Annotated in this window: 36 protein-coding genes, 10 tRNA genes, 3 pseudogenes and 1 other annotated feature; of the genes and pseudogenes, 16 read left to right on the top strand and 33 right to left on the bottom strand. The window is 37.1% G+C overall.

The annotated features are described in order from the left end of the window. Positions 1-309 precede the first annotated feature (309 nt). The 17 genes from J2S08_RS19895 to alr all read right to left on the bottom strand — a co-directional run bounded on the left by J2S08_RS19895 (position 310) and on the right by alr (position 9,035). A tRNA-Gly gene (locus tag J2S08_RS19895) sits at positions 310-383 on the bottom strand. A 12-nt stretch (positions 384-395) separates the two neighbouring features. Then, a tRNA-Pro gene (locus J2S08_RS19890) sits at positions 396-469 on the bottom strand. Positions 470-522: 53 nt separating this feature from the next. After that, positions 523-599: transfer RNA gene (locus J2S08_RS19885), tRNA-Arg, on the bottom strand. Between the two features lie 8 nt (positions 600-607). Next, positions 608-694, bottom strand: a tRNA-Leu gene (locus J2S08_RS19880). 191 nt (positions 695-885) lie between these two features. Then, positions 886-957 (bottom strand) — tRNA-Gln (locus J2S08_RS19875). Between the two features lie 63 nt (positions 958-1,020). Then, a tRNA-Asp gene (locus J2S08_RS19870) sits at positions 1,021-1,096 on the bottom strand. A gap of 9 nt (positions 1,097-1,105) precedes the next feature. Further along, positions 1,106-1,179: transfer RNA gene (locus tag J2S08_RS19865), tRNA-Met, on the bottom strand. Between the two features lie 42 nt (positions 1,180-1,221). After that, positions 1,222-1,296: transfer RNA gene (locus tag J2S08_RS19860), tRNA-Glu, on the bottom strand. Between the two features lie 15 nt (positions 1,297-1,311). Continuing rightward, positions 1,312-1,403: transfer RNA gene (locus tag J2S08_RS19855), tRNA-Ser, on the bottom strand. Between the two features lies 1 nt (position 1,404). Beyond that, positions 1,405-1,479 (bottom strand) — tRNA-Asn (locus tag J2S08_RS19850). 147 nt (positions 1,480-1,626) lie between these two features. Continuing rightward, on the bottom strand, positions 1,627-2,109 hold the full coding sequence (locus J2S08_RS19845; protein ID WP_307232667.1) for a SprT family protein: 483 nt from the start codon (positions 2,107-2,109) through the stop codon (positions 1,627-1,629). A gap of 97 nt (positions 2,110-2,206) precedes the next feature. Then, complete coding sequence (locus J2S08_RS19840) at positions 2,207-4,381, bottom strand: Tex family protein (protein ID WP_307232665.1); 2,175 nt, start codon at positions 4,379-4,381, stop codon at positions 2,207-2,209. A gap of 869 nt (positions 4,382-5,250) precedes the next feature. Continuing rightward, complete coding sequence (locus J2S08_RS19835) at positions 5,251-5,652, bottom strand: anti-sigma regulatory factor (RefSeq protein ID WP_307232663.1); 402 nt, start codon at positions 5,650-5,652, stop codon at positions 5,251-5,253. Positions 5,653-6,649: 997 nt separating this feature from the next. After that, positions 6,650-7,000: a type II toxin-antitoxin system PemK/MazF family toxin gene (locus tag J2S08_RS19830; protein WP_307232661.1), complete on the bottom strand. Its 351-nt coding sequence runs from the start codon at positions 6,998-7,000 to the stop codon at positions 6,650-6,652. Between the two features lie 4 nt (positions 7,001-7,004). Continuing rightward, entirely contained in the window at positions 7,005-7,286 is a 282-nt protein-coding gene (locus J2S08_RS19825; RefSeq protein ID WP_307232659.1) for a CopG family ribbon-helix-helix protein, read from the bottom strand. A gap of 381 nt (positions 7,287-7,667) precedes the next feature. Further along, the gene (locus J2S08_RS19820) at positions 7,668-7,802 is read right to left on the bottom strand and encodes a hypothetical protein (RefSeq protein ID WP_307232657.1); all 135 of its coding nucleotides are present in this window, start codon (positions 7,800-7,802) and stop codon (positions 7,668-7,670) included. 72 nt (positions 7,803-7,874) lie between these two features. Further along, on the bottom strand, positions 7,875-9,035 hold the full coding sequence (alr, locus tag J2S08_RS19815; RefSeq protein ID WP_307232655.1) for an alanine racemase: 1,161 nt from the start codon (positions 9,033-9,035) through the stop codon (positions 7,875-7,877). Positions 9,036-9,215: 180 nt separating this feature from the next. Between alr and J2S08_RS19810 the strand changes: the two are divergent. Continuing rightward, positions 9,216-9,457: pseudogene (locus J2S08_RS19810) on the top strand (MATE family efflux transporter); the annotation flags it as partial. A 253-nt stretch (positions 9,458-9,710) separates the two neighbouring features. On the opposite strand, the gene J2S08_RS19805 reads toward J2S08_RS19810, so the two are convergent. Both J2S08_RS19805 and acpS read right to left on the bottom strand, forming a co-directional pair. Then, the gene (locus J2S08_RS19805; protein WP_307232653.1) at positions 9,711-10,724 is read right to left on the bottom strand and encodes a LolA family protein; all 1,014 of its coding nucleotides are present in this window, start codon (positions 10,722-10,724) and stop codon (positions 9,711-9,713) included. Positions 10,725-11,055: 331 nt separating this feature from the next. Further along, positions 11,056-11,418, bottom strand: coding sequence for a holo-ACP synthase (gene acpS / locus J2S08_RS19800; protein WP_307232673.1), 363 nt, complete (start codon positions 11,416-11,418; stop codon positions 11,056-11,058). Positions 11,419-11,727: 309 nt separating this feature from the next. Here acpS and J2S08_RS19795 point away from each other — a divergent pair, with 309 nt between their 5' ends. Next, on the top strand, positions 11,728-12,330 hold the full coding sequence (locus J2S08_RS19795) for a rhomboid family intramembrane serine protease (protein WP_307232652.1): 603 nt from the start codon (positions 11,728-11,730) through the stop codon (positions 12,328-12,330). Between the two features lie 69 nt (positions 12,331-12,399). On the opposite strand, the gene J2S08_RS19790 is transcribed toward J2S08_RS19795, so the two are convergent. From J2S08_RS19790 to J2S08_RS19765, 6 genes are all read right to left on the bottom strand, one after another. Further along, a complete protein-coding gene (locus J2S08_RS19790; RefSeq protein WP_307232650.1) occupies positions 12,400-13,905 on the bottom strand; it encodes a PH domain-containing protein in 1,506 nt (501 codons plus the stop codon). Next, complete coding sequence (locus tag J2S08_RS19785) at positions 13,898-14,383, bottom strand: PH domain-containing protein (protein WP_370875722.1); 486 nt, start codon at positions 14,381-14,383, stop codon at positions 13,898-13,900. Before J2S08_RS19785 ends, J2S08_RS19790 begins: the two co-directional genes overlap by 8 nt. A 646-nt stretch (positions 14,384-15,029) precedes the next feature. Continuing rightward, positions 15,030-16,463 (bottom strand): DEAD/DEAH box helicase, encoded by a 1,434-nt coding sequence (locus tag J2S08_RS19780; RefSeq protein WP_307232648.1) that lies wholly within the window; start codon positions 16,461-16,463, stop codon positions 15,030-15,032. 175 nt (positions 16,464-16,638) lie between these two features. Next, complete coding sequence (locus tag J2S08_RS19775) at positions 16,639-17,331, bottom strand: alpha/beta hydrolase (protein WP_307232646.1); 693 nt, start codon at positions 17,329-17,331, stop codon at positions 16,639-16,641. A 414-nt stretch (positions 17,332-17,745) separates the two neighbouring features. Next, on the bottom strand, positions 17,746-19,122 hold the full coding sequence (locus J2S08_RS19770) for a UDP-N-acetylmuramoyl-tripeptide--D-alanyl-D-alanine ligase (protein WP_307232644.1): 1,377 nt from the start codon (positions 19,120-19,122) through the stop codon (positions 17,746-17,748). Between the two features lie 189 nt (positions 19,123-19,311). Next, a complete protein-coding gene (locus tag J2S08_RS19765) occupies positions 19,312-20,373 on the bottom strand; it encodes a D-alanine--D-alanine ligase (RefSeq protein ID WP_307232642.1) in 1,062 nt (353 codons plus the stop codon). A 480-nt stretch (positions 20,374-20,853) separates the two neighbouring features. Here J2S08_RS19765 and J2S08_RS19760 point away from each other — a divergent pair, with 480 nt between their 5' ends. Next, positions 20,854-22,020 carry a dicarboxylate/amino acid:cation symporter gene (locus tag J2S08_RS19760; protein WP_307232639.1) on the top strand — a complete coding sequence of 389 codons (1,167 nt, stop codon included), beginning with the start codon at positions 20,854-20,856 and terminating at the stop codon, positions 22,018-22,020. Positions 22,021-22,203: 183 nt separating this feature from the next. On the opposite strand, the pseudogene J2S08_RS22795 reads toward J2S08_RS19760, so the two are convergent. The 5 genes and pseudogenes from J2S08_RS22795 to J2S08_RS19735 form a co-directional block, all read right to left on the bottom strand. Then, positions 22,204-22,551, bottom strand: a pseudogene (locus J2S08_RS22795) (site-specific integrase); the annotation flags it as partial. Positions 22,552-22,690: 139 nt separating this feature from the next. Further along, entirely contained in the window at positions 22,691-23,899 is a 1,209-nt protein-coding gene (gene dpaL / locus J2S08_RS19750; protein WP_307232637.1) for a diaminopropionate ammonia-lyase, read from the bottom strand. Between the two features lie 38 nt (positions 23,900-23,937). Next, entirely contained in the window at positions 23,938-24,318 is a 381-nt protein-coding gene (locus J2S08_RS19745) for a RidA family protein (protein WP_307232635.1), read from the bottom strand. Positions 24,319-24,469: 151 nt separating this feature from the next. Beyond that, positions 24,470-25,396 (bottom strand): DMT family transporter, encoded by a 927-nt coding sequence (locus J2S08_RS19740; RefSeq protein ID WP_307232633.1) that lies wholly within the window; start codon positions 25,394-25,396, stop codon positions 24,470-24,472. A 22-nt stretch (positions 25,397-25,418) separates the two neighbouring features. Then, positions 25,419-26,573, bottom strand: coding sequence for a M20 aminoacylase family protein (locus J2S08_RS19735; RefSeq protein WP_307232631.1), 1,155 nt, complete (start codon positions 26,571-26,573; stop codon positions 25,419-25,421). A gap of 316 nt (positions 26,574-26,889) precedes the next feature. Between J2S08_RS19735 and J2S08_RS19730 the strand changes: the two genes are divergently transcribed. Beyond that, the gene (locus J2S08_RS19730; RefSeq protein ID WP_307232629.1) at positions 26,890-27,780 is read left to right on the top strand and encodes an AraC family transcriptional regulator; all 891 of its coding nucleotides are present in this window, start codon (positions 26,890-26,892) and stop codon (positions 27,778-27,780) included. A 287-nt stretch (positions 27,781-28,067) separates the two neighbouring features. On the opposite strand, the pseudogene J2S08_RS22655 reads toward J2S08_RS19730, so the two are convergent. Next, positions 28,068-28,181, bottom strand: a pseudogene (locus J2S08_RS22655) (hypothetical protein); the annotation flags it as partial. Positions 28,182-28,540: 359 nt separating this feature from the next. Here J2S08_RS22655 and mgtE (J2S08_RS19725) point away from each other — a divergent pair. From mgtE (J2S08_RS19725) to J2S08_RS19670, 12 genes are all read left to right on the top strand, one after another. Beyond that, a complete protein-coding gene (gene mgtE, locus J2S08_RS19725; RefSeq protein WP_307232626.1) occupies positions 28,541-29,893 on the top strand; it encodes a magnesium transporter in 1,353 nt (450 codons plus the stop codon). A 102-nt stretch (positions 29,894-29,995) separates the two neighbouring features. Beyond that, entirely contained in the window at positions 29,996-31,318 is a 1,323-nt protein-coding gene (locus J2S08_RS19720) for a hemolysin family protein (RefSeq protein WP_307232625.1), read from the top strand. Between the two features lie 382 nt (positions 31,319-31,700). Then, positions 31,701-33,050, top strand: coding sequence for a hemolysin family protein (locus J2S08_RS19715; protein ID WP_307232669.1), 1,350 nt, complete (start codon positions 31,701-31,703; stop codon positions 33,048-33,050). 43 nt (positions 33,051-33,093) lie between these two features. After that, positions 33,094-33,286, top strand: a binding site (T-box leader). 45 nt (positions 33,287-33,331) lie between these two features. Next, positions 33,332-35,017 carry an arginine--tRNA ligase gene (argS, locus tag J2S08_RS19710; RefSeq protein ID WP_307232623.1) on the top strand — a complete coding sequence of 562 codons (1,686 nt, stop codon included), beginning with the start codon at positions 33,332-33,334 and terminating at the stop codon, positions 35,015-35,017. Between the two features lie 439 nt (positions 35,018-35,456). Further along, positions 35,457-35,810: an EamA family transporter gene (locus tag J2S08_RS19705; protein ID WP_307232621.1), complete on the top strand. Its 354-nt coding sequence runs from the start codon at positions 35,457-35,459 to the stop codon at positions 35,808-35,810. A gap of 88 nt (positions 35,811-35,898) precedes the next feature. Then, complete coding sequence (locus tag J2S08_RS19700; RefSeq protein WP_307232620.1) at positions 35,899-36,591, top strand: response regulator transcription factor; 693 nt, start codon at positions 35,899-35,901, stop codon at positions 36,589-36,591. 300 nt (positions 36,592-36,891) lie between these two features. Continuing rightward, entirely contained in the window at positions 36,892-37,989 is a 1,098-nt protein-coding gene (locus J2S08_RS19695) for a sensor histidine kinase (protein WP_370875723.1), read from the top strand. Between the two features lie 167 nt (positions 37,990-38,156). Continuing rightward, positions 38,157-39,371: an ArnT family glycosyltransferase gene (locus J2S08_RS19690; RefSeq protein WP_307232616.1), complete on the top strand. Its 1,215-nt coding sequence runs from the start codon at positions 38,157-38,159 to the stop codon at positions 39,369-39,371. A gap of 16 nt (positions 39,372-39,387) precedes the next feature. Beyond that, entirely contained in the window at positions 39,388-40,122 is a 735-nt protein-coding gene (locus J2S08_RS19685) for a glycosyltransferase family 2 protein (protein WP_307232614.1), read from the top strand. After that, positions 40,119-40,511: a DUF2304 domain-containing protein gene (locus tag J2S08_RS19680; RefSeq protein WP_307232612.1), complete on the top strand. Its 393-nt coding sequence runs from the start codon at positions 40,119-40,121 to the stop codon at positions 40,509-40,511. The genes J2S08_RS19685 and J2S08_RS19680 overlap by 4 nt, the downstream gene beginning before the upstream one ends. Positions 40,512-40,564: 53 nt before the next feature. Beyond that, complete coding sequence (locus tag J2S08_RS19675) at positions 40,565-42,523, top strand: FAD-dependent oxidoreductase (RefSeq protein WP_307232610.1); 1,959 nt, start codon at positions 40,565-40,567, stop codon at positions 42,521-42,523. A 307-nt stretch (positions 42,524-42,830) separates the two neighbouring features. Then, positions 42,831-43,415 (top strand): YqaA family protein, encoded by a 585-nt coding sequence (locus J2S08_RS19670; protein ID WP_307232608.1) that lies wholly within the window; start codon positions 42,831-42,833, stop codon positions 43,413-43,415. Between the two features lie 289 nt (positions 43,416-43,704). On the opposite strand, the gene J2S08_RS19665 is transcribed toward J2S08_RS19670, so the two are convergent. Both J2S08_RS19665 and mgtE (J2S08_RS19660) read right to left on the bottom strand, forming a co-directional pair. Further along, entirely contained in the window at positions 43,705-43,854 is a 150-nt protein-coding gene (locus J2S08_RS19665; RefSeq protein ID WP_307232606.1) for an Lmo0850 family protein, read from the bottom strand. A gap of 382 nt (positions 43,855-44,236) precedes the next feature. Continuing rightward, the gene (gene mgtE, locus J2S08_RS19660; RefSeq protein ID WP_307232604.1) at positions 44,237-45,229 is read right to left on the bottom strand and encodes a magnesium transporter; all 993 of its coding nucleotides are present in this window, start codon (positions 45,227-45,229) and stop codon (positions 44,237-44,239) included. Positions 45,230-45,500 lie beyond the last annotated feature (271 nt).

Here is a 45,500-nt window from a genome sequence, read left to right as displayed (position 1 = left end):
CACGCCGCCAGCGTTCGTCCTGAGCCAGGATCAAACTCTCCAAAAAAGTTCAATGAGCTTCGAATCTCTGCGTCAGTTTCGGCTCGGCGCATCCTCACGTACTTTAGTACGCTCCGGTGCTTCTCCCCAAAACTTCCTTGACCTTCTCGCTCCTTGAACTTTTTACGTTCTAAACGAGGGTCATCGAGTTCAAAACATCATGTACTATTATTTTAGAAGCTTGAATAGCTCATAGTTAAAATTTAGAATTACATTGACGTTTTGTTTTGTTCAGTTTTCAAGGTTCAATATTATGAATCTACTTTTTTATGGAGCGGGTGATGGGAATCGAACCCACGACATCAGCTTGGAAGGCTGAGGTTTTACCACTAAACTACACCCGCATATGCTCCTGATCGGGAAGACAGGATTCGAACCTGCGACCCCATGGTCCCAAACCATGTGCTCTACCAAGCTGAGCTACTTCCCGCTTAGAAAAACTAGATCGGACCTATTCTATTAAACTTATTTTCTATAAAGTACTGGCGCGCCCGAGAGGAGTCGAACCCCTAACCTTCTGATCCGTAGTCAGACACTCTATCCAATTGAGCTACGGGCGCATTGTTTTTGGTGCGGTCGAGAGGACTTGAACCTCCACGGGGTTAACCCCCACTAGGCCCTCAACCTAGCGCGTCTGCCATTCCGCCACGACCGCGTTTAAGGCAACAAGATAAATTATACTAGATACTAGTTCAAAAAGCAACTAGTTTTTTTAATTTATCACGAGCTAGCACTAGAAATATGTTTAGACATGACACAAAAAACAGTAATATATATAGAAAGATCTCAATTATATCTAGTAGTAATTAAACTGATCATTGATCTGCCTTTTTAAGAATAAAAAAACTGGGCTAGCTGGATTCGAACCAACGAATGACGGAGTCAAAGTCCGTTGCCTTACCGCTTGGCTATAGCCCATTACATCCTTATTCTTTGCAAAAAATGCAAATGTATTCTTAAATTAAATAAAAATAATTAAAATGGCGGTCCCGACGGGAATCGAACCCGCGATCTCCTGCGTGACAGGCAGGCATGTTAACCGCTACACTACGGGACCATTATTTAATTGCGGGGATAGGATTTGAACCTACGACCTTCGGGTTATGAGCCCGACGAGCTACCAGACTGCTCCACCCCGCGGCGATAAAAACTTCTATTGTTTCTAGAATAAACCAGAAACGATGGTGACCCCTACGGGATTCGAACCCGTGTTACCGCCGTGAAAGGGCGGTGTCTTAACCGCTTGACCAAGGGGCCTATGTATATTAAAAGTGGCGGAGAAGGAGGGATTTGAACCCTCGCGCCGCTTTAAGCGACCTACACCCTTAGCAGGGGCGCCTCTTCAGCCTCTTGAGTACTTCTCCATGGCTCCGCAGGTAGGATTCGAACCTACGACCGATCGGTTAACAGCCGATAGCTCTACCACTGAGCTACTGCGGAATAACGGACTCTTTTGATTATAATGATCTATAGAGAGTATGTCAAGATGTGATTCGTATTTTTATTTAAAAATTTTATTAGAACTAATTTCTCTATATTTGGCATAAAGCCCTCCATCAGATAAATGACCATCATACTCTAAAGAAATTACTTTTGACTTTCATTTTGATCTATAGCTGGCAAGAGTTTCAGTGTTCCTTTACATGATCCACAAACAAAGCGATTTATATTGACTTTTCGCCGTCTTTCATATTTTTTTTGACAATGAGTACAGATGTATTTATAGGTGCTTTTTCCTTTATTTGCTGAAATTGGAGAGAGAGGTGAACAAAATCTAGGCGCTCCTACTTTTTTAAGCAAAGCTTTAAACTCAGGATCTCGATGCTGATAGCCTTTTCCCTCTAGATGAAGATGATAATGGCAAAGTTCATGCTTAATGATGCCAATAACCTCTTCTATTCCAAACGTATCATAATACTTTTTATTAATTTCGATATGATGCGTATGGAGTAAATAACGCCCTCCAGTCGTTCTTAATCTTGGGTTAAATACTGCTTTATGCTTGAAAGGCTTGTGAAAATATTGTTGAGAAATGGCTTCTGTTAATTGTTGTAATTGTTCATTATTCATTTTTTGCACCTCTACATGATACAATACTCAAACAAATTTTTTTATAAACTCGTCTATTTCAAAATCAGGTGAAGACCTCGCTTCACCTGATGAATGATCATTTCATTTTCAGCATTGTTAAAGATACCCTGCCTTTTTGAACATCGACTTTTTCCACCCAAACAGTGACAACATCCCCAACGGAAACAATGTCGAGTGGATGCTTCACATAGCGATTGCTAAGTTTGGAAATATGGACTAGACCATCTTCTTTTACACCAATATCGATAAATGCCCCGAAATCAACTACATTGCGAACAGTGCCTTGTAATTCCATGCCGACTTGTAAATCTTCTAAAGAAAGTACATCTTTTTTTAACAATGGAGCAGGCAGTTCATCACGAGGATCGCGGCCAGGCCTGACTAATGCATCTATAACATCTTTTAAGGTAAGCTCCCCTAGATTTAGACTTTCCGCTAAAGTAGTGATGTCTACGTTCTCTAAAGCTGTCTTTAATTTTTCCGTTCCTATGTCAGAAACAGTACAATCGATGCTATCCAAAAGCAACTTGACTTCTCGATAGCTCTCTGGATGTATCGGTGTACGATCCAGTGGATCGGTTCCATCTATAATTCGTAAAAACCCAATACTTTGTTCATAGGTTTTTGCCCCTAAGCGTGGAATCTCTTTCAACTGTTTTCTACTTGTAATTTTTCCATTTTCTTCACGATGTTTCACAATATTATTGGCGACTGTTTTGCTGAGGCCAGCTACATATTGCAAGAGGGAAGAAGAAGCTGTATTTACATTTACACCAACTTGGTTGACGGCTGTCTCCACAACAAACGTTAAGGAATGATTTAATTTCTTCTGAGAAACATCATGCTGATACTGTCCTACCCCTACAGATTTTGGATCAATTTTCACTAATTCAGCTAACGGATCTTGCAATCTTCGTGCAATCGATACAGCACTTCTTTCTTCGACTTGCAAATTTGGGAATTCCTCTCGTGCTATTGGGGAAGCAGAATACACGCTTGCTCCAGCCTCATTGACGATTAAATAAAATACGTCACTTTCCGCAAATTGTATCGTCTCTGCTACAAACTGTTCAGTCTCTCTTGAAGCTGTCCCATTTCCGATCGCAATCATTTCTACGTTATATGCATGAAGTATTGCCAACAGCTTTTCCCTTGCTTCCTCAACTCGTGCTTTTGGTGGATGAGGATAAATAACGGCAATATCCAGCAACTTCCCCATCTCATTTACAACTGCTAATTTACAGCCGGTTCGATAAGCTGGATCAATACCTAATACAACCTTTCCTTTCAACGGCGGCTGCAGCAATAGTTTACGAAGATTTTCTGAAAAAATGTGAATTGCCTGATCCTCCGCTTTCTCAGTTAACTCATTGCGAATTTCTCGTTCAATTGCTGGTTGAATTAATCGCTTATAACTATCTTCAATCGCATTTTTTATTTCGTTCACTACAGAAGAAGCTTGATTGCGAATAATTTTTTGATGCATTCCTTCTAAAAGAGCAGACACATCAGTTTGAACCGCAATTCGGAGAACACCATCTTTTTCCCCACGGTTTAAAGCAAGAATCCGATGAGGAACGATTTTGGAAACCGGTTCTTGGTATTCGTAATACATTTCATATGTTTTCTTCTCATCTTTTTCTTCCGCCTTAAGAGAGGAAACGACCAAACCCGTTTGATACGTTCTTCTTCTAATCCATTGCCGGTAAGCCGCTTCATCAGATACCCATTCCGCGATAATATCTTGTGCACCACTTACCGCTTCTTCTAGCGTTTTCACTTCTTTTTCTTCCGACAAAAAAGTGGCGGCTCTCGTTTCGAGTCTTTCTCCAACAGGAAACGTCATCATCCACTTTGCTAGCGGTTCTAGACCTTTTTCCTTTGCAATTGTCGCTTTCGTTCTTCGCTTTTGTTTATACGGCCTATATAAGTCTTCTACGATTTGCAGCTTATCGGCAGCATGAATCTGTTTCTCAAGCTCTGGCGTCATTTTTTCTTGCTCCTGAATCGAACGAATCACTTCTTCTTTTCGTTGTTCCAGGTTCTGCAAATAATTCCATCTATCGATAATACTTCGCAGTTGCACTTCATCTAAAGCGCCTGTTATTTCCTTTCGATAACGAGCTATAAAGGGAACAGTGTTTCCTTCCTCCGTTAACGCAATAACGTTCTTTATTTGTTGGCTAGAAAATTTTAATTCATGTGCTAGACGCTGATATAATGGTTCATTTTGATTGCTTGTTTCTGTCACAAGATCACCCCTTAGTCTTCTACTTTATAGTTCCGTTCAAAAAGGAGGATAAACGAGCCGAAAAGTTCGGGAGCAAAAGCTAAGGAGCCGGACCGACTGCTGCTGAGAAGGAAGATCTACGCTAAGTTTCGAAGAGAAGCAACTCACTTGAAAGTTAGAGAGACCAATCAACAAAAAATTTGACAGCTATTCTTCCACAACTTTTTGAACAACCTCTATGATTTTCATTTTAACATAACCATGGAAACATACGCATTTCGAAGGAAAAGAATTCCATAAAGTCCGTCTAATTTTTTTATGTACAGGATTGTTTAAAAAGATTTCATATTTATCAGCTTTATACCCATTGGAGCAATGGAGGAAACATGGAGTGTTTTTATAAAAAAAGAGGCGGAGATTGCAGAAAGTTTTTGACTTGCCTAATAATAGGCGGAGAACAGAAGCTTAGTTAAAATCCAACACATTATAATAAATGGGTGTATTTAAAATACTATTTTTACTAATTGCATGTGCTATTGCTTCATTAGCAAAAAGCACATTTCTCTTACAATTCCTGGTTAATCCTATCCAAAGCATATTTGATCATAGACTTGCAAAGTGCAGCTTGAATGCTTTTCCTTTTTACATCAGCAATTGCTACACAGATGCCAGTCATTTTAAAATGGTCATTTGCTGTTTAGACAGCTTACGGCATTTCGAACGTCGAATACAAATACTGGATAAGAAATCATATTAATAAACGAGGCAATATCGAACATTCAAGTATATTATTTACACATTGATAATGAAATTGAAGGATTACTAGTAAATCTCTGGCATATACAAGTCATGCACCATTAGATTCTTTGCAACCCATCCCCTGGCATTCTTTATGATAGCCATTTAATCGTCATAATAGCGGTTCCTTGTTCAGGAGTTGAATGAATATTAAACTCATCCATTAAACGTTTTACTCCTGGTAGACCTGCTCCCAAACCACCTGACGTTGTAAAGCCAACTTCCATTACTTTACGAACGTCATAAATGCCAGGCCCCTTATCTCTTGCAATGATTTTAATCCCAGATTTTTTGCTTTTTAATTCTTTTTTTATACAAATTTCTCCTTCTTTTGCATAGAGAAATATATTTCGAGCTAATTCGCTGATGGCCGTGGTAATACGCGCTTGATCTACTGTTCCAAAGCCTATCTCCTTTGCTGCGTTTCGGCCTAATTGTCTGACCGCAACGATGTCCCATTCATTTAAAATTTTTACGCAGGATTGGAACTCCATACAGTTAATCCCCCAGTTCCTGTTGATTTCTCTATGTCATATCTAAAGTCAATGGCAGACTGGACACCTTCTAACAGAAGGCCTTGTCGCAGGCGGGTGGTCAAATACCTATTATTACTAATTTTAAACCCGTACATTTTGACATTTCAATAGACAAATCCAATAACTTGGTAATGAAGCTAATCATATAGAAGTAATGTGCTCTTGGGCTATTACAAACAATAGATACTGTCATTGAAGTCTGTTTGCTTCTCTTTCCCATTGAACAGATATAGGCTTTAACAAGCAATACTTTTGTGTTTTTTCTGCTTATCCTTTATCAATATCTATCATATTCGACATAATGAATAACACTCCGTCTCATTAAAAACATGTATCATTGGTTTTTAAGAAATGGTTCGTCTAGTTGCATTTTTTCCTCATAAAAAAACGCCCTTCTTAAAAAAGAGCGCCAAAAACTTCCCGTCAAAAAGTATCTCCTGTACGAGCTATCGGTCAGCTCATCATCTTTTACATTTCCAAATTGTTTGCTTCACTAGTTCAAATAGCCGTGATGTGAACTACTCACCATTTATTGACCTTGCTGTCTGATTGAAGTGGGAGCTTCTTGGGAACTAGATACTTTTATTAGCTATCTATATTTACCAAGCTATAAGGGCAGTCCCTGCCCCTAGAGAAAATACCAACTACATAGCTAGTTTCAGCAAGTTCTTACTTGCATTCACATCCCTGCCAATACAAGATGGTAATGCAAGAGAAAGACTGAGTGTTTGTTACGATCTAATTTCATAGTGCTATCAACTCTCTATTGTATAGACTGATTATAGAACAATATTTTGGCTTACGCCAACCGAAAATTCATCTCCCACTTTCATTGGGCTATACCCTTCACATTTAGAAGTGGGAGAATTCTTTTCGGAAATCAAGTTAAAATAACTTCTGCTCCAGCATGAAACGACATTTCATTTCTAAAAGTTGAAATGTTTTTTCATTACGATTAAAACTCAATAAGACCTAAACTAACTTGTAATGCTTTATCTACTTTTTCCATCATTTCTTCATCGAGATGAGTAATTTTGTCCGTTAAGCGTTGTTTGTCAATCGTTCTAATCTGCTCAAGCAAGATAACGGAATCGCGCTCAAAGCTATAACGATTTGCATCAATCTCCACATGTGTAGGCAGTTTTGCTTTTTGGATTTGCGCTGTAATTGCAGCTACAATTACAGTTGGACTAAACCGATTCCCAATATCGTTTTGAATGACTAATACAGGTCTGACTCCGCCCTGTTCGGAACCAACGACTGGGGAAAGATCTGCGAAGTACACATCACCACGCTTAACCATCAAAGCATTAACCTCCGCTAACTAGCCGCTCAACTGTATGTTCTGCCTCATATTCTGCTTGAATCGCTTCACATGCAATTGCTAAGTTAATTTTAGCCATTTCCATATAGCCGCGCCTCATCGACTCACGTATATGTTTCTTTCTACGTTCACTAAGGTACATTTTTGTAGCTTGGTAAATAAATTCGTTGCGATTTACATTTTCTTGTTTCACAAAACCGTCTAATTCCGTTAAAAACTGCTGTGGTATACGAATAACTATTTCTGTTGTTGCACTGGATTCAGACACAAACTACACCTCCACCATCACTACACGCCATTTCTGTCATAATCAATACAATAATACCATCAAAAAATAGATATGCAAAGCAAATTCGTTATAGGATCTTTATCTCTTTTATAGAAGCGGTTTTTGCCTCTCTTCTTCATCATTTCTATCTTTATTACAAATTATTCCTCACATGTATTTTTGAAAGAATAATCATTGTAATCGCTCTCATATCTTTTCTCATAATCTGAAAATTGATTCAATCAAAAACAATTCCGTTGTGATAAAGTGAAACTTCCATGAGTGGGGGTTTTCTCTCATCCCCCACTGATAAGAAGTAGAACAAAGGCTAAGATCGCACCGTCCTCGAAAAAGAAAACCGCTTTTTCTTCGTGCGATGTATCACTGCTGAAGCTTTCCTTGTCCTGTTGCAACGCCTTTGTGACCGACATCCTCGAAAAAGAAAAGCACTTTTTCTTCGTGCGATGTTGATTCAAGAAGCTTTCCTTGTCCTGTCGGCCCGAACCAATCGGACATTTGACTTTCAGTTATCCCCCACCTAGCGCTTCTGATCCCTCTTACTCCCCGAGGTGGGGGTCTTACTGCCAGTTAGATGTGGGATAAAAGCTGATTGACTACTTCTACTATCTCACCATTTTTCATATATACTCTTGGAACACGATTAGAAATAGAGCATGTCACTTCATAATTAATTGTTTCGAGCTTTTCTGCAATTTCATCAATAGAAATAAACCCATCCCCTTGGGCGCCAATTAACGTTACTTTCTCCCCTGGAGGCATATAATATGGAAGTTTAATCATACACTGATCCATACAGATTCTTCCGATAATTGGTGTGCGTTGCCCATTAACGAGCACTTCCTGACCTTGGAGCTTGCGAATCCATCCATCTCCATAACCAATAGGCAATGTCGCAATCCATTCCTCGTCTTCTGTCGTATAAGTTGCTCCATAGCTTATACTTTGACCACATTTTAGCTTTTTAACATGAACAATTTTAGTGTGAAGAGAAAACACTTCTTTTAATGGGATTGGCAAGATAGCTTTCATACTAGCAGACGGAGACAATCCGTATATCGCAATCCCTGCTCGGACGGCATTGCACTCTTCAATATTCATTCTCAGCGTAGCTGCGCTATTTGCGCAATGAACATATGTTGGCCTTTGTTTAAGCGACTTCACCATTTCTTGGAAACGGTCCAACTGCTGCTGAAAAAGAAGCGAATCACGTTCATCTGCCGTAGCAAAATGGGTGTAAATACCTTCAATAATAAAGCAAGCATATTCCGAAGTCAGTTGTTCTAATGACTGGAGTGTCTCTACCGTATTCACACCGATCCTTCCCATGCCTGTATCACATTTAAGGTGAATCTTAACTTTTTCATTACTTGTAACATATTTGGCTGCTTCCCGTATCCATTCCTCTTGAAAAACTGTTAATGTCAGGTCATTCTCTACGGCCATTCTCACGTCTTCTGGACGACTGACGCCAAGGACAAGGATTGAATCTTTTATTCCAGCTTGACGTAAATACAATGCTTCATCAACAAATGCAACTGCAAGACCCTTTGCTCCTGCTTCTAGCGCTGTTCTTGCGATTTTAACAGCTCCATGTCCATAACCATTCGCTTTTACAACTGCAATGATCTCTTTGTGATGGCTCGTTAAAGATTGGATAGATCGAATATTGTCATACAAATAATCTAACTGTACTTCTACCCACGTATCTCGAAAAAAACGCTTGTCCATGGTTTTCACTCCCTCCTGATGCATGCCAAAAAACGTTTCCTATTATCTTTTTAACCTTGTTTTCTAACCACTTTGATTATCATGTTCATCCACTATTCTGTCAAATTAAAGGAGATTCATATTCATTGAAAAATGGCAAGAATTTCATTAAATAATCGTAGAAACAGGAGAGTGATGGGGATGACAAAAGCGAATGCAAAAATTCAAGAGGCACCGATTAGAAAGCTCTTTTTTTCTTACCTTATTCCCGCAATATTAGGGATATTGTTGTTGACGGTATTTTCATTGGCCAGAGCGTCGGCGCCAATGGTTTGGCTGCGGTCAATATTGCAGTTCCGGTCTTTTCATTATTTATCTCTATTTCACTCTGGATTGGCGTTGGTGGAGCAGCGCTCTATTCTATATCATTAGGAAAAGGAAAAGTCTTTGGCAATCACATTAAGTAGAGGAATGATTCTTGTTGCGATCTTCACTTTCCTTCTTACCCCTATTTTGGGATCAGCTGGCATCTGGTTAGCATGCCAGCTGCAGAAGCTTTAACTGCTGTGACTATTTTCATTACTTTAAAAAAGTCTATCTACGAACAGCAGCTTTATTAACTGGGGCACAGCTTTATCGAAACGAAAAATCTCCCCCATTCAAGCAAAGGCTTGGTTGGGGGGAGATTGAAGCTGCTTATTTAACACCAGTCCCTTGAACAGAACGGGCAATTGTCATCATTTCTTCCTCGGTTAAATCTTGAGAAGCAAGTAAGTAATCGACACCATTATATGTCCACGACAGCGAATTTTCTGTTATTTCCCCGATCGCAAAGCCTAAATCCGCCATTTTTCCATTTGCTTCTGTTTCCAACATCATCGTTGGTATGACTTCTGCTTTTTCTTGAATAAGTGTAAATGACTTTTCCCCGCCATATGTCAATACAACCCGTGTACCATTGCCAGTATCTAATTCTTCTTTTTCCACTAATTGTACGTCTGGAAGTTCTGCTGTTGGATATTTAATAGTAAAACCTTCTTCTTTTTCCCCCGCATCGACAGGAACAACAAGCTGTGCACCAGTCATGTTCTTTTTCACCTCAAAGGAATCCTCATCAAATTTAGGATTGAATTCAAATGCTGAAAAATCAACAGAAATTACTTGACTGCGATTTGTATCCATCACTTTTACTAGTTTCGGTGCGAGGCTTTTTTTATGAAAAGTAATCTCTTGAATTGGCACCATTTTATTGTTTTGATATCTAGTTTTCGTTTCAAACACAAACGTATCCTTAACACCTTTAAAAATAGATGCTTTATCCTCCAAAATGTCTTTGACAAGTGATGCATATAAGTAAGGTTGACTGCCGTTTTTCGGCCAATCGCTTTGGAAGCGATAACTTTTATTCAATGCAGGTGTTAAAACATATACACCATCATCATTGCGTAAAATCATTTGACTTTGTTCTTTCTTATCATTTTTTAAATGTACTCGATAATGATCAGGAGCTCGGTGCCAAATCTCAATTTCATATGTTTGCGGTTCATCCCCCACCTTTAAAGTCATCTTTGCTTTTGCTTTATAGCCTTTCATTTCTTCTATTTTTTCATTTAAGCCTCGCACGACGTCTTCTTTTGACTTTGCCCCACATGCAGAAAGCAGCAGTGTTATTGCAAATACTGAAGCGAGCAACCACAACCTTTTCTTCATTTTTTCAACCCCTTATTGTCTCATTTAAGCGTTAGTGCGAGAGGCAGGGCAGGCAAAAGATATGAACCATGTCATGCGCTCTTGACAGCCGACTCCCTCTTTAGGTGAGCGCGTTATATAAACATGGCAATAGCTGCTGCTTTGCCTTGTCTCTCTTATCGTACTATGAATATATGAGACAACCACCTTGAATATGTATATGTTAAAAAGTAAAACTGTCATTCGTTGACTCGTTGTCTTTTTAAGGTCGATTATGTTGTATATCTTCGTTTCTATCGATGCTATTATGCACTTTGCAATACTTAAAGCTGGAAATATCACTTCTGTTCAATTATTGAAAATCGTCCCCTTCAATAATTACCTGGGCAGCAGCAATCGTACGAGTATGTGAAATAGATAAATATACCTTTTCTCTTCTCGGCTTCACTATTATTGGCTTGCCATTTTGATCATAGGATGTTTCAATATCTAAAAAAGAAAGCTGATCGCCAATTCCAGTGCCATTTGCTTTTGCATAAGCTTCTTTTGCTGCAAATCTTCCTGAAAGATATTCGATTTTACGCTGCTCAGATAATTGTTCGTACACTTGCAATTCTTCTGTCGTTAATATTCTGAGTGGAAATCGTGGTTGACGCTTGCAAATATCATGGATTCTTTCTATTTCAACGATATCTAAGCCGATTCCTTTAATCATCAATCTCTTCCTTTTCACATGATTTTTGTATGTTGCTAAAGGCTTTACTTGCAAAAATAACTGGAAACGTGCGAAAGTATAGGCAGTGTAAATCGTTCTATTCATCTAAAATAAATTAATCTCCTAAAGATACAGCTCATAACATTATATGAAGACTTTGCTTAACATGCATATAGAACGAATGCTGTAAATCATAACGAACAAGTAAGCATAGTAAACTGTACTTGTTAACATAAGGACGAGATGCAATTAATTAAAAGTAAAGCTCACGATCTAAATGCATCGATAATAAACTGGAGGAGATGTCCAATGTTTGTAAGAAGAGAAAGCTTTTCTCAATTTTTGAAAATGTACCCCATTATATCAATTATTATTTTCATTCATTTATGCCTCTTTCTTGTAACTATTGTACCCTTTTTCCCACAAAATTGGGTTTACCAGCATTTATCCGGCATCAACCTCTTTATTGCAGGAGGAGAATACTGGAGACTGTTTACACCTATTTTCGTTCATACTGGTTTTGCCCATGTCCTTTTTAATTCTTTTTCCCTGGTTTTATTTGGTCCATACTTAGAACGACTACTTGGAAAATTCATCTTTCTAATTGTCTATATTGGATCTGGAGTTTTTGCAAATTTAGTTACGTTTATCATTATGCCATTAACATATATGCATGTTGGTGCAAGCGGAGCAATATTTGGACTATTTGGAGTGTACCTTGCCCTTATTGTTCATTTTAAAAGACTATTTCCAGCCCAAGGAAAACAAGTCGTTATGCCTATTATTGCAATTGGCGTCATCATGACCTTCTTGCAGCCTGGGGTTAATATTACTGCCCATCTTGCTGGACTCCTTGGAGGATTTATCATCTGTACCATTCTTATTAAAATAAAAGTCATTTCTTTACGTTGAACAGTTGCCATATGATGATCAGTGATTTGTAAGCGCAAGATTGCAGCATTGTATAAGGATTAATTAATTTCAAGTAGGCGGGTTGTCCATTGATGACATGCATTCATGTTCAATATGCTCACTGGATACTGTTTTATGAGGACGATACCATTGATAGATGGTATTGATGTCCTTTTCACAAAGATGAGGCACAACCCCTTCTGCTGTTAGAAATCCTGATTTAGCAGTTGCTGAAATAGTAGCTAAATGTGCTCTTTTTTGAAACCAGCTAGCCCTTTCTTCCAACGATTGAATGCGATTCTTTTGAAAATAAATCGTATACTTTAAATATTGTCGATATTGCAATATTAATTGTTGATTCTGTATATTCCAGCCAGCCGCCTTATACCTAGCTATACCTATCAAAAAGCTATACAAGAATAAAAAAGCGCCCAGTAATCCATATGGCCAAATGAATATTGAAAAGATGATCGTTATAACAGCACTGAAAATCATATTTTTCATCATAAAGCGCCGTTTTGCTCTCTTAGGTGCTCGTTGCAAAGACAAATCGAATAGATACTCTGGCAATATGTCGCCTAATACATCTGGAATGTTTGCTTTCTTGAAAATAGGCAAGAGTGTTATTTTGCCTTCCTCTTTGTCCAATGCAGAACCACCAGCACTATGAATATAAACTGTTGCATAACCAAGCAGCTGTCTAAAAGGATTTTCCACCATTTTGATTGCTTGAATGCGGTGCAGTGGAATGGTTGTTTGATGTTTTTCTAAAAGCCCTCTCGTGATAATCAAATCTTGATCAAGCACTTTAATCGTAAATTGATTGTATTTTAACATGGTAATGAGAATAGATATAAACCACGCAAGGAGAACGGCTGCGAAAATAGCTGTTATGATAAAGAGTACACCGTTTCTTACAAATCCTTCTAACTCATTGAATATCTTCTCGTAAGGAATATAGTCTTCAAATTGTAAAATAAAAGCAACTGCTGCGGAAATGACGACACCTATTCCTCCTGAAGTAGAAGCCATCAACAAAAGATCTTTATTCGATACTCGCAAAAGAAATGTTTCTTTTGTTGCTTCTAAATCTGCGGGTTCTGTTTCTTGCATTGCCTTTTGTTTCAGTTGCCGCTTCACTGTTTTAATCGTCTCCTGAATCATAAAAGCATCTGCTTTTTTAATTGCTGTTAATTCTGCTTCCTCTCCACTAGCTGTTTCGATTTTCACCTTTACCAATCCGAATGGACGCTGTATGACTCCTTCTGTAAAATCCAAACTCTGAATTCTATCAAAAGGAATATAACGTTTCTTTTTCACCAACAACCCATATTCTATCCTTAACTCTCCATCTTCTAATCGATAAGTAAATCTCAGCCATTTTATTACTCCTGAAACAATGATTGCTAATAGTAAAAATAATAGAATAAATCCTTTTACCTTTAGCCAAAAAGCACTTCCTCCACCTCTACTGCCGATAAAGAATAAGAAAATAAAAGGAATAAACAGGTCTTTTAGTTCTCCAAAAAAATTTGTTAATACTGTAATAGGATGTAATCGTTTATAATCAAACATCTTCTTCCGCCACCCTTGCTAATTGAGAAATGGCACGACGCATTTCTTCCGCTTCATTAAGATCAACTGCTGGAATTTGATGGACAGTTGCTGCAGTTGCAATCGTAATCGTTGCTAGATCGTATTTCCGCAAAATTGGCCCTTGTACCGTATCAACATGTTGAACCCGAATCATCGGCACTAGCGTTTTTTTCATAAAAAATACACCATGCTGTAGTTCAATCTCTTGATCTCTCACTTCATAGCGCCATCTTTTCCATCTTATGAAAGGAATCAAATACGTAAAAAGGAGGGTAATGAGCAGGCCAACGAAAATGCCAACGACTATCAACCAAAAAGAGAGCTCTTTCATATATACAAAAATACTTCCTCCAATGATCAAGACCCAAACAAAAAGAGCAATGATTAATCCAGTAATACGCCATACCGGAAGTGCGCGAACTGAAATTCGTTTTTGAGGCACTTGCATTTCCACCATCTTCACTCCAATCACAATTTATTTAAGACACAAAGTGTATCTACTATCAGTCATTTTAAGCTAGAAACGCGACGTCCTCAATAAAGAAAAATACTTTCACACATCCAAAAAGTCTTCCTTATCCTATAAACCCGTACCAATCGGATATTGAACCAATTATCCAACACTTAGCGCTTTTGATTCTTCTGGCTCTTGGGGAAGCAGCTAAATTTGCCAGTTAAATGTGGGATTAATAAGCTCGTCATTTATTTACTATCTTATACGAAGTGAGATCGTACATTGTTTCATCTTGGGTAAAATAAAAAGCATCTCCACCTAAGGGACATGCTTTTTAGATATCGTTTTGTAAGTTTTACATATGCTGTTATGAGCTCGAACCGATGTAAGGATATTCAAAAAGTCCGGGAAAAATTACTGGCGAATTTCTGCGTCACTCGGCCGCTTCGTTCCTCACGTATTTTATATACAAATTCGGGACTCTTCAGCTTTCCTTCCTTGAAATTCTTGGTACTTTTTCTTGGTACTTTTCCTTAAACAAACACTTATCGGTTCAGGTGCTTCGCTTTAACACCTATGATCGCTTACGCTTTTTGCGCGTACTCCACGTTTAATTTACAATTTTCTTATTTCATTTATTAGATGCCTATTATGATTGCGGCCTGCGGTTCGGTCGCCTATGCGACTTGCGATTTTTGTTATGAGAAAACGGCTTTCCTCCCCGACGTGAACGCATCGTCTTTTGATAAGAATCTCTTTTTTGCGGAAGCGGCCTTTCTTCTGTAATATGAACCGGTGTTTTATCAGGTTCTTTTGTCATCATTTTCAAGACTGCTGCTGTGACATCTAAAGCGTCATTTTCAGCTAATAATTCTCTCGCAATATTCATGTACTCTTCTAAATTGTTGTCTTTAATAATGTCATTAATCCGATCCATTGTTAAACGCTGCTGTCCTTCAAAGGCTTCGTTCCATGTCGGCGGCTTCATTTGCTGCATCCGTTTCTTTGTTGTTTGTTCTACCACCCTTAGATAGCTCATTTCACGAGGGCTGACAAAGGTAACCGCCATTCCTTCTTTTCCAGCACGTCCAGTTCTTCCAATACGGTGAACATAGCTTTCAGGATCTTGTGGGATATCGTAGTTGTAAACGTGAGTAACCCCAGAAATATCAAGACCGCGTGCTGCAACGTCGGTTGCAACCAAAACATCTACTTTCCCTTCTTTAAACTTCCGAAGGACGGATAAACGTTTTGCCTGTGTTAAATCTCCATGAATGCCTTCCGCAACATAGCCGCGAATATCCAATGCTCTTGACAACTCGTCTACACGACGTTTCGTGCGGCCAAAAACGATCGCAAGCTCTGGTGAGTGGACATCGATAAGACGTGACAATACATCAAATTTTTCTCTTTCATGGACTTTTACAAAATATTGTTCAATTAAAGGAACTGTCATTTCTTTTGCCTTCACTCTTACCGTTTCAGGATTCTTCATGAATCTTTCCGCAATGCGGCGAATTGGTTCAGGCATTGTTGCAGAAAAGAGCAGTGTTTGTCTTTCATCTGGAACTTGTGAAAGGATTGCTTCAATGTCATCAATAAAGCCCATATTTAACATTTCATCTGCTTCATCTAAAATAAGTGTATGAACATGATCTAGACGCAATGTACGACGTTTAATATGATCAAGAATCCTGCCAGGTGTTCCAACAATAATATGCGGGCCTTTCTTCAATGCTCTAATTTGCCGTTGAATATCTGAACCGCCATAAACTGCTAATACACGAGCACGTTTGTCGCTGCCAAGTTTATACAATTCCTCCGAAACTTGTATCGCTAATTCTCGTGTAGGGGCAATAATAATCCCTTGCACATGCGGAAGCTTTAAATCGATTTTTTCAATTAAAGGAATCCCAAAAGCAGCTGTTTTCCCTGTTCCTGTCTGTGCTTGTCCAATAATATCTTTTCCTTCCAAGCTTAATGGAATTGTTTTTGCTTGAATGGGTGTTGCTTCTTCAAAGCCCATGCGATTAACTGATTTTAAAATCGCAGGGCTTAATGTTAACTCTGAAAACTTCGTCAATAGTATTCAATCTCCTTCATAACTTCTTTACGGAGCACACTGCCCCTAGGGGAGTCACCCTTTTCTTGACACAAAAAAGGCACTCTTTTTGTGAAGAGTTGCTGCGAAAAATTGTAAACGATACGATTAATGTTACCACTAATGAGCACTAAATTCAATGCAGGGAACGATGGATTTATCCTTCATCTTGAAGAAATGTATAGATAGCCTGAAATATTTGCTCCTTGTTTTCGCAGTGGCAAATAAGATGCTTTGCACCTGGTTCCATATGAATTTTTTTTATGTCAGAACCAATTCGTGAATAAAGAAATGCTGCGCTTTTTGGCGGTACGATGCCATCTCCCTCTCCTTGCACAATAAAGGTAGGAATTTTTATTTTTTTTAATAAGGGACGAACAAGCAGCACGATCTTTCTAAATTCAATTGTAGCGGAAAACGGCGTATGAATTATTTTTCGTTTATATCGCTGAAACATTTCATTACCCTGTAAGTTCCCTTTAAAGCTATCACTGATCATTTCTTTTATATCTTTATAAAGCTGCTGCGGATTCACATAAAAGGCTGCGGCACTTAACAAGACAAGCTTACTAACTGGGTATGCTGCTGCTAAAATACTAGCAATGAGTCCTCCCATTGAAAAACCAATTACATACACTTCATCACATGCTGACAAAAGCTTCTTTAATTCTTTCTCAGCATATGCCACCCAATCTTTATGAGAAATACCTTCTAAAGTAGCACCATTTCCATGTCCCGGCAAAGTGGGGACAACGACTTGCCAATCGGTTTTTTCCTGTAAATAAGCGGCTAATGGCGCCAACTCTTCAGGTGATCCAGTAAAACCATGAATACAAAGACAACCTATCATCTGCCATCACCATTATCTATACTTTTCCATTCTTGTTTATTTCATACCTCTTTTTACTTCTATCATATAACAATCATTTAGTATATCACGGCATCCTATAATCAAAGTAGCTTCATTTAACAAACGAAGGCCAAGCAGGATGCCTACTAGGCTCATTAGAAAAACTTAGCACAAACATAGCCAACAATAACTTATTTGTGTGTTTAAGATATTTTTGGGAACAAAGGGAAACTTTCATCAGCGGGGAATTTTTATTTTGTGGAGACGATGTTCTCGAAAAAACGCGATCCTAATTCAAGAAGTATTCCTTATTTTCTGGGCTGAACAAAACGAAATTTTTAATGAATCGAAGCGAGAGTAAGAAAAATCCTCACCTCCCACTCCCCTCATCTCATTTCTTATCCAAATTTACATTTAACTACTGGCTAAAAAGGATACAACTTCTTCCAATTTCATGCCTCTTGATGCTTTAACGAGTACGAGCTCGTCTCCTGCTAACTTTTCTTCCAATGTTTTCATTAATAATTTTTTATCAAGAAAAGCAAAAACGCGATCATCTGGGAAGTTTTTTCTTGCTTCCTCAGCAATATATTGTGAAAGCTGCCCATAAGTAAAGACATACTGAAGATGATCAGGATGAAGTTCTCTCCCGATTTGTTGATGAAAAGAAATTTCTTCCTCTCCTAACTCCAGCATATCACCTAAAACAACAACTCTTTTTTTATTTTCGCCGATGTTCTCGAAAAGCTGAAGAACCGCCCTCATTGCCGTTGGACTCGCATTATAGGAGTCATCTAAAATGTGGATGCCTTTTTTTCCCTTCACCCATTCCATTCGCATTTTCGTAAGTGTCAAGCCCTGCAAGCCTTTTTTAATCGCTTTATGCTCCATTCCAAGCGACTTTGCTGCCAAAATGGCAGGGAGAGCATTTAATACATTATGAAATCCTAAAACGGGGACAGCATATACCTCATCTTGAGCAATGTTTATGGAAAAGATATGTCCATCCATTTGCTGCTCAACGTTTATTGGATAAACATCATTTTTTATTGTCTTTCCAAATGATTGCTTTCGCTCTTGAACCTCTTTTATCATGTCTATTAACAGAGGTTCATCACCAGGATAAAGTAGAATTCCATCTTTGTTCAATCCTTCTGTAATTTCCATTTTTGCGGCTGCAATTGCCGACCTTGAACCTAAATCAAGAAGATGAGCTTCTCCTATGTTGGTAATAATAGCAATGTCAGGCCGGGCAATATCCGTTAATAAAGCGATTTCCCCTTTTGCACTCATTCCAAGTTCCAATACAGCCACTTCGACTTCCTTATCTAAAGATAAAATAGTAAGCGGCAGTCCAATATGATTGTTATAGTTGCCCTCTGTTTTTTGAACGACAAACGTTTCTGATAGGATCGCAGCAGCCATATCTTTCGTCGTTGTCTTGCCATTGCTTCCTGTTATCCCGATTACCTTAGCTGTGAGTTCTTGACGATAAGCTTTTGCCAGCCTTTGTAATGCAGCCAATGGATGATCTACGATTAAGACAGGCAGATGCAACGGAGGATTTGGTACACTTTTATGCCAAAGTGCAGCGCTAGCACCTCGTTTGAACGCATCTTCTACAAATTGATGGCCATCGACATGCTCCCCTTCAAGTGGAATAAATAAATTTCCTGCTTCCACCTTGCGTGTGTCGATACAAACACCACTTACCTCAACTTGATGAAAGGATGCAACATCATTTTTTATTTCTATCATCTTTGTAATTTCTTCAATTGTTTTTTTTATCATGCAGTATTCTTCCTCCATGAAAAGAGTAAACTTACTTCAACTTATATACTTCACATTTTTTTGAAAAGAAAAGCCGACGCTTCTCAGCGAGACCATATTGAAAAAAATCAAATAGGAATTGATCTTACATAATTGAACGTCTTACGGTATTCTCCGACTCTTAAATATTTAATAAAGCAAATGCTATTTTTAATAGGTATGATCAATTTGCTGCTTTTCTTGATGCCTCTCCATTGCTAATTCTACTAGACGTTCTATTAACTGAGGGTACTCTACTCCAGTATGCTTCCAAAGCAGCGGAAACATGCTAAATGGGGTGAAACCAGGCATTGTGTTCACCTCATTAATAAGCACTTCGCCTTTTTTGGTAACGAAGAAATCAGCACGGGCTAAACCAGCACAATCAAGAGCTTTATAAGCATCTACTGCCATTTGCTTTAATACTTCGTAAGTCTCTTGTGAAATGTCGGCAGGGATAATTAATGAAGTGTTTTCATCCCCATACTTTGCTTTATAATCGTAGAATGCTTCTCTTGAAATAATCTCACCTGCAACAGAACATTGAGGATGATCGTTGCCAAGAACGCCTAATTCGATTTCTCGAGCTTCCACACCCGCTTCAATAATAATTTTCCGATCATAACGAAAGGCTTCCTCGAAAGCAGCTGCCAATTCATTGCGGTTCTCACATTTGCTAATACCGACGCTTGATCCTAAGTTAGCCGGTTTCACAAAACACGGGTAGCCTAATTCCCGCTCCACTCGATCGTAAGCAGCTGCAGGATGTGCTTTCCATGTACTCCGAACATACCAAACATAATTTACTTGCGCCAAACCAGCTTGAGCAAATAAATTTTTCATAATAACTTTATCCATACCCGCTGCCGATGACAGGACGCCATTCCCAACATATGGAGTATTCAGCACTTCCAACAACCCTTGAACTGTTCCGTCTTCGCCATTAGGACCATGTAGAAGCGGAAAAATCACATCATATCCAGTTTCATTAGCTACTGTACTTAATGGATGAGAAACAGACGTACTTTGTGCCTGAAATTGCAGTGCCCTCACATCTTGAACAGTGTCTATTAACTGGTCTCCTTTTATCCATTCTCCCTTAGTTGAAATATATATAGGATGAACATCAAATTTTTCGAGGTCCAATGCTTGAATGACAGCCTTCGCAGTTTGCAAGGAAACTTGATGTTCTGCCGATTTCCCACCATAAAGCAAACATATTTTTGTTTTCATTGTTATCCTCCAATAATCATGAGATGTTTTCATTTTAACATTTTCAAAGAAAAAAAAGAGCAAATATATATTTTTATAAAACAGCATATCCTTTCATTCTATCAGTCTTTTTTCTATTTTATGCCCATTTTTTTGTAAAGTTGCATTCATTCTGCCTTTCGCATAAACAATATTAAAAGCAAGAAAGAGAGAAAAAAAGAGTTCAAGGTGATCTTATTAGACGAAGAGTCTCCCATTTTAAGAAAAATACATTCTTAACAAAAAACTTCCATATACATATTAACTTTGAAGCTTATCCATAGTATGATAAATAACAGAAGCCAGCCTATGATACTGAATTAGTTTTATGTGCAAACGTTTTCAACCGAATGCTTTGTTGCAGTGGGAATCAGACGAAAGCTTTGAGGCTATTTGCTAAGATATTTAACGATGAAAGAAAATAAACCCATCAGAGTACAAAAAAATAAAGGGGAGAATGTCATGAGGAAAATTGGACTTCTACCGCGCATTATTGCGGCAATTATTTTAGGTATTATCATTGGATCATTTGCACCTATACCAGTTATTAAAATTTTAGCTACATTTAATAGTTTATTCGGAAACTTTCTCACCTTTACTATTCCATTGATTATCATTGGGTTTATTGCACCAGGAATTGGAGCTATGGGTCGGGGAGCTGGCAGATTGTTAGGTCTTACAGCGATGATTGCTTATGTTTCCACTATCTTGGCAGGTTTATTGGCATTTATAACAGCAAATAATCTGTTTCCAACAATGCTCTATCATCAAACGATAAAACAATTTGAAAATCCTGAAAGTGTACTAAGGAAAGGGTATTTTTCCATAGAAATGCCCGAAGTGATGGGAGTAATGTCTGCCCTGCTCATCTCATTCGTTATTGGCTTAGGAATTGCTGCGATTAAAGGCGACCTTTTACTTAAAGCGATGAATGAATTTCGAGACATTGTACAGCTAGTCATTACAAAAGTCATTATTCCATTATTGCCGATTCATATTCTTGGTATTTTTGCCAACATGACAGCAGCGGGGCAGGTTTTTACTATTTTAAGCGTATTTGCAAAAGTATTTGTCATGATTATTGTACTGCATCTGCTTTATTTAATATTTCAATACGTTGTTGCTGGTTCAACACAAAAGCAAAATCCATTTAAAATGCTGAAAATAATGAGTCCTGCTTATTTTACAGCACTTGGGACACAGTCTTCTGCTGCTACGATTCCAGTGACATTAACACGTGCAAAGAAACTCGGGGTGAAGGAAGAGGTTGCCGATTTTTCAATTCCTCTTCTAGCGAACATTCATCTGTCTGGGAGCATGATCACTTTAGTTAGTTGTGCAATGGCAGTGTTATTCTTACAAGGTAAAGCAATTACTTTTGCATCGTTATTTCCATTTATTTTAATGCTAGGCATCGCAATGATTGCCGCACCTGGAGTACCAGGAGGCGCTGTCATTGCAGCAATCGGTCTTCTTGAATCAATGTTAGGCTTTGGCCAAGCAATGACTTCGCTCATGATAGCTCTTTACATTGCCCAAGATAGTTTTGGAACTGCTTGTAATGTGACTGGAGATGGCGCTATAACTGCCATTACGGATCGTCTTCATAAGCGAAAAACTGCTTCGTAAGAGACAGATCAGCAGATTTCGTGGCCTATAACTTCTCTATTCTGCAATTTCAAACAAAAGCTAATGTTCAGTATCGATGTTTGAGGCGGGTATCTCTCGCCTCTAATATTTATGATGAATAGGCAATTTCAGTTATCCCCACCAAAGGTAGAAGGTGATAGTCAGACGTTGATATCAACGTTTTTAAGTCCTGACTACCACTTTAGCGGGGATTTTGGCGGAACTTTTATTTTTTTCTTTTTTTACGACTTGGTTGCCGTTAAAATGTATTCTTGATTTTTCAGAAGTATGAATAATGATGTTGCCAGTCATTTGCTCTGTTACAATTTAATCCATATTTACCCATAAATGGGAGTAGTGTTTTAACGTAACTTCTGGACTGGAATGTCCTAATCGTTTAGAAAGAACTAGAACAGAAACATTAAATTCATTAATCAAGTACAAAGCATGTGAGTATTGTAATCCTTTTGGTTGAATAACATGAACACCAGCAAACTTGGCATATCGAGCAATGATATTATTGTAGCTATTGTTTTATAAGGATATTTGTGTAATATAAACCTCATGGCATACGTAAGTACATAAATGCCATGAGGTTTATAAATTGAACAGTTAATTTAGGTAAGTAATAGATTTGTTTCAAAAATATTTTGATTACAAAATAATTCGTTTAGAAACTGGGATTTAAACCATCCCAAACAATTTTGCGATAGTTTTCTTGATCTGTATCTCCTTCTGTTGAAAGACATAAGATTTTTGAGTTGGCATCCATTTTTAATTGATTTTTTAACCAATCTAGGTCTTTGTTTTGAAGTACTTCTGCTACAAGACCTAATGTTGCAGCACCACTTTCACCTGAAACGATTTTAGTATCATCAGCTAATGGATTACCTAAAATTCTCATGCCTTTAGCAGCTATATTATCAGGCATAGAGATGAAACAATCGGCATAGTCACGGAGAATATCCCAACCAATAGTACATGGTTCACCACAAGCTAGACCAGCCATGATAGTATCCATATCTCCAGTAACACTATGAAGTTGTCCATCTTTTTCACTTGCTGTTCTGAAGATACAATCAGCTTTATCTGGTTCAACAATTACAATAATAGGTTGTTCGTCATCAGCATAAAAATCAGCAAAGAAAGCAGTTATTGCGCCAGCCATCGCACCAACTCCGGCTTGTAAAAAGATATGAGTTGGTTTAGTTTCTTGTAATTGCTTCATAATTTCATTTCCTATGGTAGTGTATCCTTGCATAATACGAGAAGGGATATCTTCATATCCTTCCCAAGCGGTGTCTTGAGCTAAAATCCAACCATTTTTTTGTCCGCTTTCACTAGCAAATCGTACAGCATCATCATAATTCAAATCTAAAATACTAGCATCTGATCCCAAAGATTTAATATTATTTAATCTTTCTTCGGAGCTTCCTCTAGGCATATATACTACACTTTTTTGGCCTAAACGATTAGCAGTCCAAGCAATTCCTCGTCCATGATTTCCATCTGTAGCAGTTACAAAAGTAATCTCGCCTAATTTTTGCTTTACTTCATCACTACTGATTTTTTCATAAGGTAATTCGCTAATGTCTAAACCTAACTTATCAGCAATAATGGAGCCTAAACAATAGCTGCCTCCTAGTACTTTGAACGCATTTAAATTAAAACGATAGCTTTCATCTTTGACGTAAATTTTATCAACACCAAGATTTTTAGCAAGATTTTTTAAATCTACTAATGGTGTTTCATTATATTCTGGAAAGCTTTTATGAAACTCCCAAATTTTTTTTGTACTATTTTTACCAAACTTTTTGATAGAAGTTTTATTTGATGTTTCTTTTCTATCATAGTGAACTGCTTTAATTAGATCAGTCATTTGTATCCCCCTTGTAAATAAAACTTAATATAAACTAACTACTTAATTACAGCAATAGCTTCAATTTCAACTAAAGCATCTTTTGGAAGAGCTGCTACTTGATACGCTGCTCTAGCTGGGCAGGTGCCAGTAAAGTAATTAGCATAAACTTCATTCATATCGCCAAAATCAGCAATATTTTTCATCAAAACAGTTGTTTTTACAACATCAGACATATCTGCTTCAACTTCTGCTAAAACTGCTTTGATATTTTCTAGAGATTGTTTTGTTTGACTCTTAATATCATTTCCAGCAAATTCTCCTGTTGTTGCATCAATTGGTAATTGACCAGAAATATAAATTGTATTTTCTGCTTTAATTGCTTGTGAATAAGGTCCAATAGCAGCAGGTGCTTTTTGTGATTCAATTTTTTGGTTCATAATAAATTCTCCCTTTTCAAATAAATTTATTAAATATAATACTTTACGGCTATTTTCAACTTATTTATCAATAATTTTAAATAGTGATAATAACTATCGACTTTTTAGAATTGTAGATTAAAAGAATAGCGTAACGTATTTATATAATTATTTAACTAACTTCTAAACTTGTTTTCTTTCTAACTTTTTCACCATAATTAGCAAACAGAATAACTGATATTAAAACTATAGCAATTCCGATAACTTGAATAATTGTCCAAGATTGACCGAGTAATAGGGGTGTTAAAATATTTGCAAGTAATGGTTCTAAAGCTGCAATAATATTAGAAAGAGAAGCTTCAATATAATTAACACTTCCCAAATAACAACTAAATGCCACGGCAGTGCCTACAACAATGATGAAGGCCATATAAAGAATTACTTTAAAATCGACATCAAATCCTGGTCGCCATATTGGATGAACGAATTGAAAAGCTCCTCCTCCAATTAGCATTCCCCAACCAACTACAATAGGGGCCCCATATTCTTTTAAAATACGACGTGGTTGTAAAGTATAAAAGGCAACACCAATTGCTGAACCTATACCGATTAATAAACCAGAAGTGCTAACATCTAATTGACCAAAGTTTGCACGGGTTACAATTAGAAATACACCTACAAATGTAAGAACGATATATAGAACTTCTTGAATATATACATTTTTTTCTTTTCTTAAAACTAGGTAAAAGTAGATAAAGATTGGAGATGTAAACTGTAATATAGTAGCTAAACCAGCTCCATTTGTTCCAATTGATAAAAAGAATAGATATTGACAACCAATCATTCCAATAAGACCAAATAAGCATAGTGTAAGAATATCCTTTTTTGATCGAAGAATTGAAAATACATCTTTTTTCAATATAAATTTCGCATAAAGCAAAATTAAGAATCCTGCCATCAGCAATCGAGTTCCAACTACCCATTCTACAGGGGCATTAAATTGAGAGAAAACAACATCTGCAAAGGCACCATTTATTCCCCAAAGAGAGGCTCCCGTTGCAGCAAGCATTATTCCTTTAGTTCTTCCTTTAATACTCACTCGGATTTCTCCTTTAAGTTTATTATTTTAGTGTTAGACGAACGATTTCAGCAAAAAATTCTGCACCTCTTAGAAGGTTTTCTTCTTTATAATCAAATTTAGCATGGTGAAGTGGATATGGTTCAACACCTTCACGTTGACCTCCTAAGAAAACAAAGCATCCTGGCATAATATCTAAAAAGTGTCCAAAATCTTCTGATACCATGGTTGGGTTAGCGTTAGGATTTACTTTATCTTCACCTAATACATTTTTAGCCGCTTGAACAGCAACATTGTGGCATTTTTCCCAGTTAACGGTTGGGATAAATGAATTTGAGTAACTAAACTCACATTCTACCTCATTTGCTTCACAGATCTTTTCACAAATTAAGCGCATACGTTTTTCCAATAATGCTTGTACTTCTGGACGGTAGCTACGAGTATCACCTGTAATTACAACATTAGAAGGAATCGCATTAATAATTCCATCCGTATGAATTTCAGTACATGAAACAACAGCAGTATCAACAGGGTCTACATTTCTAGCGACAATTGTTTGTAAAGCTAGGATAATTTCTGAAGCTGTTACCAATGGATCCTTTCCCATTTGTGGAGCAGAAGCATGACCACCAATACCTTTAATTTTGATTTCGAAATTATCTTCACTACCCATAATTGGTCCAACTTTGGAATGAATTTCTCCTTCTGGTAAATTTGGCATATTGTGTAAACCGTAAAATTCATCGATTGGGAATCGTTCAAAGAGACCATCTTCTAACATTGCTAAAGCACCTTTTCCATGTTCTTCTGCCGGTTGGAAGATAAAGCGTACAGTTCCATTAAAATCTTTACTTTCAGCTAAAATTTTTGCTGCACCTAATGCTGTAGTAACATGCCCGTCATGCCCACATGCATGCATTTTTCCATGAGTTTTTGAAGCGTAAGGAAGTCCTGTTTGTTCTACAATATTTAAGGCGTCCATGTCAGCTCGAATCCCGATAGCTTTATCACTATTCCCACTTGTTAAGCTAGCAACTACACCAGTTTTACCAATTCCTGTATGAACGTCGTAGCCCATTTCTTTCATTTTTTCTGCAATAAATTTTGAAGTGTTTACTTCTTCAAACCCTGTTTCTGGATGCATATGAAGATAGTGTCTCCATTCAACTAATTGATCTAGTAATTCTGATTTACTCATTTTTGTTTCTCCTTTTCTCATAAATTTATTTAACCGATCGATTCATTTGAAACTATTGCGCAATTGTTGTTTACGCTTACATTTTAATGGATTTTATCATCATATTCTATTAGGATTAATTTTTATTTTATCGTAATTGACCGAAGATGAATTATTGACTTTCATATTCCCCGTCTGTTTTTAAACTTTTTCTATTGAAAATGTGGGAAAAATGCTGGAATAATGCTATAATCTATTTAAATTTAGATAAATCCATTTCATCGTAATTTAAAGAAATGTCGTAATTGATTTTATAATTTGAATGGAGATGGAAAGAATGGATAGATATTTGCCAATTAATTTAGATGAAACGTTAGAAGAACACTTGACCTATCATTCAGTAGGTTTTTCAATCATTCCTTATGTAATTGAATATGATTTTGAACGTCATGATTTTATGCCACTTCATTGGCACAAAGAGCTACAAATTAGTTGGGTTTACGAAGGAACACTAGAATTTCTGATTGACGGCGAGTCTGTTAGAGTTGGTAAAAAAGATATACTATTCCTAAATAGTAATAAATTCCATAGCTCTTCAGCAATCGATGGAAATGCAAAAACTTTATGTATTAATTTTGATTTAGATTTTCTACATCCTAAGATTATTGAAGACTATATCAAACCTATTTTGGAAAATCCCAATTTTATTTATTACAAACTACCGATGGTTGGGAATTTCTCAAAATATCTAAGTTCCATCCTAAATGAGATTCCTACTCAAACAACTGATTTAGTTAAAGAAACTGATTCTACAAATTATTTTCAAGTAATTAATCTAATTAATTTGATCATTGAAGAGATCGTTCTTAAATTCGATGGAACACACAATTTTACAGAATCAGAATATTTCAATACTCTAAACAAGTTACTTTCTTTCATTCATCAGAACTATACCCAAAAAATAATGATTAAAGATTTAACTGATTATGCTCATATTAGTAAAACATTCTGTAATGAGATTTTTCAAAAATATACAAAGATGTCACCAATACAATACATTAATGCATATCGTTTACAAATTGCGCAAGAATTAGTAATAAATACTGATGAATCTATTTCAGCAATCAGTGAGCAATGCGGCTTTGGTACAATAAGCTACTTTGTTGAACAATTTAGACTACAATACAAACTATCCCCTTTAAAATTTAGGAAAAAATTTCAAAAATAAATAAATCTAAAATTAGCAATATTTCCTATTGAGTGTTATTTTGAGCACAAAAAAAGAGGAATATATTTAAAATATATCCCTCATAAAACCCGATATGATAAGTGTTCTTCCCAAATTTCTTTGGTGGAATTTTGGCGGAGAACCTAATCAATTCAAGTTGGTTTATCCATTTTAAGTATCGAAAGAATGCCGTTAAATCAACCTTTCACTACTTAATCAGGGTTAGTGAATGATTCCCCACCTATCACTTTTCGTAAACCCAGTTAAATAATCCGAGAATTCTGCAATTAATACAGATAAACATAGTGATATACTGTGAAAGTTCCAGCAGCACCGATTCCTGTTAATACTGCTGGATAAGCTATCTCCATCGGAGTCACTTTCAACGATTTTGCAAGGAGAAAAAACTGATAACATGAAGATTACTGTAATAATGTCAGTTGGGACGCTCGTAAAACCTTCTATTTTTTAATCCAATAGCCCATAATCTGTAGCCCAAGCTTTAATAAATATATCCATGCCAAACTGAACATTGAAGCTTGTTTTCATACAACCTGCCTATCAACAGTTAGAACACCTCAATTATTTTCCACACAATACATAAGTAATTTCATCATAATCGCGATTTTTTTGAACATCCTTATAGATAGTCCTATTACTGTAAAAAATAGATTATCTCGAAGATTTATTCGAATAGTGATAAACGGGACTAGCTCTTCCATACATATATAAAAAGCATATCTAGAGTGGAGGGAAAAAGATGCTTCATGATGTATCATCTGAAAAGCTGCCAATTTTAATCATGAATGCCTTAAAAACAAATAATGATGCGAAATTTGCTGCTCTTACTAGAAATCTTCAACCATACGACTTGGCACTTATCTTTACAAGCTTGCCTGATACACAAAAAACTGATTTTTTAAAGCACCTTTCCGTTGCTGTCATTGCTGATTTAATCAAAGAATTGAATCACAGTCAACAGCTAGAGCTGTTAAAAAAACTAACGACAAAGAAAGTAAATCAAGTGTTGGATGAAATGGATAATGATGATCTAGCCCCTTTGCTTCATGACCTCTCACCACATAAGATGAAGGCTTTTTTGCAAGGGATGAAGAAAGAGGAAGCAGCGTTTGTTCAGCATCTGATGACCTATCCACCTGAAACTGCCGGCAGACTCATGACCAACCGTTTTGTTTGGATTCATAGCAGCCATCTTGTCCAAGAAGCGATAGAAAAAATCAAGTCTTTCGCTGTCTATGCTGAAACCATTAACTATATATATGTTGTTAATGAGGATCACAGGCTTGTTGGAGTTGTATCTTATCGTGATTTACTATTTGCCAATATGAAAGAAACGATGAAAAATATCATGTGTTCAAGAGTGATTACTGTTCCGGTACTGACAGATCAAGAGGAAGTTGCTCATCTCATGCGCCGCTATGACTTTTTAGCGATCCCTGTTGTCAACGATGAAGGCATCCTGCTTGGCATTGTGACATTTGATGATGTCCTTGATATTTTGCATCAAGAAGCAAATGAGGATATTGAAAAGCTTGCTGCTTCTGGGAAGGCGATTGACTTTCATACGAGACCCTCAACAGCTGCTTTTCGAAGATTGCCGTGGCTTATTATTCTTTTATTTATCGGTTTGGTTTCTGGGAGCATTATCGCAAGCTTTGAGGAAACACTAGAAAAAGTAGTCGCGCTTGCTTTTTTTATGCCTATGATTGCTGGGATGACCGGGAATACCGGAACACAGTCGCTAGCAATTGTCGTTCGCGGTTTAACTTCTGAAGAATTAGATGCGAAAGCAATCATCCAGCTTATTTTGCGTGAATTTGTTGTTAGTCTAATGATTGGACTTGCTTGTGGAATACTAATGACTATCATTGCCTATATGTGGCAAGGCGATCTTATGCTGGGCGTTGTTGTTGGAAGCTCCTTATTATTGACATTAATGATTGGCACGATGTCTGGAACAGTTATCCCCCTGATTTTGTATCGATTGCACATTGATCCAGCTGTTGCATCTGGTCCCTTGATCACAACTATTAATGATATCTTCTCATTAATCATTTATTTTACAATCGCATCGTGGTTTCTCTTATCATAATCATCATCGTAAAAAAGGAGGTGTACGTCCTACTCTCTATGTGTGTTCAACTATAAGGTGGCACGAATTTATTGAACCGTATGTGAGAGGAAGACAAATCGATTGATTACGATAAACATACTTATTGTTGCACTACTTATTTTACTAACCGCTTTTTTTGTAGCATCAGAATTTGCAATTGTAAAAGCGAGAGCTTCTCGGATTGATCAATTGATAGCTGAAGGAAATAAGCAAGCAGTAGCGGCAAGACGCCTCACTTCCAATTTAGATGGCTTTTTGTCCGCTTGCCAGCTTGGCATTACCATTACAGCTTTAGGGCTGGGCTGGTTAGGGGAACCTACTGTTCAAGCACTTCTTCAGCCATTACTAATAAAAATGCAGATTGCACCTGCTTTTTCCCAAGTATTAAGTTTTATCATTGCCTTTAGTTTCATTACCTTTATTCACGTTGTTTTAGGAGAGCTGGCTCCAAAAACAATTGCCATCCATAAAGCAGAGGAGCTTACTTTACTCGTTGCAAAGCCGCTCACCTTCTTCTATCGTGTGATGTACCCTTTTATTTGGGTATTAAATGGTTCTGCTCAAATTGTTGCACGGATGATGGGATTTAAAGCAGCGACAAATCATGAACTTGCACATTCAGAAGAAGAATTGCGCATCATTTTATCAAAAAGCTATAAAAGCGGCCAAATCAATCAGTCTGAATATCGCTATGTTAATAAGATTTTTGAATTTGACAATCGTACAGCTAAAGAAGTAATGGTTCCAAGAATGGAACTTGTCTGCTTAGATAAAAATGCGGAACTTGAGGAGATTTTAGAAACAGTCCGCAGCAAACATTTCACAAGGTATCCAGTGGCAAATGGCGATAAAGATGCTATTATTGGCATCGTTAATATGAAAGAATTTCTAACCGATTGCATCGACAATCATTGTCATGGAAAAGCGCCATTGCTGCCATATATTAAACCAATTATTAAAGTAATTGAAACGATTCCATTACAAAACTTATTAGTAAAAATGCAAAAAGAACGATCACATATGGCTATTCTACTTGATGAATACGGTGGAACAGCCGGTCTTGTTACTGTGGAAGATATACTTGAAGAAATTGTTGGTGAAATCCGTGATGAATTTGATGAAGATGAAATCCCTCTCATCCGAACATTAGCTGAGAACCATTATTTATTTGATGCGAAAATCCTGATTGAAGAAGTAAACGATTTACTGGCAACTAGTTTGCAAGCGGAAGATGTAGATACACTTGGCGGCTGGCTCTTTACTCAGAAGTATGACCTTAAACAAGGAGATATTTTAGAAAATAACGGCTATCTTTTCAAAGTAAAAGAAATGGAAGGAACTCATATTCTTTATGTCGAAGTGTCAAAAAAAGAGGCATCTTCACATATCTCAACCTCTCTTTGAAAAAAGTCATTTTCTTTAAAGGAATGTTCATTGACTTACAGGAATAAAATTACTTATAATATGAATAAGTTTTAACTGGGCTTCCGAAAAGAATTCTCCCACTTCTAAATGGGGAAGGGCTTAGCCCAATGAAAGTGGGAGATGAATTTTCGGTTGGCCTTAAGCCAAAATATTGTATTTTCTCTAGGGGCAGGGACTGCCCTTATAGCTTGGTAAATATAGATAGCTAATAAAAGTATCTAGTTCCCAAGAAGCTCCCACTTCAATCAGACCGCAAAGTCGATAAGTGGTGAGTAGTTCACTTATCATCCAATTATTAAAGCATGTTGCTTTAGGAGGTGACTTCCTTTCTCGTTTGTCTAAACGAGCGAAGGATACTTATTTGGACATATTTAACTTGGTGCTTGTATTTCTGTTGATTGCCCTTACCGCTTTTTTCGTAGCGTCAGAATTTGCGATTGTAAAGGTAAGAAGTTCTCAAATTGAACAGTTAATTAGCGACGGAAATAAAAAAGCGTTAGCAGCAAAGCGCGTGATTTCTAATCTTGATGAGTACTTGTCTGCTTGTCAACTCGGCATCACCATTACTGCCTTAGGATTAGGCTGGCTAGGAGAACCAGTTGTTGCTAGACTATTGCGGCCAATTTTTGAGCTGATAGACGCTTCACCTTCTATCATCCAAATTTTGTCTACTGCTATTGCATTTACGACCATTACATTTATTCATGTCGTTATTGGCGAGCTGGCGCCAAAAACTGTTGCTATTCATAAAGCAGAAGCAATTGCTTTGCTTACAGCCGGCCCTCTTATCTTGTTTTATCGCATCATGTATCCATTTATTTGGGTTTTGAACAGTTCAGCCCGATTTATTACAAGATTATTTGGACTAAAGCCAATAGCAGAACACGAACTTGCTCACTCCGAGGAAGAGCTGCGCATCATTTTATCAAATAGTTACGAAAATGGTGAAATTAACCAATCAGAGTTTAAATATGTAAATAAAATTTTTGAATTTGACAATCGGATCGCAAAAGAAATCATGGTTCCTCGTACAGAAATGATATCTCTGTCAAAAGACGATACAGTTGCAATGTTTTTAAGTATGGTAAAATCAGAAAAATTTACTCGTTATCCGATTTTTGATGGTGACAAAGACCATATTATAGGACTCGTCAACTTAAAGGATATCTTTGCAGAGGTAATTGAAAATAGCGAAACGACAGCAAAAACGCTGGAGGATTTTGTACGTCCAATCATCCGTGTGATTGAATCTATTCCGGTTCATGATTTGCTTGTAAAAATGCAAAAAGAGCGCATCCATATGGCCATTCTAATGGATGAATATGGCGGTACATCTGGATTAGTAACAGCGGAAGATATCATCGAGGAAATTGTTGGAGAAATTCAGGATGAATTTGACATAGATGAAGTTCCTCTTATTCAAAGAGTAAAAGAGGATCATTATATTTTTGATGCAAAGGTATTAGTTAGTGAAGTAAATGAGCTGCTAAGCATCGATATTCAGGATGAGGATGTCGATACGATTGGCGGGTGGATTTTAACGTTAAACTATGAAGTGAAGCAAGGAGACGTTGTCACCTATGGCGATTACAACTTTACAATTATGGAAATAGAAGACCTTCATATTAAATATGTGGAAGTAAGGAAAAATGTCAAAAATGACGAAACTCCCTTACAGATCCCACTAGCTAATTCAGAAGTATCTATATAATCTATCGTAAACGCAGTTAATAAACACTGATAGATAAATACGGATAACATCAATGAGGAAGAGAGTAATTGCTTGGAAAACTTCAGCGAGCTAGGGATGATGGAAGCCTAGTGTTAACCTAGTAATGAAGCGCACTTCTGAGATGCATACTTAAATGTCGGCACCCTTCCGTTAACAGGTGAAGTGGTCATTTTGACAACTAGAGTGGTACCACGGGCTAAAAGCTCGTCTCTTATTATGATAAGAGACGAGCTTTTTTATATAGAAGGAGGAGTAAATAGATGGACTTAAAATTAAAATATGCTGAGAAGCTTATAGAAGTTCTACAAGAACCGCTACCGATTTCCGATGTGTACAATTTGATTGAAACACCTAAACATTCAGCTCATGGAGACTTAGCCTTTCCCTGCTTTTATCTCGCTAAAAAAGTTCGAAAATCACCAAATATGCTTGCTGAACAGCTTGCAGAGACGCTTATCGACCCTCTTTTTACAAAAGTAGAAGCAAAAGGAGCATATGTCAATGTATTCTTTTCGAAGATGCATATTAGCACAACAATCATAACAGACATAATAGAACAGAAAAGTCGTTATGGAAATAGCGCTATCGGTGAAAATAAAACAGTTGTATTAGATTTGTCCTCTCCCAATATAGCAAAACCGTTTTCAATGGGACATTTACGTTCAACCGTTATTGGAAATGCGTTAGCAAACATTGCTAAAAAATGTGGATATAAAGTGGTGCGTATTAATCATGTAGGCGATTGGGGTACTCAATTTGGAAAGCTGATCATTGCTTATGAAAAATGGGGAGATTTTGAAAAAGTAAAAGAAAACCCGATTCAAGAACTTTTTAAACTATACATTACTTTTCACGATGAGGCAGAGAAAACCCCAAGCTTAGAAGAAGAAGCACGCCGCGCCTTTAAATTGTTGGAAGAAGGCCATCAACAATACACCGAACTCTGGGAATGGTTCAGAAGTGCATCTTTACAAATGTTTTTGAACATTTATCAGCTTCTAGATATCAAATTCGATTCTTACCATGGTGAAGCGTTTTATAACGATAAAATGGAGCCAGTGGTCAACTTGCTGAAGGAAAATCATCTTTTGGAAGAATCAGATGGAGCTGAAGTAGTCAGACTTGATGACCTTGGCCTCCCTCCCTGCTTAATAAAAAAGAAAGACGGAGCAACCTTATATGCTACAAGAGACCTTGCAGCAGCACTTTATCGCCAGGAAACATACCAATTTGATGAAGCACTATATATTGTAGGGCAAGAACAAAGCATTCATTTTCAACAGGTATTCGCTGTTTTACAGAAGCTAGGATATAAATGGGCACATCATATGAAGCATATACCTTTTGGGCTTTATTTAATGAATGGCAAAAAAATGTCTTCCAGAAAAGGGCATGTTGTGCTTTTAGAGGAAGTATTGCATGAAGCGATTGCCTTGGCTGAGAAAAATATTGCTGACAGAAATCCTGACATCACGAACAAAACTGAAATTGCGAAAGCAGTTGGCGTAGGTGCAATTATTTTTCATGATCTTAAAAATGAACGGATGAACAGCATATCGTTTTCTCTACAAGATATGCTCACTTTTGAGGGTGATACAGGTCCTTATATTCAATATACGTTCGCTAGGACACAATCTATTTTAACAAAAGGGAAAGTAACAAATGACACCTTTACTGGATTAGATACGGAGAAAAGTTGGGAAATCATCAAATTGCTGCAAATATTCCCTAAAAAAATTGAAAAAGCAAATGAACAGTGCGCCCCTTCTGTGATTGCTAAATACTTGCTTGACTTGGCAAAAGCATTTAACCAATATTATGGCAAGGTTAAAATCCTTCACATAGACGATGATCTTCACAATCGCTTAAGTCTTGTAAACGCCGTTGCAATTGTACTGGCTGAAGGATTATCATTACTAGGAATCAAAGCCCCGAAAAAGATGTAATATGAAACCAATAGCTGGAGAATGATCCAGCTTTTTTTTCGTGAAAAAAATTTTAAAGCAAAAACATAAAATCTACAAGGATTATTTGTAAATGATCTTAAAATTTACGTACAAATGTGTCAATTCCTTCCTTTACTCCTTAACCAAATCATTGGTATGATCGACCTAACTAACAGTTGGAGAAAGATTAAGATAATATTAAGACATTATTAAGAAAAAAAACTCGCTAACATTGTGTATGCTATATTAATGAAAGATAAAAGTGAAACTTCCATGAGTGGAGGTTTTCTCTCATCCCCCACCTAGCGCTTCTGATTCCTTTAATTCCTAAGGTTGGAGGCTTGTCTTGTCAGTTAGATGTGGGATAAACCAATAATTATTAGCGGGGATTTCACATATCCCCTCATTTATTGCACGTTACAAGCTAGAAGAGGGGGAAATGAAACTTGTGAAGAACATTGAAAGTTACTTAATTTTACTTTCTAATATTATCTTATTAGTCTCTGGACAAACTATGTTTAAATTAGGAATTGAAAAAATTGGCGGCCTTGACTGGGTAAAAATGATTACTTCTTTTTACATTCTAGGAGGACTGGCCCTTTATGGAATTGCAACGATTTTATGGTTTGTCGTTTTATCACGGTTACCTTTAAGTGTCGCTTATCCTCTGCAAAGCTTCGCTTATGTATTAGGATTTCTTGTCGCTGGAATCGTGTTCGGTGAAACGATCACACTTACCAGATGGTCAGGAATGGCCATTATCCTTTTGGGAGTTTATGTTATATCTAGGTAAACAAATACAAGTTTATTGAATTAGATAAGATGTTATATAAAAAATTTGACATTTTAAAGCATATATATTTTAATAGGAGAGTTTAGACATGGCTAGAGAAACAATTCTCGTTGTCGACGACGAAATAGAAATTATTAACCTTTTAGAAATTTATCTGATGAATGAAGGATATACTTTATTAAAAGCAAGCGACGGTGCAGAAGCACTGGAGCTTTTAAATACACATCACGTTGATTTAATCATTTTAGACGTTATGATGCCAAATATGGACGGCATACAAGCTTGTATGAAAATACGTGAGGAGAAACAAATGCCCATTATCATGCTATCTGCGAAAGGGCAAGAAATTGACAAAATCACTGGTCTAAGCATTGGTGCAGATGATTATGTCACGAAACCGTTTAGCCCACTGGAAATATTAGCGCGTGTGAAATCGCAGCTTCGGCGTTATAAATATTTAAATACGCCTCTCACAAAAGACGAGAATGAAATGATCATTAATGATCTTGTGATTAACATCACAACACATAAAGTGAGTATTGATCAGCGTGAAGTAAAATTAACGCCTCGGGAGTTTGCCATCTTAAAAGTACTTGCCAAAAATCGTGGGATTGTCCTAAGTATGGAACAGATTTACGAGGAAGTATGGCAGGAACCTTTTTTCGAGGCAAACAATACAATCATGGTGCATATTCGTAAAATCCGTGAAAAAATCGAAGTAGATCCTAGCAATCCACAAATTATTAAAACTGTTTGGGGAATTGGCTATATCATCGAATAATGATGGAAGGCGATCAGATTGGCAAGTAACACAAAATCGACTGTATATCGAAAATTAATACTTGTGTTTTTACTTAGTATCGTTTTTACAACATTTACTATTTATCTGCTTTATAAGCTGGCCTCTATGCTGCTTTATATATTTCCGTTTTCGACTCCACTCATATTTGTCATTAACAATATTGGTTCCAATCCAGTGACATTGATAAGTGGATTAATATTATTTTTTTCATTTTTTATTATATTTAGCAGAAAAATGATCGGTAATCTGAATGAAGTGAAGGTAGTATTTCCAAAAATAATGAAGACGTTTATCTATACAATTCGCTGGAAATTTATCTTTATTTTCTTTTTCAGCATTGCCATTACAATCTTAACCGTTATTTTACTTTATCAACTTTTTAGTATTTTAATCTATATTGAACCATTTAGGGTAGTTATTCGATGGGTAGTGCAAAAATATGGGTCTTTCCCTGTCATTTTATATAGCAGTGTTATTTTATTTCTGATGTATTTTTTTATCTTCAGTCGGAGGATGGTTAATTATTTAGATGAAATTAAAAATGGGCTGCAGGAAATTGCGAAAGGAAATCTTACCTACGAAATCCCTGCAAAGTCCTCAGATGAGCTTGGAATGGTTGCAGATACGATTAATCAAATGACAAAACAATTGAAGAAATCCATAGAGGAAGAAAGAAATGCAGAAAGAACGAAAAATGAGCTTATTACAGGAGTTTCCCACGATCTTCGTACTCCGCTCACTTCCATTCTTGGGTATCTTGAATTAATCGAAAAAGATCACTATAAAGATGAAGTGGAATTGCGTTATTACACGAATATTGCTTATGAGAAAGCATTAAGATTGAAAAAATTAGTGGAAGATTTATTTGAATATACATCCATTCATGAGAAAGGGCCTACCCTTCAAAAGCAGAAAATAAATCTCAATGGCTTGTTAAAGCAATTAGCGGAAGAATTCAGTCCAAGCTTAACAAATGCTGGAATGTCGTATCGTACAATTACGAATGACGAAATGGTCTATATTTATGCGGATGGTAATCAATTAATGAGAGCATATGAGAATTTAATGGCAAACGCGATTCGCTACGGGAAAGATGGACAATATATAGATATTCAAATCAATAAAACCAATGAGGAAGCGATTGTAAAGATCATTAATTATGGCAAGCAAATTCCCGAACGAGACTTGCCATATATCTTTGAGCGCTTTTATCGTGCGGAAAAATCAAGATCGACACAATCTGGCGGCTCCGGATTAGGGCTTGCGATTACAAAAAGCATTGTGGAGATGAATGGCGGTCATATAACAGTAGAAAGCAACAAGGACCAAACTGTGTTCGAGACGCGTTTTCCACTTATACCGTTTTCTTCTGTTTGAGGTAAGACTGGCCAAAATGGATTTTCATCCATTTTGGCCAGTCTTTTTTTATGCACTTTCTTAATTTTTCTTAAGAAATACAAAAGAAAATGTTAAGCAAGTGAAAACGAGGCTTTAAGTTCTCATCTGTATACTGATTAGCAGACAGTACGGAAGGAGCTACAATGATGAGTCGAAAAAGAATAATGAACATCGCCCTTATCATCATTTTCATACTCGCTGCTTATTTACGGGTAGATTTTTTACGATCGGTGGATCATGAAATGCCTCACGATGCCATTAACTATGATGCGATGGTAAGACAATTATTAGAGGATGGCGTGTACGCATACAATGATACTTCTCCAAATGCCTACGTTACTCCGGGATATCCTTTATTTTTAGCGTCAATTTATTGGCTTGTTGATTATGAGGAAAACGATCCGCTGCCTTGGGTTCGTTATGTACAAGTGTTACTTAGTCTTATCACCATTTGGTTTATATATCGAATTAGCTCAATCCTTGCTAACGATATGACCGGCGTATTAGCTGCTTTTTTCGCCGCTATCTATCCGCCTTTTGTATGGGCAAATGGCGCTATTTTGACAGAGGTGCTCGGTATCTTTTTTCTACTAGCTTACATGTTAGTTCAAATAAATGCCTTTCGCTTTTCGTCATTTCGGCTTGCTGTTGGGTCAGGTGCTTTATTAGGTTTGACCGTATTAGTCCGACCAGAGTTTCTGCCTGTCATTGCAGTTACTTATCTGTTCTATTGGGTTTGGAAAAAGAATACAAAAGGAATGCTCAAGTTATTTTTATGTTCCTGTATAGGTTTAGTTTGCGTTATGATGCCGTGGTGGATTCGCAATTTAATCACATTGCACGAGTTGATTATTACTGGAACGCAAGTAAATCCATTTGCAGCCGGAACTTACCCTTACAAAAATTTTGATGATGGTTTAGTTGATCGCACTGGAAAAACACAAATGGAAGTAGCGATCGAAAGATTAAAAGTAGGATTCTCGACACAGCCGTGGCTCTTTATTAAATGGTACACGATCGGCAAACTGCAATATATTTACCAATATGCGTATACTGGCGGTGGACATCGACCTTTTTATAACGTTATTCCTTTCATCAATTATAATTACATTCATTTGTTTTTAGTTGGTTTAGGAATGTTTTCAATCATTGATGTGCTGCGTAAATGGAAACAAATGGCTACCTTACTTGTCATGATTATCGGATCAATGACACTCATCAGACTGGCCTTTATACCAGAGTATCGATATAACGTTACAATGATGCCTTTGATCATTATCATTGATTGCATCCTTATCATGAAGATATGGACGTGGCTTTTCAAGAAACCAATGTTCCGTTCAACGACGGTCAAAGGGTAAAAGAGGTGAAAACTGAATGAAGCAAACGCATTTAAATGACAGAAAAATATTGATTATTGTCCCTGCTTACAATGAAGAAGGACAAATTAAAAATGTAATTAAGGATATTCAAAAACACGCTCCATACGCTGACATCGCTGTTGTGAATGACGGATCTCAGGACAAGACGTTCGAAAGAGCTATTCAAACTGGTGCTACCGTGTTTAATTTGCCGTACAATCTTGGAATTGGTGGTGCTGTTCAAACAGGATATCGTTATGCCTTAGATGGCGATTACGATATTGCTGTGCAAATCGACGGCGATGGTCAGCATGATCCAGCCGATCTAGAAAAATTATTACGTATTTTTGATGAAGGAAAAGCAGATATGGTTATCGGATCACGCTTTTTAGATAAAACAGGATATCAATCGACAAGCATGCGAAAAGTCGGCATTCGTTTCCTTTCAACGATTGTTTCAGGGCTAACAAGAAACAAAGCGACTGATACGACATCTGGCTTCCGATTATGTGGCCGTAAAGCAATAGCGCTCTTTGCAGACCAATACCCAACTGATTATCCGGAGGTAGAATCACTCATTTTATTGCATAACAACGGGCTTCATTTTAAGGAAACGCAAGTGACCATGCGTCCGCGCATGTTCGGCAAGTCGAGTATCAATACATTTAAATCGATTTATTACATGATCAAAGTTACACTAGCCATTTTTATTACGCATTCCAAAAAAGGAAGGCAGGAGCAAATCACATGATTGCTTACATATTTTATCTATGTTTTATATTGAGCTTCACCTTTTTTATTGTAAATATCCGCCTTATTAAGAAAAGAAAATTAAAAGAGCAGTATGCGTTATTATGGCTTTTTTTAAGCGTATTGATGATGGTTTTATCTCTATTTCCGAGTGGACTGGATTGGATTGCCAAACTTATAGGAGTAAAGTATGCGCCATCTCTTCTCTATTTACTAGCAATACTAGGGATTTTCTGTATCCTGCTCCACTTAACCATTACTGTTTCCGTTTTGGCTGAGCGGACAACTAAATTAGCACAGGTGATCGCTATTTATGAGGAAAAGCTATATCAGCTTCAAGACGTAAATCAGCATCAGAATCACAGCAAGCATGGTGGAACTCCATCTTAGCAATAGCCTTACTACCGCTTTATGAAAATACGTAAATATATTGAGGTGTTTTAATGAAAAAGAAATGGATTTTTATCGCTTTAGCGTTCGTTGTCTTGTTACTGGTTGGCGGGCGCTGGCTCTATCACGAAATAAAGTATAATCGATTTACAATAGATAAATTGCCAGAAAAACAAGATTTAAAGAAAGTTGTAACAGTAGATAAGCTTCAAGATAACTATGATGTCATCGTTGTTGGGACAGATCCTGAAGGTATCAGTGCTGCTGTTTCGGCAGCACGCAACGGTTTAAAAACATTACTTATTGAGGGTAGAGATCGTGAAATTTTAGGTGGTTTAATGACGATTGGTTGGTTGAATAGTATTGATATGAACTGGGATAACACCAAGCCCAATACGTCTGGAAAGGAAAAAGATCATTTAAACAAAGGTATTTTTACAGAATGGTATAAGCAAACAGAGGGGCATTCTTTCGATGTTACAACTGCGGCTAATGCATTCTATGACCTTGTTGCTGCAGAGGAAAATATTGATTTGTTCATGAATGTGTCCTCTATTAAGCCAATTGTAGACACGCAAGATGAGAATACATCAGTAACAGGTATCACAGTCACGAAATCAGACAAAACGGAACAGGATATTTTTGCAAAAGCTGTCATTGACGCGACACAAGATGCAGATATTGCCGCTGATGCCGGTGTTTCCTTTACTATCGGCCGTGAAGATATAGGAGACAAAGATTCAAGAATGGCGGTTACAGCTGTTTTCCGTTTAAAAAATATCGATGATAAAGCATGGAAGTTGATTGCAAAACGTTTGAATGGCGACGGAGATCCAAACACCGGGGTTAGTAAATTATCCGCGTGGGGATATGGTGAAGAAATGAGTGCATATGAACCACTTGACGAGGAACGCACTAAAATGCGTGGTCTTAATATCGGCCGTCAGCTTGATGGAACCATTTTGATTAACGCCCTTCATATTTTTGAAATTGATGGTTTAGACCCTAACTCGCGTAAAGAAGGACTGGAAATTGCTAGTAAGGAAATTCCAAACGTTGTGAAATTTTTAAAAGAAAACTTTAAAGAATTTAAGGAAGCGGAATTAGATAGCATTGCCTCTGAACTCTATGTTCGTGAAACCAGACATATGGTTGGTTTATACCGTCTCAACATTATAGATTTGCTAGAACACAATGATAAATGGGATCGAATCGCCTTTGGTTCATACCCTGCTGATATCCAAAGAACATCACCGTCTGATGGTGGTGCAATCGTTGTCCATCCGATAAAATATGCTATTCCATTTCGCAGTATTGTGCCAGAAAGCGTAGACGGCTTGCTTGTAGTTGGAAAAGCTGCCAGCTATGATACACTAGCACATGGCAGTGCCCGTGTTATACCAGTTGGCATGGCGGAAGGACAAGCAGCTGGGGCCGCTGCAAAATTAGCGATAGAAAATAATATTACTTTTCGATCATTAGCACAATCAAAACCTTTAATCGCTAAACTGCAAGAAACGCTTACTGACCAAGGAATGGAGCTCGAGCCGTTTGAGTTGGAAAAGCAGCAGTTTATGAAACATAAAGCTTTTCCTGGGCTAAGAGCAGCCGTCTACATGCGTATCGCCTATGGCGACTATGGAAGAGAAGCATTTAATTTAGATAATGTTTCTAATATGCAGCGCATGGTCAATCAAACAGGCGGTGTCATAATGATGTATCCTTCCTATTTTACAGGTGACCATACTGCCGCTGTAAAGGGCATTAAGGATCCTACTGAAAAGCCGTTAAGTTTACAACAGGCATGCTTTACAGTGACAAAAGCACTTGGACTGCATGTAACAAAAGATAAGGCGCAAGCTGAATTACAGAAAAAAGGCTTATTAACCAAAGATACTGTTGATATGATTGAAAATAAAGAAGAACTAACTGATGGAGACTCCTATATGATCCTTAAAGATGTAGTAGAAAGTCTCGTTGGAATACAATTTGATAAAATCGCAGAAGATTGATTTATATGAATCTCCAATCTTATGAAGAATTGTAAGGGGCATGTGAGAAACTGCCCCTTATCATTTTTTAAGTAACAATTAGAAAGAAAAAGAAAAAAATGATATACTCATTTGGACAAGAAAAAACATTCCATGTCAAACAAATAAAGAAATACGAGTCAAAAAAAGATGATATACAAAAGCAGTGCTTTTTGAGTGTATGATGAGAGACTCAATTTCTCATCCTTTTCTAAGCATCTAACTAATCATAGTAGCTTGAATCATATGCAACAACGATCAGCTTCGTGAAAAAAAGGAGTACGTAAATATGTTAGAATGGCTACATCTTTTGGAAGATTGGCTTGCACAATATGGAATCTATGGCTTATTATTTGTCTCATTTGCCGATTCTTCTTTTCTGCCAGTTATTCCTGAAGTTCTTCTTTTGCCAATGGGGATTGCAAATCCTAGCATGGTATGGATTTATGCACTATATACGACTATTGCGTCCGTTCTTGGCGCTTTACTAGGTTGGTATATTGGGAAAAAGCTCGGAAGACCGGTTCTCCGTTACTTCATCTCTGAAGAAAAAATTCAAAAAGTGGAATTTTATTTTCACAAATATGGGGCGTTATCTATTGTAATTGCTGGATTTACACCGATTCCGTATAAAGTTTTTACTATTTTTTCTGGTGTATCAAGGATGAAAATTCGAACCCTCATGTTTTGGTCCGTTATTGGGCGGGGAGCACGCTTTTTCTTAGAAGCAGCGATTATCGCTATGCTTGGCGAAAATGCAATGCCTTTTATCGAAAAAAATTTCACGTTACTGACTTTGCTTGGCGGCATCGCTATCGTCATTTTCTTCTTAGTTTACCGCATCATACAAAAAAGAAAGCAAAGCGCTCTTTAAAAGACAATACAAAAATCCCTGCCTATGTCCGCTGCTTTTACATAGGCAGGGATTTTTAAACAAAAAACAAGTCATAAATCTGACTTGTTTCATTTAAGTGGACATTCATCAAGTTTGGGAATCATTATTTCTCTTTTAGAAAGGCAATGATAGTTCAGCTAAGGCAGCTCGAATTTTTAGAATAATACACCATTCCATAATCAATCCAGAAGGCGGCACAATGAGCTGACCTTCCCTTCTATAGTTATCCCTAAACTAACGGTCTGTTTGTCCTCTTTTTAAACATGCTTTAAGCATTTGGCTCTGGATAGTTTGTTACAGGCTTTACACCTTCAAGCATTTTAAACAATTCTAGCCGAGATTTCGTCATGGAAATCTTCACACCAATACCTGCTAAGTTGGACATAATTTTTATTAACTTGTCATAATCTTTTTGCAAGAAAGACCACCTCTTTAAGATTTGACATCTAACACATATTTTACCTTAATTCATTTTCTCTGTATATCATTTTCGAAAAATTTCTCACATTCTTTTTGTGGACTATAATGATAACTTGCCCCTTTATCCGATAAATATACATTTTAAAGAAGAACATGTGTGATTTGCACCTTGTTTCGTTTTTAGCATAAACTATACGAAACCCTATGCTACTCATATAGTGAGAATAGTGGTCTACCTTCTTGGCTTCTTAAACAAACGTTTGATCGAATCCTTGAGGAGTTGTTCTACTTAATCCAGCTTGTTCCCCCGAGCAAACTAATAGTAGAAATTAACTCTTTCCAGGAGAAGTATCTCAAAAATATGGAATAAAACTAAAGCATTATAATCCTAAATACCATGAAGCAATTGCGAAATAGATAAACACTCCTGAAATGTCGCAAATAGATGTAATTAATGGGCCGCTCGCTGTTGCTGGATCTAATTTTAGCTTGCTAAAAATAAATGGCAAGGACATCCCAATTAAGCTGCCTACAACAACAATGGTTAACATCGTTAAGGATACAACAATTGCAATATCAATTCCGCCTCGATAGATGCCAATAAGTGAAACAGACACTGCCATTGCAATACCTAAAAGAAACGAGATAGAGAATTCCTTCTTAAATAAACTTAGCCAATCCCTTAGTCTAATGTCTCCAACTGCCATTGCACGAATTATTAATGTTGCAGACTGGGAGCCGGCGTTTCCCCCACTATCAACTAATAAAGGTAAAAAGAAAACAAGTGCAATGTTCGCCGCAATCGTATCCTCATACAATGCGATGCCAGCTCCAGAAAAAATATTCATAAATACTAAAATGACTAACCATGAGACTCTTTTTTTAAATATTGTAAGAATCCCTACATTTTTAATACTTGTATCTAGTTTTCCAACAGGGGCCATTTTATGAAAATCCTCTGTTGCTTCCTCTTGTACTACATCTAAAATATCATCAACATGTATGACTCCGAGCAGCTTTTGATGATGATCAACAACAGGCAGTGAAACGTAATCCTTTTCCTTAATAATATGGGCAACCTTTTCTTGATCTAAATCAATATCTACTGTCACAATATTTTTTATCATGATGTCGCTAATTTGTGTTGCACCAGGTGTACTAAGCAGTTCTCTAAGTGAGAGCACACCTTTTAAACAATCTTTTTGATCAACTACATAAATATAGTGAATATTTTGTTTACCTTTTCCATAAGCACGAAAAAAATCAATAATTTCATCAACTGTTTGATGCTCTTCAAATGATACATATTCATTTGTCATTAACTTGCCAGCAGATTCTGCTTTAAATTTATTTAGTACTGTCGTCATGATCATACTTTACACACTCCCTTACAGAGTCAAACACTCCGCGGGCGACCACGAAAAGTGGACTCTTTTTTTCATTCTTTCTTTTTTAAGAAAACTGTTAATATATGAGCTTGGTTCCGATCCATCGTCCATTTTCGTCATCACCTCCTTGGGATAGCATTGCTTATTAAAACATGGCAACAACATAGAGTAGAGTAACCTCTTTCGAGGTTACTCCCTCATCAAACCGTACGTGCCCTACTAAGGCATACGGCTTACCCATGTGTTACTTGTTATG

This window comes from Bacillus chungangensis (assembly GCF_030812995.1).
In the GTDB taxonomy this organism is placed as follows: domain Bacteria; phylum Bacillota; class Bacilli; order Bacillales; family Bacillaceae_C; genus Bacillus_CF; species Bacillus_CF chungangensis.
Note: the sequence above shows the minus strand (reverse complement) of the source record. Positions and strands in the feature narration are given on the sequence as shown.

Bases quoted from the DNA above. Each gene is read 5' to 3' on its own strand.
- J2S08_RS19845 (WP_307232667.1), bottom strand. From the start codon at position 2,109: ATGAATAATGAACAATTACAACAATTAACAGAAGCCATTTCTCAACAA.
- J2S08_RS19835 (WP_307232663.1), bottom strand. From the start codon at position 5,652: ATGGAGTTCCAATCCTGCGTAAAAATTTTAAATGAATGGGACATCGTT.
- J2S08_RS19820 (WP_307232657.1), bottom strand. From the start codon at position 7,802: ATGTCCGATTGGTTCGGGCCGACAGGACAAGGAAAGCTTCTTGAATCA.
- alr (WP_307232655.1), bottom strand. From the start codon at position 9,035: ATGGACAAGCGTTTTTTTCGAGATACGTGGGTAGAAGTACAGTTAGAT.
- J2S08_RS19805 (WP_307232653.1), bottom strand. From the start codon at position 10,724: ATGAAGAAAAGGTTGTGGTTGCTCGCTTCAGTATTTGCAATAACACTG.
- acpS (WP_307232673.1), bottom strand. From the start codon at position 11,418: ATGATTAAAGGAATCGGCTTAGATATCGTTGAAATAGAAAGAATCCAT.
- J2S08_RS19795 (WP_307232652.1), top strand. From the start codon at position 11,728: ATGTTTGTAAGAAGAGAAAGCTTTTCTCAATTTTTGAAAATGTACCCC.
- J2S08_RS19790 (WP_307232650.1), bottom strand. From the start codon at position 13,905: ATGTTTGATTATAAACGATTACATCCTATTACAGTATTAACAAATTTT.
- J2S08_RS19785 (WP_370875722.1), bottom strand. From the start codon at position 14,383: ATGGTGGAAATGCAAGTGCCTCAAAAACGAATTTCAGTTCGCGCACTT.
- J2S08_RS19775 (WP_307232646.1), bottom strand. From the start codon at position 17,331: ATGATAGGTTGTCTTTGTATTCATGGTTTTACTGGATCACCTGAAGAG.
- J2S08_RS19770 (WP_307232644.1), bottom strand. From the start codon at position 19,122: ATGATAAAAAAAACAATTGAAGAAATTACAAAGATGATAGAAATAAAA.
- J2S08_RS19765 (WP_307232642.1), bottom strand. From the start codon at position 20,373: ATGAAAACAAAAATATGTTTGCTTTATGGTGGGAAATCGGCAGAACAT.
- J2S08_RS19760 (WP_307232639.1), top strand. From the start codon at position 20,854: ATGAGGAAAATTGGACTTCTACCGCGCATTATTGCGGCAATTATTTTA.
- dpaL (WP_307232637.1), bottom strand. From the start codon at position 23,899: ATGACTGATCTAATTAAAGCAGTTCACTATGATAGAAAAGAAACATCA.
- J2S08_RS19745 (WP_307232635.1), bottom strand. From the start codon at position 24,318: ATGAACCAAAAAATTGAATCACAAAAAGCACCTGCTGCTATTGGACCT.
- J2S08_RS19735 (WP_307232631.1), bottom strand. From the start codon at position 26,573: ATGAGTAAATCAGAATTACTAGATCAATTAGTTGAATGGAGACACTAT.
- J2S08_RS19730 (WP_307232629.1), top strand. From the start codon at position 26,890: ATGGATAGATATTTGCCAATTAATTTAGATGAAACGTTAGAAGAACAC.
- mgtE (WP_307232626.1), top strand. From the start codon at position 28,541: ATGCTTCATGATGTATCATCTGAAAAGCTGCCAATTTTAATCATGAAT.
- argS (WP_307232623.1), top strand. From the start codon at position 33,332: ATGGACTTAAAATTAAAATATGCTGAGAAGCTTATAGAAGTTCTACAA.
- J2S08_RS19705 (WP_307232621.1), top strand. From the start codon at position 35,457: ATGAAACTTGTGAAGAACATTGAAAGTTACTTAATTTTACTTTCTAAT.
- J2S08_RS19700 (WP_307232620.1), top strand. From the start codon at position 35,899: ATGGCTAGAGAAACAATTCTCGTTGTCGACGACGAAATAGAAATTATT.
- J2S08_RS19695 (WP_370875723.1), top strand. From the start codon at position 36,892: ATGAAGACGTTTATCTATACAATTCGCTGGAAATTTATCTTTATTTTC.
- J2S08_RS19690 (WP_307232616.1), top strand. From the start codon at position 38,157: ATGAGTCGAAAAAGAATAATGAACATCGCCCTTATCATCATTTTCATA.
- J2S08_RS19685 (WP_307232614.1), top strand. From the start codon at position 39,388: ATGAAGCAAACGCATTTAAATGACAGAAAAATATTGATTATTGTCCCT.
- J2S08_RS19680 (WP_307232612.1), top strand. From the start codon at position 40,119: ATGATTGCTTACATATTTTATCTATGTTTTATATTGAGCTTCACCTTT.
- J2S08_RS19675 (WP_307232610.1), top strand. From the start codon at position 40,565: ATGAAAAAGAAATGGATTTTTATCGCTTTAGCGTTCGTTGTCTTGTTA.
- J2S08_RS19670 (WP_307232608.1), top strand. From the start codon at position 42,831: ATGTTAGAATGGCTACATCTTTTGGAAGATTGGCTTGCACAATATGGA.
- mgtE (WP_307232604.1), bottom strand. From the start codon at position 45,229: ATGATCATGACGACAGTACTAAATAAATTTAAAGCAGAATCTGCTGGC.